The organism is Crocinitomix catalasitica ATCC 23190, assembly GCF_000621625.1.
Taxonomy (GTDB): Bacteria; Bacteroidota; Bacteroidia; order Flavobacteriales_D; family Crocinitomicaceae; genus Crocinitomix; species Crocinitomix catalasitica.
This window is the reverse complement of record NZ_KK211318.1, coordinates 57,672-115,342: the sequence shown is the minus strand read 5'-3', so window position 1 is coordinate 115,342 and position 57,671 is coordinate 57,672. Positions and strand designations below refer to the sequence as shown.

Here is a 57,671-nt window from a genome sequence, read left to right as displayed (position 1 = left end):
ATATAATAGATTCGAATGGGAAAAGTCGCTTTACGATCTGGGAAAATGGTAAAAATAAATTATCCGTTCTTTTTAAAGTACACACTTCAGATAAAAGAATAAAAATTAAGTCAAGAGTTGAGGAATTTAAAAAGGGTAGATGGAGAAAATCTAGCTTAAAAATAGATTATTATCATGATTTAATTCCCTCAGGTTTGACCCGTTGGTCCACCAACTACAAATTATTTTATTTCGATAAAGGTAGAGCAGAATCTGGTCTTAGTATTAATAGGCAATTTGAAAATGAAGTGGGAGAAATTATCGAGATTACTGGTTACGTCAAGATATATTGGTACAATATTAGAAAAGAAAACGATTTGTAACAAAATTTTTCCTTGGCGCGGCTTGACTTAAATAACTTCTTTTTTCGAAAGGAAGTCTTCAGTAATTAAAAATATTATACCGCATTCCAATTTGATAAATATGCATACTTTTACCAAAAGAAGTATTCGCTTTTTCCGTTGGATTAACAGTACTGCGGTACTCCCCGTATTGAACAGCATAATCCTGTTCGCTATAAAAAAAAGTATAGGCTAAATAAAGGCCTAAATTATTTTTAAAATCATAGGCCAATTCTCCTCCCAAAGAAAGCCCCGAAAAAGTATTTCTTGTAAATTCTGTAGAGGAATAAACGGACCTACTGCTTGATGATACAAGCACACCATCAACAGTACTACTAAAACTTGATGACGACCTCTGTTTAAATGGCATACTAGTGCCAACGGGTTGATCTAAAAAACTATATGAATAGCCTATAAATGGAATAATCTTAAAGGATTTTGGCAAATTAACTTCATATTTTAATTTTAGACCAAAATTTCTAGCCTCTACCGTATAACGGCTAACTTTGATACCGTGCACCTTAAGATGGTCGTTGCGGAGCGAATGCATACCAAAACTGATATCAATGAAAGTATTTTTAATCAGTTCTGCACTTAAACTTATTCCTGTTGGTGCATTTGAAAATAATGTTGCAGTCTCAAAACCTGTTCCTTCAATTTGAGTGACATGCGTTTTAATGGAACTAACACCTGAAAAGAAGTTTAAATAAATCTTTTTTTCTTGTGCTATACCTTGCAAAGCAGATGCTAAAAAAATTACACTTACTAAATATTTCATGATTGTTATTTTGAGGTTTGGGTTTCCATATTTCCATAATCTGCTATGGATAATAAATTAAGTGTCTGTTTATTGGGTAAAAAGCGTTTTAATCTCATTTTTATTATTCTAATTTGCTTTTGTCAGCTTTGTCAAATTGTACAATTGAATGAACTAGGTTGGGAGCATCACTTACGACAAGGTTATAATTAATTAAGTTTTCTAAAGGCGTTATCAAATTACTGTAATCATTTTCATTAAAACCAAGATATTCAAACCTTTGAAAGACATAGATATAGGAATGTTTTGTTTTTTTAATTTTTATAAAAGAAATTTGATCCTTAGTATTCTGCTTAATTGTTCTAAGCTCAAGAATCAACTCATCTTGACTTAATGAAATAACTTTAGAAATAGCTTCGGTGTCAGCCTCCATTCGATAATGGTTAACGGAACTATCTGTTAACGAAAATCTCCAGTCGATGCCGTTAATTGGATTATAGGCTACAAATTCATTGTCTAAACTATAAATTGATATCCAGTCTCTTGGAAATTGCTTTAAATCGACCGTCGTTGCATCAAATGTTTCAGAAATTTCCTTGAAGTAATATTCCACTGCTTGGTTGTCAAATTTGTTTGGTTTCCAATCAATTATTTCTTTGTAATATTTTGAGCTTTTCGTTGTGTCGATAAATAATTGGTGCCGAGAAGAGTCAACAAATTCGGGCGCATTATACTCTAATACAGTATCGATAACATTCAACTTCTCTTCTATCATCTCTGGTTCTTGTACTAATAATCCAACGTCAGCCGTCTCTTGCTTTTTATTGACTGAGCAAGAGATTAAAAACATCACCATTGTAATTTGTAAAAATATCTTCATAATGATTTACGGCTGCCGAAGATCAAATATCTATCAACTTATTTTAATTTATAAATATTCAATAAGTGGCAAGCAGCGTTCAAGTTAGGTATTCGGGTTGATGCTCAAATATAAGTTTTACTGTTGAAATTTGGTAAGTTGTTGGGCATTAATATTTAGGAATAATTTAGAATGGGCTATTATGGTTCAAGTATAACACTACGAGATAGTCGCGACAGGAATCAAGAAGTGCGGTAGCGGGTATGTGACTGGAATTTGAGGCAAAATTGTTCTTCTTTTATATCAGTTGAGCCGCCTCAATGCAACTATTCCAGAGCGGGGGATATTTTATGTTTAACGAATTAAGGCATCGGTAAAAGACATTATTGTTATAAAGTTTTATACTTTAATCACAACCGCCGCATCCACCGCAACTACTGCATCCGGTATTACATGAAGAACATCCAGCAGCATCATAATCTGATTCAAAAGAATTAATGGTACTATCAAAATCGTCAAAATAAAAGTCAAATGATTCGTTGTTATCATAAAAATCAAAGTAATACCACCAATCATTTGTGGTATCATATGATTCAGAATAATTCGATTTTTGTTCGTCCAGTAATAGTTTATCAATTTTCTTCAAAAGAGCAAAATCCAAGTTATTAAGAAGAAAAATATTCCCTCCTAAACTAAGTAAAAGTTCTAGTGCTTTTTTCTTATCGCCTTTCAATAAGTTATTTATGTTTTGATCAATAGGTTTAAGATATTTTAGAATTTCAACTTTTGTTTGATTCCCTTTTGCAGTCATAGAGATGCCTCCAAATAACTGCTGTAAAATATTAACCTTTAATAGGCCTTTTAAATTTATAGAATTTAAAACAGTACTTTTGAAAGACTTACTACTACCTGAATTTTCATAAACCACCTTTATAAGATGCTTAAATAATATTTTAATTGAAGTACTTTTTTGATATGGAGAAAGAAATACTAGTTCATGTCCTTTCGGTTTATATTTTATAAAATTCCTTCCTTTTACAACGTAATTGTATGATTTAATTACTTGAACTTTTTTTGCATACTTGTCTCTTGCTAGTACTTTTTTATTCTCCACCTTTATTTCTATAACTCTTTTCAGTAGCAAATCCATAAAAGTGAATTTCAACATGTCCTTATACCTGCAAGTTGAATCAATTAAAAGCATTGTTTCTGCAGGGCTTAATTTTGATAGTATTTCCATTAGTTAAACTTAATTTTTGGAATGATCCAATTTCTATGTCGATTCACCCTTGAAAAGTTAATTTCTGATATCCTTTTTTGAGGGGTTGGCCAAATGTCAATTGGAGGCTTCTCTTTAAATTTCTGAATGTAATATGTCAATGTTGTTGCGTATTGATCTTTAAAGAAACCTCGCTCTTCCCATCCTTTTGTTGGGCCATGATGTATTTCTGTATTTAATAACTCTTTGCAAAATTCTTTCCAGTATGATTGCGTATAAAGCAGGTGGAGATGCCAAACTTGGTCTACTTGGTCTGAAGGGGTTTGAGCACTATCAGAAATACATATAAGAAAGATAAATTTCTTATACTCAATTATAGTCCTGAGCGCATATTCCATTCTCCAGTCGTTCTCTCGACAAAGTCTATCTGTGAATGTAAAAGAAGAATCTGGATCATCAATATTGAAATTCAATATCTTATTCCATAATATTTTTTCTTCTTCATTCATTATTTTACTTTTTTAGAAATAACGCCAATAAGAAACACGTAAAAACGGTTAGGTTGGAAGGTTTATGTGTTTTATTAAGTGTTATAGAGATTTCATTCCTTTCAAAGCATAATTTGTTATTTGTTTCGATTTCAATATGAATAACAATCCAATTATAAACCTTACAAAGTCACCGATTATATTACCGATTAAATGCGAATTACTGTCTTCACTATGCCAATTGATAATCGTAATAATATCAGTAGTCGCGGTTGGGATATTGTATAATGTTCTGTCACAATAAATAATACCAATTGTAGAAATAATGATTCTCATAATTGACTTTCCTGTTAAATCAATGGTTAGATCAACTTCTGTTTTCGTAATTTTATTAGCTATCCAATCAGCTTTGAGTATTAAAACAAGTGCTAATACAAGGTTCGCAAAAGCTAGAATTGTTCCCGATATAAAAAATTTGTCGAATGCATCTGACATGCCATATGTTTTGTCCATTAATGACCATGAGGCGGTTAAATAAATTGAAAGAAAATATGCCCCGAAGAAATCGAATATTTTAACGAATAGTGTAAATCCAGCTAATCGTACGATGAGTGATGTTAGTGTTTTATTATTCATTCTCTAAACAACCGCATATCAAACATTTGAGTGATACGCCTTTTCTATAAATTCATTTTAATATTCGCTTGTAAATATTGGTTAGTCGCTAAAAGGAATTCAAGTTAGGTATTCGGGTTGATGCTCAAATATAAGTTTTACTGTTGAAATTTGGTAAGTTGTTGGGCATTAATATTTAGGAATAATTTAGAATGGGCTATTATGGTTCAAGGATAAAACTACGAGATAGTCGCGACAGGAATCAAGAAGTGCGGTAGCGGGTATGTGACTGGAATTTGAGGTGTAGCGGTAAAGGATTAAAAATCATCCCACCTTTTACTGATTATTAGTCAACATATTTTTTCATTATCAAAGCAGCACAATGACCTCCAAATCCAAAACTATTACTTAACGCATAATCCACTTTTTTTGTTGATTTTTTTCCTAACGATAGATTCCAATCTTCAGCTATATTTTCATCAATTTCACTCGTATTAATTGTTGGTGGAATTAAATCTGTCTGAACCGATAAACAAGTTGATATTGCTTCTATAGCACCTGTTCCTCCCAATAAATGACCTGTCATAGATTTGGAGGCACTAATTTGTACCTTATGGGTATTTGATTTCCACAACTTTTCGATTGCTTTAATCTCCGATAAATCACCCAAACCAGTAGATGTCGCATGTGCATTTATATAATCAATTTCATTTGGTGTAATATTGGCTTCCTCAATTCCCATTTGCATTGCTAAATATGCTCCTAGTCCTTCAGGGTGCGTACCTGTAATATGATAGGCATCTGAACTTTCACCACCGCCTACAATTTCCGCATAAATTTTTGCATCTCTTTTTAATGCTGAGTCTAAACTTTCAATAATTAATGCTCCAGCTCCTTCTCCAACAACAAAACCATCTCTATTTTTATCAAATGGTTTTGAAGCTGAACTATAATTTTCGTTATCTGTTGACATTGCTTTCATTGCATTAAATCCGCCAATAGATGATGCTGTAATAGGTGCTTCTGAACCTCCAGCAATAATTATATCTGCTTTACCTAACCTGATGTAATTAAATGATTGAATTATACTTTGCGTTGATGATGCACAAGCAGTAACAGGACAATAATTAACTCCTCTTAACCCGTGTTTAATCGAAATAAGCCCTGATAAACCATTCGAAATTATTTTAGGTATAAAAAAGGGGTTAAATCGTGGATTAAAATTACCCTCAGTATACTCAATTATTTCCTTTTCAAAAGTTTCAAACCCTCCAATACCACTTGAGAATATTACACCTATTCTATTCGGCTCTAATTTCGAAAAATCTAATCTAGCATCTTTGATTGCTTCTTCTGTTGCAATTAATCCATATTGGCTAAATCTATCCAGTTTTCGAGCCTCCTTGCGGTCAAAATAGTCTAATGGGTCATATGCTTTAATTTCACAGGCAAATTGAGTTTTGAATTTACTTGCATCAAATCGTGTTATTTTGTTTACCCCCGAAATTCCTTTCAATAAGTTATCCCAGTAGTGTGTTACATTTTTTCCAATAGGTGTAATCGCTCCTAATCCTGTTATTACTACTCTTTTCATATTTTTTTACATTTCGAGATATACCGTTCGGTATATCAAAATTTAAATTTTTTTACTCGCGTTTTAATTGAAGAATTTCTGCTTCTAGATAATCTATGTTATTTAATAAAATCTCTGGAATATTTAATGTTTTGGCCAATAGAATGCTCCCCTCAATCATCGCAATTATTCTATATGACTGTTGTGTGACATCAATCTTTTTAATTTCGTTTTTGCTGATACCTTCTGTTAATATTTCAACAATTTTTTGATGCCAATTGTGAATCGTTTTGATAACTTCTTTATTAAGTAAATCGTTTCCATCGTCAGCATCTACAGCGGTATTCAATATAGCACACCCCCCGTTTTTAAAGATCGGTTTGAACGATGTACGGTAATGATTTAAGAAAGCAATTAACTTGTCAATTGCATTATTTTCTTGTTCAATCTTGTTCAAAATTTGTTTCGTCTGAAATTTATAGTTGTATTTAAAAGCTTCTAATGCGACTTCATTTTTATCTTTAAAATTGCCATAAATACTCCCTTTTGTTAATCCAGTAGCAATGGTCAAATCTGACAAATAAGTCCCCGTATATCCCTTTTTATTGAATATGCGAGCCGTTTTTTCAATTATTAATTGTCTAGTTTTATCTGACCTTACCATTTGACAAATATACTCTACGGTATATGAACTTGCAAGTTTTAATTATTTTTTTTTGAAGATTTCTTATTCCTCTTTGAGTAACATTAAGAGGGATGTAATATAACCGTGAGATAGAATCTCACGTCAGCGGCTATGTGACTGGAATTTGAGGTGAAGCTATATTAAATTCGAAATAGCGTGAATGTATCTTTAATTTGCGAAGTAAGTTTAAGCGTATAAGTTCCTAATTTTTAATAAAAAATTATTGCACCTAGTTAATCATAATTAATTCGACTTCAATCTTCCTTCTCAAATTATTTTTTAAGTCAATTTTTATCTCTCTAAATTCAATTTGCTCTTTATTATTCTCATTAAATTCCGCAATATATTCTTCCGATTGAACAGCAAGAAATTCAGAGAAATGATTGATACCAACAGAGAATTTTAAATTCAATATAGAATCTGAGTTATCTGTCGTTTGAAAATAAGTAAATTGTTGCGGACTGCTCAATCCTTTATAATAACCGAGCGTATCGTTATTATTATTATTAAAAATATAGCAATATAATTCTTGAGGTCGCTGACGGAGAAAAAATTCATCATCCGAAAATTGAGATCTATTAAGTGTATCATGCCATAATAATGTATATTCCCCATTTTCTGATTCAGGAATGATTTCAATTTCGATTTTCATCCGGTCAATTTTTAGCGCTTCAGGTTTTTCTGAACAACTAAAAAACACCGCTAAAATCAGTATGTATATTGTTTTTATCAATGCGACTAATCTTTTTAAAAGGAAGCTATTATTGGTTCGCTTGTTTTAATTGCTTTTTCTTCCTTTTCCACTTTCTATTATCAATTGTAGTTTTCACAACTTTGGCTCGACTCTCAGACTTAAGGAATTGTTTATGCTCAACGAAACTTCTTCCACCAACTCTATATCTTGTTGGATTATCTGCAACCAGCGGTACATGTAAAATCATATTCCATTCACCTATTATTAATTTGTTTAAATTAAGCGCGGTTATCCATTGAGACGCAATAAAAGAACCGGCTGGGGCTAGTTTATACCCTTTATATGAGTTGAAAGGACAACCTCCTGCAGCATTCAAATCAAGCTCTAAATTTCCAATTGTTAAGGAGCAGTGATTATAATAAAAACAGGTATTCGTTAGGTAACCCAACGTATCCCTAGAGATATTCTTAACCTGAAAATGAAGAAAACAACTTGTATCTACCCCCCATTTATGAATGGTTATTCGCTGTTCAATCGAATCGATCTTTAGTTCAAAAATTTTATTCACGTCTATTTTAGCACTGCTGTTCTGTGCAATCACTTTATCACTGATCATCCAAATACTATATATAAATAAAAGTCGAATCATTGTCGATTAGTTATGCTGTAAATACTTGAGCTAAAATTGCTCGCTCATGCCCTTTTAATTCTAATTATATCAGCTCATTTTAATGTTAACTGGTCACTAATCAGCATTCAACTTAGGTAATTAAGGACTCTCCCAAATATAAGTTTTACAGTAGAATATTAGTAAGATGTTGGGTAAGAAAAACCTTCTTAGTTAGCGATCCTAATTGTTGTTAAAGCGCCATTTTCATTAGAAAATTCAATTCTACCGTTTAATTGATCAATTAGCCCCGTAATAATAGACAATCCAAAAGATTCACTGTCTTCAATTGACTGTAACGAAGGATCAGTAAAGCCAACACCATTATCTGAATACTTAATGATTAAGTCATCTCCTTCAGTTAGAATATCAATTTGTATTTGTTTTGATTCGATATTATCGAAAGCATGCTTCAATGAATTATTAATCAACTCTGTAATAATTAATCCCAAGGGAATTAGAAAATCAATTTTCTTCTCCAATTCAACTGCATAAATCTTGTAAGTAACATCACTAATCCCCAAAATTGAACTTACAATTTGATTGAAATACTTTTTCATTGAGATATTGTCGAATCGATCTGATTTATAAATTGCATCATAAGCAATGGCTATCGAATTGATTGAATCTTCTATTTGAGCCGTTTCAATTTTTCCTTCCTTGTCCTTCAACCGCGATAAACTTAAAAGTAATTGCAAATTATTCTTCACGCGATGGTGAACTTCTTTCAACAATATATCTCGTTCCTCTATAATGCGTTTCAATTGCAATTCAGATTCTTTTTCTTCAGAAATATCAACATGACAACCTATTGCTCTTAATGGTTCTCCATTCTCTCCCCAGGCTACAACTTTACCATTACATCTTACCCATACGGTTTCTCCATTTTTATGATGGTACCGGATCGTAATACGAAATGGTATTTTACCTTTTGAAGCGATGTGTTTCTCTAATGATTCATACATTGCTGGTAAATCCTCTTTGAACGCAATTTTTTGCCAAGCTTCAGGACTACTCTCCATTTCATCTTCAGAATATCCAAACATTTCTTTGAAACGAGGACTTAGATACTCTTCATTTGTTACCATATCCCAATCCCAAAACCCAGCCAAAGAACTCTCTAAAGCACTATCACTTAACAACCTGAGATCTTCTGATGAATTGTATCTTTTCATGGAATTAATTTACAACTGAGTTATTGATTATATATGTAGTGCGAATAAATATAATTAATTTAAATTAAGCTTCTGTTAAATTAATCTCACAATTGTATAATTATAATCATTCTAAATATTGCTTTACATAAATGAAGGGCAAATTATGCATCTTAAGTTCAGTCCTAAAATCATAATTAATTACTTTAGATACGGTTATAATTGATTGGATATGATCGCAGGATCCCAATGCACTAGCGCTGCCATTATTTTTCCGTCTTCAGAAATTCTAAACTCCTCTACTCCACTATAAGTTAGTATTTTATCATTATAGGTTGTTGATTCTGATTTCCAATAAACCTTTACTGAACCTTCTTCAAATACTTTACTTTCAATGCGCATGTTCATCTTTTTGAAGAATCGTATAATTCCTTTAAAAAAGATGGCCAATTGCTGATGACCGACATATGGTCTACTTCCCAAAGGGTCTTCGATATAACCATTCTCTGTAAAGAGTTCAATCCATTTTTCCTGATCCAACGCGCTAATTAAATCAAAATAGGTATCAATTGCTTGATTAATTACTTCCCTATTCGCCGTGTGTTTTTCATCATCTTGCGGTTCGAAGCCCTCTTTTTCCATGATCAATTTTCCCGCAATATTTCCGTATTGAAAATTGGTTTTCATCGTCAAGTCATACTTTGCTTGATCTATTTCGCTAAAAATTGGCGCGACAAATTTCCCTACAAGCGAAGCGATATCATGACCGATTGAACCAAATGATTGCGAGCCAATTATGTTCGAGGTAAGCACATAATGTTGGAAGAAAAAATTCTTTAATGCCCGTTCTAAATTTGTAAATTGATTGATAACTGAAATCAAAACAGGATGGGTGTTCGGGTTTTCTATTACCTCCACCATCGTTTTGGTTTTATTATCAAGTTGTTTTAAGAAGTTTTGAAATAGTTTGATTGAAATGCCAAACAGACTATACGCCTGTTGTGATTGCCCTCCACTTGCCCCTCTCAGTGCAACCCTTAACGGATGATAATCGGATAAGACCATATGATTTAACAGTAGAATATGATCTGCCAAATAAAGTAGGATATCATAATTGGCCTTAAAATGATGTAAAATTGCTTGACTGTTTTCTTCAATATTTCGAAAATTAACTTCAAGTGATTTCAATTCATTAATCCCTAAATAAAACCAGCATTCAGAAATTTGATGCACAATCATGAATGTTTTGTCCTCACTATTAAAATAATCAGAACGATTCAGGTTTAAAACATTCATAATATTCGGATACTCTATTCCTTCAGCGCCATCATTATTTTCAACAGGAATGATCTGCAAATTAAAATGAATTCTGATCTCATTCATTTGCGCATCGAGTCCGATATTTATCTTGTTTGAAAGTTCAAAATACAGTGCTGTAAGGCGATCGATATCACCCGCATAATTTTGCTCTAATAATTTAAAATTTTCGATATTCTCAGAAGTACTACTTTTAAATCTTTTTCCTTCGATGCTAAAATCACAAGTCTTCAATAATTTTAACTGGGTTTTGATTCCTCGCAGTATATGTTCAATTTTCCCCGCATTTATTGGTGAATGATTGAGTATATCTCCTAATAAGTTTGCTGATAATTCAATTGACACTAACCCACAAATTAATAAATCTTCTTTTTGGTTATTATCCCCTTTTAAGAAATCGTTTAATGCTTCAAATTGGATATATAAATTATAGGGTATTTTTTTCATTTTTAATTTGTCAAATGGTCTTAATATATAACGCTTTTTTTTATTCAATTTTTAAATTCTGTCACGCATAAATTAGTTCCACGAATGCGTGAACCTGCTTATAGTTTAAAGAATTCAAGTTAGATGTTTGGGTTATCTTTTTCAAATATAAGTTTTCTAATTTAATTTTTATAAATCACTGAGGATTAATGTTCAAAATTTGATTCAAATCAATAATATTGGGCTTAAGAAGAAGAGACCTATTATGATGATGGAATTTATCGTTTCCACAATTCAAATGTTTTATTATCTGCACAAGACATGGATTTAAAAACATTTTAAAGATTAAAATTTTCGTATTTAGAAACAATATCGTAAACCTTATCCCACCCTTCCGAACCTTGACAAATAGCGCATTCTTTTCCATTCCCGCTTAAAACCAACCAAACATCCGGAAGCCAAGGGCCTTGATCTGTATTGATTAATTTTATTTCATCAATTTCATTCCATTCAATTTGTTCCGTTTCTCTTTTTGGATGTGTCACTTTCACGTAAGTTTCTGTAATCTCTGTTTCATAATAGTCTTCCGGTTCTTTCTTTTTAAAAGCCTCATTAATACCATCAAATATTTTCTTCCAAAACCCCATTGGTTTATAATTTATTCTAAAACTTTACTATCCACAATACTTGTAAATTTTGACGAGTTTATTGTCTACAAAGGTCAAATATAAAGTTCCATAATTTATGCCACTTCTACACGGTCCCATTCCATAACGAATATCACATTTTGGATAATCACAATCTGTATATGGCATACCTATAAGATCCACGACATCCTCTTTTGACATGCCAATTGATAAATAATTATCAATTAAATCAACACACATATCCCATCTCAATGCAAATTCCCCATTTTTTTCAGTCCAAGATTTCCATTGTTCCGAATCAAATTTTTTATCTGTACATGCCGTAAGCAAAACGATAAATGCTGTAAGAAAAATTATCTTAAGGTGTTTTATTTTAGAATAGATCAAGATTTTTTTCATATAGGAGTCTGTCAATTTAATTAACCATTATTTGGTCCTTCGGCTTTAATTAGCGCATATATTTTCGCCAATTGATTGTCTTCAACAATTTCTTTTTCATATATAAAATTGAGTTTTTCTAGCACTCGAATTGAACCTGTATTTTCAGGCAGAACCATGGCGATCATCCTTTTTAAAACGAGCGAATCAAATCCAAGACTCACGCATGCTTTAGCAGCTTCAGTCGCAATTCCCTTGCCCCAATATTCCTTCATGAACCGATATCCTAGGTCTACCTCATCCATATCTTCTAGATATTTTAAACCTGTAAATCCAATGAATTTATTTTCACCTTTTAATTCAACCGCAAGTCGTCCAAAACCATATTTTTCGTAATCTCCGAATACATTTTCGATAATTCTTCGTTCAATTTCTTTTTCAGAAACAATCCCACCATCCCCCGTATATTTGCTCACTTCGGCATCTAAATTCATAACATAGGAAGGCGCTATATCTTCCATCTTAAATGGTCGAATTAACAGTCGTTCGGTTTCAATAAACAAATTCGAATTTGTCATTTAATGTTTTTTTATTGAGATTGAAGATTTTGGACAAGAATAAACTTAAGCATTATTTATCAAAATCTTTGGTACAATTGATTTACACCAAATTCTTTTGGTCATAGCCTTACACGTATTCAAAATATGACCAGGCTAAAACAAGAATAAAACTCAAAGATTATTCTTTCTCATTGATATCCATTATCGCCCGATACAATTTGTATTGTTTTGTGGGAAGCGCTGGATATTCTTCATATGCAGTGAACATGAACCTACCAAATTCCTTAACTAAGTCAGGGTATTTTTTGGTCATGTAATCAAACAAAATTTCTGCTTCTTTTGTCGTTGATTCTTCGCCTAATTCAACCTTTGATATATAAAGTATATTTGGCGTAATATCAGACTGAGTTTCCAAAAAATCGATATTAATTATATCGTATATCGAATCATTGACATGCCATTTCTTAATTTCAGAAATTAATTCAGTATTCTTATGTAAAGTCTGTAATTCTTCCGTTAAATCAATCATTCTACTTGTGACAGTGCCCTTTCCCAAATAGGAAAGTCTATAAGCCATGTTTAAAGCTATAAATCGGGGCAACATTGATTCGAAAGACTCCCATTTTCTGGCTATTTTTGAATAATACTCGGCATCTTTATTTTCTATTGAATTGGTATTGATTTCTATACTTACCAACTTATAAGTACCATCTTCTAAACCAAACTTCATACTGATAGTTTTAGATAAAGGATTGTTTTTGTAATCGTATAAGGATAACGATTGATTCTGTATGCCTCCTATTGTATAGAACTGCAGGTATGTTGGGTTTGTTTTATCTAATGATCCTCCTGTTGAAAACCGACCAGTTTCGGGCATCGTTGAATAAGTAACTTTCTTTGCATCAATAAAATTTAAATTATCTATAGATGTAATCATATTGGCAATTATTAACCCAACTTCACTAAAAGCAACAAAAGGAGTTGACGCTTTAAACATAGCGTGACTGGCTTCCCAAAAACCCTTAATATCATTTTCAGCAAGTTTCTTTAAATAAAACTCTGATGACACTTTTATTAACGATTGGTCCTTTTCTTCAAGTTGATCCCAATCATAAGAAGTCCCCATAATCAAATCATTATTTACTGGAGATAAACTTGACAGATCTGAAATTTCTTGGAGCTCCTCCATAATTATTTCATGCTGAATTTCATCAAATTTTTCTTTTATAAAAAGTGAATCTTTTGCTGATAAATTATCTTTATTCTTTAGTAAGCTAGTCGTATCTATAAATATGCTCAAGTTTTCATTATAAATACCTTCTTCTATCTTAGTATGGTAGAATCTAATGTCCGAAAGTTCTGTTTGTTTCTCTTCTTTTTTATATGAAAATATAATATCTCCAATGCCATTTATCTCATAAATTATCTCTACCAATAAGACATTGTTATAGACAGAAATATCATCCCTTTTTTGTTTATAAACGACTTGACCATCTATTTCTAACTTTTTAATTTCTGTCTCAAATTCCTCATACGATATATAGGCGTGATTATTCCTCATTAAATCATATAAATCCTTGTATTTTTTGTTTTCTAAATATTTAAGTGCAACTTCAGCCATCTCATTAAACACAACCAATTCAGCATTACCATCTCTCATTAACATATAACTACCTATCGTTATGGCACGCTCTTCATCACGTTGGCAGTTGAAATATAAAGTTGCCTTAGTTTTGGCAAATTCAATTATATATAAAAATACTAGATTTTCACTTTTTCTATTTTCGACAAGTGATTTATAACTGATTATCTTGCCATAATACTCTTTTATACTTTTAAAAAACAGCTTAAATTCTGCTTCAGATTCTGATTCCCGCTCACTTTCACTTAACATTAAATACGCCTCATTAAAATCTTGACTTTTTAGATTGTCAATAAATAATTCAGCAAACTTTGTAACTTCATCGATATTGTTTTTATCAGCATCTTGATTAAATGCTACAACGGGAAGAAAAAATATAAATAGTATTGCCTTTTTTAAGATGTTCATTTTATTCGTGAGGTATTTAACGTCTATGTTTAATTAGCTATTTACTTTGTTAACCGAATGTTTGGCTGAAGGTTAATGGCGAACAGTTTTGCTATAGTTTTGATTTATTATTGTTTTTGTGTACTCGTGTTGACTTTCTTTTCATTAAATAACCAACTAATTCCAATGCTAATAATGTCAACAATATTAAAGCGCCTCCTATACTTAGCCAGAATTGTGTATTTGAGTCAAAATTTTTGAAAATAGTAAGTTCACAAACCAACCATATCCCACCAACTATCCAAAATGGTTGAGTAATTTTACTTAATCGTTCATCCAATAGTCCATTTAGCCACTTTTTATATTTGTCATTATTGGGGTAATCCTTAACCAATCTTTCAAAAACTGTTTTTGAACGTTCTATTTGCTTGGTTTCCCAAAGTGAGGCACCGTAATTCCAAAGTAAACTTTCTATACTTATAATTTCACGTCCGTCTTCAGTATTGATTCTTGGATTTCTATCGAACATTTTTAATGCCTTTTCTAAAACAGTAACGGACTTGGTGTATTCTCCTCTACCCGCAAGGTTCAAACCATATTTATAAAAAAGTCGCAGTTTAAAATAGTAATGTTGAGCGTCTTTAGAAATTTCAATGCTATCAATTGCGTTTGTATTACGCTCATAAAAATTGATAAAAGCTAATGGATCATCTAAATTAAGACCATTTAGTTCTCTCTCTAGTTGCAGGATGTCCTTTGGTTCTCTTTCCATTACTTAGTTATGTCATTTTAAAGTTGCATTAATCTTGCTCCTAAAATACACAGCATCCGAATAGCAAAAGTATGATTAATATTCCTCCATATAAATTCACTTTAAAATATTTTCTAGCTGTTAAAAGTAATCTAAGTTAGGCATATGGGTTTTGTTGCTCAAATATAATAAAATTTACTCTTCCTGAACTGTTACTTCATTATTCTCCAGCATTTTGAATAGTTTAAGACACATTCTTACCCTCATCTAAATAATTGTAAGCAGTAAGCAGTAAGCATATTATAAATACTTGCTGAATTTCCTAATTCGTTAATCAATTTCTGATCGGTTTGTAATAGTCGTGCTTTTTCAAAATTAGCTACTTAGGCAATGAATCCCGGTAATTTAAATATTTTTTGAGCTTTGATTCTATTCTCCGTTTACCATTTCAATTCTTAAGTCATCATTATAAACAACACCGCTCGTTAATTTCGGAGGGCAGTACATTCCAAAATGCGCTTGTGACAATCGATTACTCATTTCCTTCACTTTTGCATGAGAAACCAATGCTCCATTTTGCCAAACTTTTGCATATCCCTCATTACTCAGATCTAAATACACTTTTAGTTCGACCCATTCTTTTTGCGGAAAAGGAATACTGGTTGTTTGAAATTCGTATACTTGACTGTTCTGCACTGGCACATTGCCTAGATGCACATAGCCATCATGAGATAAATTGACCAAAACTGTTCTTTCCCAATTGTCTGACTCGTCATCAGTGAAAGTAGCGAAGCTAAACCAATCATCTTCATCCCCTGTCATACTCTCTTGCAGATCGATATCTAACCAAACCCAGAATGTAATATAACAAGGTGAAACAAACGAACCGCCAGGTGTATTTTGAAATTGAAGCGTTGGGTATCCTCTGTGATTATTATTTTCTGTAATCGAAGGCGGGTTCGCTCCATCAATCCACGCTTTATGTGCCTTGGTTCCGCTATGAACAATTGAATCCGTTAATTCATGAAAAGTTGTTCCTTTATGACCTTGTGGTGTAATATAAAATCCTGAAAAATCTTCAACGGTTTCGAAAGAACTTTCAAATACTTGTAATTCCTTAACTACAGGTTCAGGTGCATCCTTATTACATGCATTTGACAACATTATGACCAAGAAGGTTAATACATATATATTAGACGTTTTCTTCATTTTCCCTTTTTTATTTTAATATTTGAGTGATTGAAATATGGTCGACCTTAAGTTTTTCCAAAATAAATTGGGCAAACCGTTTATTTGAACTTTTATGTTTTTCAAAATCAGTCATAAGACCAGAAACTTCGAGCCTTTCAGGCACCTTCATTAAAGCAATTCCATCCAATTCCAATCTTTCAAGCGCATCATTAACTTTCGATTGAAGTTCGAACCATTCTTATTGTCTTCTAATTCTAGTAATTATATCAATATCCTTATCCGCATGAATATCTCTCATTCTATAATCAGCTTCAGCCGGATTTTGCGGATTAACAAATTCAGTAATTTGCAAATTGAACAATGCTTGACCAAATCGTAACTCAGGATCTCGATTTAATGCTTTTTCAATTGCTGTCAATATTTCTTTATGCTCTTCAGTCATTATTATTTATTCCTAAGCGATGATTAAGCAAAACAAGCAAGTGATCACCTATTTTTCATTTTGTCTGTACCCCGTCTTATTAAGTAGATTCTTAATAAGAATCACACTAATTTAACATTTAAAGGTACGCTTTAATATTCTAATAATTTTTTTGAAACAATCTCAGCCCAATATCTCGACTGATCGTCTAGATAAAACAAAATCAGGAATTCTGCTCCTCCCTCTTGATAATGGGCTCGAATATTTGCTGCAAGCGTATCATTTTGATAGAAAACACGATCGACTTCCTCTGCGACCATATCATTAGCACTGAGTTGAAAATAGGCATAATCTCCTTGATACAATTCGTTCTTCACCATACGCACGACACCCAAATAGTTGTTTTTTGAATCCTGAATTAAAGTCGGTTCGTGAAAATCACAAAATGTCAATCCTTCATCATCGGATACACCGATCCCAAAATTACCAGTCGCAATAAATTCAATACTATCTGAATTGAATATTTGTTTTTTAGTGTTGATAGACTTTACCAATTCAAAAGCTTGATCACCTCGAACGAAACCCGATTTACCGTTATAATTAAGAGCAACCATTTTATACCCATCACAATATTCTGGAACTGTATTGTATATACTATCTGTACATCCACTTATTTCAACGAATTGATTATTTAAATGTGAGAGATCAGCAATTGTTTCAAAATATTGGTCGACCATTAAGATCTCCATCCCCATTAAAAGAACTTTGGAGTTGAACTTATCTGCTATCAGAATAGAGTCCTTAACCACTTCTATTATTTCCGTTTCAGATTCTTCAACAGGATCGAAAAAACCACATGACACGAGAATAAAAACAGGAATACAAAAAGCCAATAAACGTAAAAAAGACAACCTAAACAAAACTGAATAATTTGAAAAGTTCATCGTTATTCTTTATCGATCTAATTCCTTAAAATTCTTGAAAACAATCTTCAAATCAACCAATAAAGAATGGTTCTTTGCATAAATTAAATTGAACCTTGCAATGGCTTGCTCGTCTAGCTCTCCTGGATTCTGCACCATTAAATACGAAGGTAGAATTCCACTTTTAATTTTGGGCAACTTTAAATTAGAACTGTGGTTGATTTTAGTATAGCCTACAAAAGACAAACTGCCTTTTATTACTTGTAACATATTACTGAAGTACTGTTTTTTGTGCTTAAAAACCCAAATAACAAACGGACTAAAAACTAACCCTAAAATGGCCAAAAGCACATCAAAAAAGCGCTTGTTCCGCTGGTTAGATGGTTTATTGACATTGTTTATGTCCATGACGTATAAATCCCCTTGCGAATCGATTGAATTACTGCCAATAAGGAATGATGTTTCGGGTTGAGCAATTTTAAAATCTAATTTTTTACCTTCCAACAACATCATTTTTGAAATAATTTCTGCCGCGGAAATGTCTTTCGCACAAAATATCACCTCATCAATTTTATGGATATCAATCACCTGATCGAGTTGATTAATGGTTCCAACAAATTCGTCACTATCTTTTGTATCCGTCGCTGATAAAAAACAAACAGACTGTATTTTTGAGGTTGTATTTTGCAATAAATCACTTACCCTTTTCCCCTCTTCTATTTCTCCAATGATCACAAATTTCTTATTCTTCGTTCCTCCAATACGATAATTATTCCCCAATGTGAAATGGAAAATGATACGAGAGACAGTATAATATAACAAGACCCAAATACCACCTAGAAGAATGATTAAACGAGAGAATTGGAAAGTTTTAGGCAATAAAGCATAAATCATTAAAATAATCCCTGTTCCAATAAAGGCGCCCAATACATTTTTGATGAGCTTTATTGGTTTGTCGTAGCCGCCTGCAAAAAGTGCCGACAAAAACCATACAAGGCCATACAAAGGCAATGCATAATTCAATAAATAATCCGGCACATTTATTTCTTCTGCTTGCTCGTATTTAAATGCGATTAAAAAGAGCCCCGTAAGCACAACCACATAATCAATAAATGGTATCGTCATCTTTTTAATGAAGCGATTAATTAGCGCCACACTGGCTCTAAAATAAATGGCTACATTAATTAAAAAAGAATAGATTTTAGCGTTCTTACTTGAGAAGTGTTTTTTGGCAAAAATGATCATTGCATTATAGAATACAAATACATAATTGACACTACTTTTTTTGGTACTCTCGCCTTTATAATGAATGATTCTTGTTTTAGGATAATAATAGTTTTTATATCCACCCAACACAATTCTATAACTTAAATCGATATCCTCACCATACATAAAAAAGGCTTCGTCAAGCAGACCTACTTTATCTAGCGCCGTTTTACGCATCAGCATAAAAGCACCCGATAGAATTTCAATTTCATGAATTTCTTCTTTATCCAAATAAGATAAATGATACCGACCAAATTTCTTGGTTTTCGGAAATAATCGAGACAATCCAAATATTTTATAAAAGGCATCCTTTGGTGTTGGCAATCCTCTTTTCGATTCTGGCAGAAAATTACCTTTGCCATCAATCATTTTAACCCCCAATCCACCTGCGTCAGGATGTGCGTCCATAAATTCAACAATTTTTAAAAAGGTATCCTCTTCAACAATTGTATCTGGATTGAGCAATAAATGGTATTCTCCTTTAGCGATGCGTAAGGCTTGATTATTGGCTTTAGAAAAGCCTGCATTGTCTTTATTTTCTATTAAATGTACGGTAGGAAATTTTTCCTTTACCATATCAATAGAGCCATCAATAGAGTTATTGTCAACGACAAAAACTTCGCCATCAACATGTTTTAGTCCCTCCATTACAGAGTTCAAGCATTGCTCAAGGAAAAACTCAACATTATAATTAACTATGACAACAGATAACTTCATTCAATTATGGCAATGTATTCAATTGATTCTGGTTTACAATTGTTGTAAACAAACTAATTTCACCCTCATCTAAACGCAACCAAATTGGTCTTATTTCACCATCGTGTGCAGAAATATTAATATAGTCACCAAAAAACATTTTAGGATTCGGTGAAAAAGGCGTGTCATTAATTTTATATTCCTTAAAAGTTTGACCACCATCCTTAGACACAGTCATAAAGACATCTGTTCTAAAATCTTCAAAATTCGCGCGACTATAATAGACAAAATATAAATAACCTGTCGTTTGATCGATGGTCATCCAAGTAAAAAACTGATGTGTTGCTGTAGTATCTTGATTTACACGAATAGGTTGCGACCACGTTTCACCTTTATCTGATGATTTTTTCAGCCAAATATCAGTGTCTGTTGCGCCATTTCTTTGATCGGCCCAATTCACATAAATATCACCATGATGGTCTTTACCACTTCTATCCGCAGCAGTTATCGGCATTCCATTTGTTCTAAAAAGGCCAATAATTTCTAAATTCCATCCTTTGCTTTGATTTGCAATAAACTGTTCTTTTGCCAACCATGTTTCCCCTTCGTCTTTAGAAACATTAAACCAAATACTGTCATTCCTCGACCATGCCACATAAATCTCTCCTTCGGGTCCAACAGCTGGAACGGCACCTTCTGCAGTTTTATCATCGTCGGCACAATCACCTGGAATTGTTGAAATAATTTTAGGAATAGACCAAGTTTTACCTTCATCAGTGGTTTTAGAAAAAACGATATTACTTTCATCTTTAGGATCTTCTGAATTATAAGCATCAAAAGCCGTCCATGTCATATAAACATTATTATTTTTTGGATTCACTGCTGCCCATTCCTTATCGTGAAATTTTCCATCTACTAAAGTGTGACTGACACGAGTGAATCTTCCTTTTACAGATCGACCTGTTTGACAAACAATACCACCAACCAACGCTTTACCATCTATATTTGATAAGTGCATATAATATGGTCGACCTTGATTGTCAATAACGACACAAGGATCACCATTCACACCGAATTTTGACTTTAAAGATTTAGATTTCCATGTATATCCACCGTCTTTAGAAAAGTAATAATCATTGAATACTGTTCCTGCAATTATCTCATCTGTATTATTAGGATTGATGCAAATAGAAGGTTCAACTTGTGAAAATTTATAAGTCGCCTTTTTTGGTATTGGAATCTTGACATTATTAAATTGAGCGCATACCCAAGGGGAAAATAAACCAATAAAAACAATTAAAAAAAATTTCATCATAATATTAAAATGGATAACCTATACCAATAGCAATACGAGGTCTATGAGGTCGAACATACTTATCATTCCCACCTTTGTTACCGGGCTCAAAATAAGTTTTATATTCCGTTTTATCAGTTAAGAACCATCTTTCACCTGCAGGCAAATAAGGATTGTGCAGAGGGAAAGAGAAATCCGCTCTCACAATTAAGAAATCAAAATCTGCTCTGATACCTAAACCTGTTCCTATCGCTATTTCTCTATAAAATCTATCCCATCTAAAATAACTAGGATTGGTAGTTGCTTCTCCCTCTCTTGCTAAGTTCCAAATATTACCAGCATCAACAAATAAAGCACCTTCGAATAAGGAAGTCAATTTAAATCGCCATTCTAAATTTGCTTCAAGTCTTAAATCTCCAATTTGTGTATCTGTTAGGTTAGAATCTGCATAAACCTTAGTCGATCCTGGCGCCATAGTTCTTGCCTCAAAAGCACGAATATCATTCGACCCTCCACCAAAAAAGCTTTGCTCATAAGGTGCTGAAGGTGAATTGCCATATGCAACAATAACCCCGCCCATTCCTCGCATTACAACTCTGTGTTTTTTATTGATATATTGACTGGTTACCAATTGAATGTCGGTCTTCACAAACTGTGTATAAGGCACCCCAAATAATTCACGTAAATTGGTTTCTGGATTTAAATTCGTTTTTGCAACCCCTGTATAATATAGAATATTACCCGATTCCTTTAATGAAATATTAAGATCATATATGTCATTCCTATTCCGCTTATTTTTCTTCAAACGTTTATCAGAGTTTAAATTATTATAGTGGAAATCAACGCCCATCATTGTTGTAAAGTGATCCGTATATGAGTTGGTTAGGAATGGATCATTTATCTCAATCAACTTGTCTGTAAAGAGTTGTTCTTTGTCCAATTTTACGAAGTTAATATTCACCAATGTTAATTTCCATTCGTTGGTTTTACCTTCCTTGAAGTCCCAACTATAGGCGAACTCAGTCAAACTTCGTTTAAATTCCGTTCTTTTTTGATAGTTCACTCTCAAATCAAAAACAGTTTCAGGGTACAAACGTTTCGATAATTTCCTTTCAATACTTTTTGGCATTGGCACCAATTTAGGAAAGCTTAAAGAAATTGACGGTCCCCATTCAAACGTATTCAAACCTTTTATAATATTGGTCGAATTGTCTTCATTATCACCTACAATTAATTGATTGGATTCTAAACCTCCAGTAAATCCAATTTTCAGTCTTTGTGCACCACCAAATAGATTCTTATTGGTATAACTGACCAATCCTGAAATACCTAAATTACCATTTGTTGTTGTAGCACGAGGTTCGAATAAATACTGTTGTTTTTCAGCAGGATATAAATCGTACCGCACCACAACATACCGATCAAGCGGTGCCTCTGGATCAACCGTAATAGTAGGTGAAATGGTTGTAAAAACTCCTAAATTTGACAATGCACCATACGTCCGTTCAACATAATACTCTTTATAAAATTTAATTGTATCTGCATGCTCACGATTGATCTCTAAGAAATTTTGTTTGTCTAAAAGACTCGGATTTATAAAAGGTTCTTCATTAAAAATAAATGTTCCTTTTGCATAAAGTTTCAAAGTGTCTAATAACGTGTATTTACCATCCGTAATGGTATCCAACCCAAGTTCGTCACACCTTCTTTTAAACTTTTCATAATCTTTAAACGATGACGGCCCTGGATTGTGTAAGAAAAAAGTCACGTCCTTATTTTTATACGCCAGATGACTGAATTCTATTTCTCCACCTTCCGGGTTATTTGGATCTTGGATTAATTTAGGTTTGATGAATAAAGTAACATCCGCCAAACGAGGTCCAACTGTTGTATCAACAACAAAACTTACATAGTTTTTATTAAACCCGAAATAAGCACCTTCATCTCTACAGTACTGGCTGTATTGACTTCGCATATTATCCAGTGTTTCTTCATCTAATAAATCACCGGCTTGAATTGAGTTTCCACCTTCTTTCAAGTATTTATTGAACTGTTTTATGAAATCTTTGTTTTCTACTAAGGTATCGAATTCAAAACTGTTTACACGATAGGGTTTTCTCGGGTTTACATAATAAACAAGTTCTGCCTTCTGTTTTTTATCATTGTAAAAAACAGTATCAGTTGAACTGGCATAATAGAATCCTTTTTTCTTCAGATAAATTTTAAGCTGTGCATTTGTTTTGGCAATTTTTGACGTGTCTAAAAATACAGGTGGCTCGCCCATATTCTCACGTACCCAGTCTCTCCAACCTTTTTTAACCGTTTTCTCAGGAATTACTTTATGTCTATACTCTTCTTTATTTTTGGCCTCTGCTTTCTCAATTCGTTTTTTATTAATGCGATACTCTCTAATTCTCCGTTTTTTATTCTTTTTACGGTACTTTTCAATTTTCTTATTGACTTGCTCCTTATGCTTAGTTGTATCAATTCTATTATAGAAAAATAATTTGACCTTTAAATTTGGCTTTGGTCGAATTAAATCGAGCATTTCAGATTTGCTTACCAAATCATGATCTTTAGAAATTTCTTTAGGATCTACAGAAGTATCAACGAATTTAATATCATTGCCTTTCAATAAATATTTTCCATCAGGAACATATTTTGCTTGATTACAGCCGACGAACAGCAGTAAAATTGCGGAAACTAATGTATATTTGAAACTTTTGACCATAAAATTCAATCGGATACAAAAATAATGGAATAAGAGGATGCCAATATCAAAAAATGAAATAAAATTAGTTAAATCTCTTCAATTAAAAAAGTACCGCGAAAGCCTTGGTTTATTTGTGGTTGAAGGAATTAAATTGACTGAAGAATTATTTGGTCAATCGAAATATACAATCGACCGTATTTTTTGCACGAATGATTACGCTGCAGATTTACCAGAAAATGTTCCTTTTGAAAGGATTAACGAAAAGGATTTAGAAAGAATTTCAGGACTTAAACAACCGAATAAAATTCTTGCCGTTGTGCAGAGTCAGCCGCAAAATGATGCGATTGATTTTGAAGATACGATTCTAATTTTAGACGATATAAAAGATCCAGGGAATTTGGGAACCATCCTTCGAACGGCAGATTGGTTTGGCATTAAACAAATTGTTGCCTCAAGTAATTCTGTTGATTTGTATAACCCAAAAGTCATTCAAAGTTCAATGGGAGCCATTTATCGCATTAATTTCAGTCGAATGGAATTAGCTGATGTACTAAATGATTTAAGTCAACATGAATTCGAAATATTAGGAGCAGAATTAAATGGAACGAACCTTTACGAGAAAAAATTCGAGACGAAAACGGCTTTAGTAATGGGAAGTGAATCTCACGGTATTTCTGACGAATTAAAATCAAGATTAACAGCATCAATTACGATACCTAAATTTGGAGAAACAGAATCGTTAAATGTGGCAATGGCAACGGGAATTATTTTGTCGCAAATGCGTGGAAAGTAAATTAGGAATTATCAAAAAATCTTTGATCTTTCTATCTTCTTAATCCAAGACAGCTAACAATTCACTCAACTCATCAACCTTTGTAAAATCACCACCTTTTGTATAAGACAATGATAAATTATTCATGAGTCTTTTTAAGATATCTGTATTTGAGCAAGGCTCAAAATAGTTATTCCGCAATGGTAAATTCAAACTACGTAAATAATTTTCTATTTCGTTTTGATTAAAGATTCTACCCTTACTAAATGGATTGATATAGAAAAGCACATTGCGCTCATCCGTATCTAAACCTAACATTTTCAAGGTTTGATATTCGTCCATGAATCCTAACACAAAATTATGCGGCAAATTAATTCCATAGATTGGAATTTCAAGTTTCTGCGCGATAATTGAATAAAGAATAGACAAACTCAATTGATTGCCTTTTTTAGACTCGAGTAAAGTATTCAAAAAAGAATTCTGTGGTGAATTAATATTGCTATCAGTTGATTGAAAGCCACAAAGATCGAATAAGACATGATTAAAAATCTTAACAATTTCAAAAGCAGTATGTTCGTCACTCAATTCAAGCCAAACTTTTTGTTTAATCTTATCTAATTCTTGTTCGATAAATAAATCATCGACCTCAGGGAATTGGAATTTACTTATGATCAATGACCCTCTCAATAAATCTCTATTGGTTGAGTCTTTCCATTTTAGTAATTCATTCTTTAACTCGTTGACTTGAATTTGTCGAATAATATGCTGTACACGTTCTTGAAAATGATGTTCTGTCTCAACAGAAGTCCAACTCATTTCCAGTGAAGGAATGATGTGCGAGCCCATTTCTACAAGTTCAGATCTTACCTGCTTATAAATATGTTTATCCGGATCTTCAACGAGCCGAATCAGCGCATTAATTTTTATATGGTCAAGTTTTACATTGTTCTTCACTCCGACAAAGGTAGGTCAGAACTCCTCCGTTAATGAACTGGATGACAAAATGTTTTTAACCCTACAATGTTAATCGGTCTAATATTTGATTGATGAGACCATCCATTTTCTCGTGATAATTAGGTAAGAAAGTTTTGGTATTTCTATTCGCAACAACTAAGCAAATAGTGAGTGCATGATGACCTAAAGCGGCCGCCATAAAATACAAACCAGAAGTCTCCATCTCGAGATTCGTGAGTTGTAATCCTTGCCAATTTAAGGTCTGAAATTCGTATTGCTGATTCGGGTAACGCAATGGCAATCTTAATGCCCTACCTTGCGGACCGTAAAACCCATTTGCTGTTAACGTTATCCCTCCCACTCCAAAATCTTTAAATTGCTTATTCAGTTGTTTAGAAGCCGATTTTACGTAGGGTTGATTCAACCGTTTATCCCATTTTGCCGCCGCAATAAAAGCCGTTTTTAAGTGGCCTTCATCTTCACTAAAATCATGCTCATAAAAATGAGCCAAGCCATCCAAACCAATTGCATATTCCGAACGAATAATATCACCGGGTTCAACCGAATTTATTAAAGCCCCACATGTGCCAATTCGAACGATGTTTAAAACGCGTTTATCTGCTCTAATTTCTCTCGATTTAAGATCGATATTCGCAATTGCATCCAATTCTGTAAGAACTATATCTATATTATCGGTTCCAATTCCTGTAGAGATAACAGTTAATTCTTTGCCTTTATATTCTCCAGTCATCGTTACAAATTCCCTGTTCTCTGTTTTAAACCGAACCGAAGAGAATTTGGCTGCAATTAGCTCAACACGCCCAGGATCACCAACGAGGATAATATTATCGGCGATATCTTCATCCAATAAATCCAGATGATAAATACGTCCTTTATCATTCAATGTTAATTCAGATGCTTGTAGTTGCGCCATTTTTTAAACGAATTATATGCGTACAATATTTACTTTAGGTGCTGTCGCCGTTGACATCAACGCCATTATATCGGCAATAAAAGCATCGTTTTGCAAATGATAAGGGATGAAATTATCAAAACGTTCTTGGAAACTTCCTCCAGGAAAAAACTTAGCTTGTAATGATTCTATTCTCTTTCTTTCCTTATCTAACTTTCCTTTTTCAGACTTAATAAAACTGGCTTGAATTTTATCAATTGTTTTTTCAAACTTGGCAAACTCAGCTTCAACCATGGCATTTAAGCCTTTATTAATCACATTTGATTTCTCAACCAATTTTTCTTTGACAGCCTTCAACACTTGCCTTTCATCATCTAATTGAATTTCATCTGCGTTATTCGCCAATGCCAATTCCTTTAATATCATTTCTAAATTCTCTTTCAAGTCAAAAATAGACATATTAATCGCTGCCAATTGCTCCTCTTCGCTCTCTCTTACCAATAAAAAAGAATCTCTCACTCTTAATAATGGGTACGGAATATTTAATGCTTCAAAGACACCTTTTAATTGTAACCAATAAGCAATCTCTCCGCCACCACCTACATAAACCAAGTTTGGTAAAATACATTCTTGATAAACAGGTCTCAATAAAGCATTTGGTGAAAATTGCGCTGGGTTATCATCTATCGCATTCAATACCTCCTCCTTGGTCCAAGCTTTTTCATTAATCAAAAAACCATCATCCGTCTTAGCTATTCTTTGGCGGTAATGATGCTCATCGATATAAAAAAGATTACATTCTCTTAAATAGACTTGTTGGTGATAACCTAATTCTTCGAGTGCAGCATTCGTCTTATCAACCGTGCTAAACACCAATTCCTCTTCTACTTCTTTTTTTGCTATCGGTGCAAATGCCTTCTTTAATTCTTGGTCATTCCCATCTAAAATAACAATACCATATTCACCGAATAATTGATTCACCAATTCTCTTGTCGCCTCAGCTAAATTCGAAGTCGTTTTATAAGCATTTGTCAATTTTATCAAAACCTCTTTTAAACTTTCATCTTGATATTTGTCTTCAACAGTTGCCAAAAACTCATTCATTGAATCCAATTCAATTGCTCCAACTATTTTCCCCTTAGAAACTTCATTCTCCCATTCAATTTTTTTACCAAAAAGGTGTAAATGATTGATTTCTTCAAAATCATGATCCTCTGTTGCCATCCAAAAAACTGGAACAAAATTCATTTCAGGTTGATCAATCGCTTTTTGATTGGCAATCTTAATCACCTGCGCAATTTTATAAATAGTATAAAGTGGTCCCGTTAATAGGTTTAGTTGATGACCAGTTGTAATCGTATATGTATTATTTTGAAGAATAGCATCGATATGTTTTTGACTTGCGACAGTTAATTCAACCGCACTATTCTGTTTTATCAATTGTTGATTAAGTAAGACTCTTTGATCAACCGAAAAAGGTTTCTGTTTTATTTGCTCAGAGATTGCTGCAGCGCTATAGAAATCATTAATAAATTGCTTTATTGGTTCTTTTTCTTGAATTAAATCGCGTACCAATTGCGACGAAAACTTTAATTCTTCAAACGAATATTCTTTTGTAATCATGGTACAAAAGTAAAAATTAAATAGGGCAATTTTATTGATTTACATAAAAGAATTAAGCTTTGATATTGGATTCCTCAAGCTGGTTATCTTTTGATAACATCATAATAATTAACATAAAAATAACGGATACCAAGCCTAAAGTAATGTAAACAAAACTACCAGCGGAAGCATAAAAAACCAATAGCACCCATATGGAGTTACATATTAAATAGATGCGCGCTCCCGACTTATTCCCCTTTACCAATTCAGAAAGACCATAAATACAAAGAATAGAGATCATTACCATTACGATACTAATACCAGCCATCACGTAAATCAATCCTTCAAATACGCCGTCCATTTGCACAACCTCTTCAACTTTACCAGCATTTATAATACACCCTAAAAAAAGCAATAAAAACATTAATGCCCAAAATCCGTTTGCCAAATACGAAAGCAAAGCAACAACTTTTAAACTACTATTCTTTTTCTTTGGTATTAGCGGTTCATCCAATTCCATACAATTATTTTAAACCTAAAGATCATACAAATTAATTAAACGGCAATAGATCCAATAGAAATTTGGCATGCCTAATCCAATTCTGTTTCGTAATTTTGCACTTTAATTTGCATAATAAAATTTATTAAAATGAAAGCAACAATAACAACGAATAAAGGCACAATGATTGCCGAATTATACGAAAAAGAAACGCCAATCACGGTTCAAAACTTTGCTAAACTAGCAAATGATGGATTTTACAATGGTTTATCATGGCATAGAGTTATTCCTGATTTCGTGATTCAAGGTGGATGTCCTGACGGAACAGGTGCAGGCGGACCAGGTCACACAATTGATTGCGAAGTAAATGCTGAGAAACAACACCACGAAAGAGGTGTTTTATCAATGGCGCATGCTGGTAGAAATACTGGTGGATCTCAGTTTTTTGTTTGTCATTCACGTAATAACACATCTCATTTAGATGGTAACCATACTTGTTTTGGAAAAGTTATTGATGGTGTTGATGTTGTTGACAAAATAGTTGAAGGCGACAAAATCGAATCAATTACGATTGAAGCTTAATAGAAAAAAAAGCAATAAAAAAAGCCATCGGTCAAATGACTGATGGCTTTTTTATTTACTGAGTAATATTCTTTGCAACAGTGGGACATTTATCCGTTATTGCTGCTATCCAACCTTCGTCTGCAGTTACCTCCGCATCGTAAGACTCTTTTAAAGCCAAATCACACTCGGCCCAATTAATATCAAAATCATCATATTCATCATTCTCCATACAATCACACATATCTTGTGCTGCTTTGCCCTGATCGGCTGTATAAGAAGAACAAGAGGTAAACATTGCGCCTAAAGCGAATACTAAAACATATTTTTTCATCAAATAAAATTTAAATCGGTTGAATTACTTGAAAAAGATATCTTCAATTAAATCTTTCCCCGCCATTTGATTAAATTTATCAATAATATTTGACTTCGAGTGCATCAATTCGTCTCTAATCACGGAAGAGTTCAATTCAAGGATAAGCACACGGTTCTTAATAAAGAGATTTAAGGTTCTTTTCCCTACAGCCTCCCCCATCAATTCAGTCCACTGTGAAAGTGCCTTCGTTTCAATCATCTTATCTTCCATTCCCATTGATTTAAAGAAGCCATCTAAGACATCTTTTAATGGTTTGCCATCTTCATTCTTACGCATTTTCTACTTTCCCTTCTTTTACATGAAAGATATTTACCTCTAAGTCAATACCCTCAAAAACTTTATCAATTCTGTCGACATCAGTATCAGATATAAACACTTGCCCAAAACGATGTTCCGCTACCAATTCCATCAATCGTTTTACACGACCGATATCTAATTTATCAAAAATATCATCGAGCAATAACATTGGTTTAGTATCCAATAATTCACTCACCATTTCGAATTGCGCCAATTTAAGACCAATTAAAAACGACTTCTGTTGTCCTTGACTTCCAAACTTTTTTATAGGTTGATTGTGGATTAAAAACTCCAAATCATCTTTATGAATACCAAAATTCGTATATCCTAAAATACTATCCTTTCTACTCGTTGCTTTTAAACCAGCTTCATAATCTTGCTCATTCAACTGCGACTTATAAGCGATATTAATCACTTCCTTGTCCGCTGCTATGAAATTGAAAAACTTCTGAAATAATGGAATAAAACCCACCAAAAAATCTTGTCTTTTCTTATAGACTATTTTACCTAATTCTGCCAACTGCAAATCCCAAACCTCAATACTCTCTTGCTCAAAAATCCGCATTTCTTGAAACTGCTTTAAAAGCGCATTCCTTTGTTGCAAAACTTTATTATATCGCATTAAAGTTTCTAGGTATACACGATCAACTTGCGCAATGATACTGTCAATAAACTTCCTTCGAGTCTCACTACCTTCAATAATTAAATTCGTATCATAAGGTGAAATCACAACCGATGGAAAAGATCCGATATGGTCAGAAATTTTATCATATTCCTTTTTATTGCGTTTAACTTTTTTCTTTTGGCCTTCTTGAACCGAACAAGAAATATTAATCTTCTTGTCCAATTTAACAAATGTACCATTCAGAATAAAGAATTTCTCATTCAACCGGATTGATTGTTTGTCAATAGGATTCAAAAAAGAACGACAAAATGATAGATAATAAATAGCATCTAATAAATTAGTTTTGCCAGCACCATTGTCACCAACAAATACGTTAATATCTGACGAAAAAGCCAAATTGCCTTCCGTATAATTTTTAAAATTGATTAAATTGAGTGATTCGAGGTGCATGATATTTATAGTCTAGCCCAAAGATATAAATTACTCAAGGAATGCTCTACTTATTTCCATTTTTACTTAACTTTGATTAATGCATCAGTCTTTAAATTTACCGCCAGCCCAGTTGAAGATAAAAGACAATCAAATCTGGGATATTCTGCGTAGTAAATATTATAAGTTAACTCCGGAAGAATGGGTACGTCAAAATTTCATCCATTATTTAATTGATCATTTAGGTTATCCGAAAGGCAGGATGGTTTCTGAATATCAAGTGATTTATAACAATATGAAAAAGCGCTGTGATATTGCTATTTTTGACGATCAACGTGAAGCAAAGGTTATAGTTGAATGTAAGGCACCTAAAATTAAAATAACAGAAGATACTTTTTATCAAATTGCTAAATATGCGCATACCTTAAATGCGTCATATCTTATTTTGACCAATGGATTAGAACACTATTGCGCCTATATCGACCCCGAGAATTCTTCAATAAATTACCTGGCTGAAATTCCAGTCTTCACCAACCTTTAAAAACTTATTGGCTGATTTTATATTTGCCAGTTCCTACATTCTTCAAGAACTCAGCCCAAGAAGCAGGGTTCAATAGATTGTTTTGAGGCATTTGTCCTCGTGTATACAAAGCCTGACTCATCTGAGCACGATATGCACTGTAAGAAGATCCTCCATCGGCACTAACCAATGCGCCAACGAAAGCCATCTCTTGCGGAGACAATCTTTGTTGTGCTCTTGTCAAGTCGTCATCAGGAATATCTAAACTTAAAAAATAATCTGCAAATTCTTCCCGTGAAGGCCAAGGATAAATATCTACAGGATCGATGGTAATTGTATCGTGTGCCATAACTTGCACTAGTGTAAATGAACGAATACTCATGGTATCAGAAATAACATAACGTTTCGTTTTATACCCTAATGAACTGAACTCGACCGTGTCTCCAGGATGCACAACTAAGGCATAATAACCATAAAAATCAGCTAGTGTTCCTCTATTAGTAGATAAATCTTTCACTTTCGCATAAGGAATTCGTTCTAAACTGTCATTTATTACGATACCAGTAAGCTGTACATATTGCATCGTATCAATCTTAGCAACCAATCCGAAATCTTTCAATTTAGATTGGCTAAAAGCCAATGAACTAGCCAACATTAACAAGAGAATTAAAAAGTTTTTCATGCGAAAGTTTGTGTACAAATATCCTGATTATTCGACTGCAATCAAAACTATTTAACAATTTTTAAATTGTTTAGCCAAATAAATTGGAGATAGAAAAATCCTTTTTGTTAACTTTGCGGGAATTTATAAACGAAATAAATTCATTCTTATGCCAATAGCAGATATAAAAAACGTACAAGAGGGGTTAACATATGACGACGTTTTACTAGTACCTAGGTACTCTGACGTATTGCCAAAAGATGTTAAGTTAAGAACTAAATTAACAAGGAACATATATTTAAACACGCCGATCGTTTCTGCAGCTATGGATACAGTGACAGAATCATCATTAGCAATTGCGATTGCTCAACAAGGCGGAATTGGCGTAATTCACAAAAATATGTCTATCGCTCAACAAGCGTTAGAAGTTAGAAAAGTGAAGCGTTCAGAAAGCGGTATGATTATCGACCCAATTACATTAGTTGAAAGTGCAACTGTTGCAGATGCCTTAAAATTAATGGAAGAGAATAAAATTGGCGGCATTCCAATTGTCGACGAAAACCAATTTTTAAAAGGAATAGTTACCAATAGAGACTTGCGTTTTGAAAAAGAATTATCAAAACCGATTGTTTCTATAATGACTTCAGAAAACATTGTTACAGCATCTAAAGGAACAGATTTAGTTGATGCTGAACGCACGTTACAGCAACATAAAATTGAAAAATTGCCTGTTGTTGACGATAATAATAAACTGATCGGATTGATTACATTCCGTGATATTATAAAAGTAAAAGAACATCCAAATTCATGTAAAGACGAATTCGGCAGATTGCGTGTTGCAGCAGCAGTAGGTGTAACGAATGATACCTTAACGAGAGTTGAAGCATTGGTAAAAGCTGGTGTTGATGCTATTGTTATTGACACAGCACACGGTCACACTTTAACTTTTGCTGACACATTAAGAGAGGTTAAGAAAGCCTTTCCTAAATTAGATGTAATTGCAGGAAATATTGCAACAGCTGAAGCAGCTAAATTTTTAGTAGAAGCTGGTGCGGATGCTGTAAAAGTAGGAATTGGCCCAGGTTCAATTTGTACAACAAGAATTATTGCAGGAATTGGCGTTCCTCAATTAACAGCTGTTAATGAAGTGGCTATGGCATTAGAAGGAACAGGTGTTCCTATTATTGCGGATGGAGGAATTAGATATACAGGAGATTTTGTAAAAGCAATTGCTGCAGGAGCAGATTCAATTATGGTTGGATCGATGTTTGCAGGTGTAAAAGAATCACCAGGAGAAACGATTATTTATCAGGGAAGAAAATTTAAAGCTTACCGTGGAATGGGTTCTGTTGAAGCAATGCAACAAGGATCAAAAGATCGTTATTTCCAAGGTGCTGAAGACGATGCTAAAAAATTGGTTCCGGAAGGTATTTCCGGTCGTGTACCTTATAAAGGCAATTTAGATGAAGTAATGCATCAAATCATTGGTGGATTGAGAGCTGGAATGGGATATTGTGGTGCTAAAGATATAGAACAATTAAAAGGTGCTCCTTTTATTAGAATATCAAGTGCCGGTGTAAATGAAAGTCACCCGCACGATGTTTCAATTACAAGAGAAGCTCCAAATTACAGTAAAAAATAATTGAAATTTAATATGAAAAAGATACACTTACTACTTGTCGCTTTTACGCTTACACTAAGCTCTTACGCTCAGAAAAACGATCCTGTTATTCTGACGATAGACAATGAGACAATTCATGCTTCAGAATTTGAATACATTTATTCTAAAAATAATCCGAATCCTTCCTACAAAAAAGACTCTTTAGATGACTACATGAAGTTGTTTGTTAACTACAAACTAAAAGTTCATGCAGCTAAAGAATTAGGTTATGATACTATTCCAAGATTACAAAAAGAATTATTGCAATACAGAAAGCCACTTGCTTTACCTTATATGATTGATAAGGAAAATAATGAAGCTTTAATTAAAGAGGCTTATTCACGTATTGAAAATGAAGTTAGAGCAAGTCATATCTTAGTAAGTCTTTCACCAAGTGCACTGCCAGCTGATACTGTAAAAGCTTACAGAAGAGCGATGGATTTAAGAAAACAAATCTTAGATGGCAAGGACTTTGTTGCCGTTGCACAAGGTAAAAATGGATCAGATGATCCTTCTGTTAAAACAAATGGTGGAGATTTAGGTTATTTTTCTGCTTTACAAATGATTTACCCTTTTGAAAACGCAGCATTTAATTTATCAATTGGTGATATTTCAATGCCAGTTCGCACGCAATATGGTTACCACGTTATACAATGTACTGATAAGCGTAAATCTCCAGGAATGATTTCAACTTCTCATATCCTATTAATGGCAAACGAAGGTAGAACACCAGAACAAAATGAAGCGGCTGAGAAAAAGATCAACGAAATTTACGACCTTTTAGTCGCTGGAGAAAAGTTTGAAGACTTGGCTAGAAAATATTCAGAAGATCAATCTTCAAAAGTTAAAGGAGGAGCTTTACCATCATTCGGGGCCGGGACTAAACAACGAATGGTTCCTAATTTTGAAGAGGCGGCGTATGCACTTAAAAAAGACAAAGATTTTTCAAAACCTTTCAAAACTAATTACGGATACCATATTGTTCGAAGAAACGAATTGGTTCCAATTCCAAGTTACGAGAGAATGTACAATGATTTAAGATTACGTGTTGAACGTGATGTCAGATCAGAGTCTACACACGATGCTTTCGCTGAAGGATTAAAGAAAGAGTATAATTACTACGACAATGCGTCTAAATTATTATCTATCATTTACGAACAGTTACCTGATGAAGTTTTTGAAGGTAAATGGAAAGGCTTGAATAGCGATGCACACAATGAAGAAATACTTTTCGAATTTGCGGATCAAACATTTACAATCAAACAATTTGCTGATTACTTTGTGAATAATCAACAAAGAACAAGTGTTAGAAGCAAAAAAGATTTAGTGTTAGAGGTATTTAAGAAATATGTTTACTTAATGGTTCTCCAATATGAAGATTCGCAATTAGAAAAGAAATATCCTGCTTTTAAATCAATTATGCAAGAGTACAGTGATGGGATATTGATTTTTGAAATTATGCAAGACCAAGTTTGGAAAAAAGCTTCTCAAGATACCGTTGGAATTAAAGCATATTATGAAGCGAATAAAAACAATTTCACTTATCCTTTAAGATACAATGGAGCACTTTATTCGTGCAATGATTTAGCTGCAGCAAAGGCAGTATATAAATTAGCGAAGAAAAACAAATTGAATCCCGAAGAAATTAAGGAGCAAATGAATAAGGAATCTGAATTAACAGTAAATGTGGCAACACAAACTTTTAATGCAGAAACAACGCCAGCGTTTAAGGTCAATAATGAGATAAAGGAATTTAAAAAAGGTGCGAATAAACCTTATTTAAACAACGGCATCTATTACGTTTTTAATGTTGGAGAAAAATTAGAGCCTAGACTGAGAGAATTTAGCGAAGCGAAAGGTATCGTTACGGCGGCTTATCAGAATAAGTTAGAAGAGGATTGGTTAAAAGAATTGAATAGCAAGTATAAAGTAGTTATCAATGAAGATACTCTTTACAATCTTGGGAAAAACTAAACATAATAATTGTTAAATAGAAGCCAACTTTTTACCACAAGTGAAAAGTTGGCTTTTTTTATAATTACTTTTGAATTTGATAAACAGCCTTTTTTCGCAAGTATAGATGGATTTTTACGCTAAAAACAGAACAAATAACATTCGACTTAAGTGTTTTTTTACGGGGCTATTTTGTCTGCTATTGATCGCTTGTAAAAGTGAAGAGAAGAAAGGGAAAGTAGTTGCGAAAGTCGGCGAGTATAAATTATACCTTGGAGAATTGGAACAGTTGGTTGATGAATCAAACACTGTATATCAAGAAATGGACAGTACTGCCCAATATGATGCTGTAAAAGAAAACTGGATAAAGAAAATGATTCTTGTTGAAAAGGCAAATCAATCTAAATCCCTTAATTTAAATTTTATTGAACGACGTGCTGAAGACTTTAAACATGAATTGATGGTACATCAATTTATGGAAGAAGAAGTATTGAAAAGATTAGACACGACAATCAGTCCAAAGGAACTCGAAAAATATTATACGGATCATAAGGAAGAGTTTCAATTGAATGATTATTTAGTAAAAGTACTTTATTTAAAAATCCCTTTGGATGCGCCTGATATTGAATCAATCGGTCAATCTTACAAGCTTTATAAAGAATCAGATTTAGCAAATATTGAAGCTTATGCGCAGATGTACGCTTCAAATTTTTATTATGATTTAAATAGCTGGATCTATTTTGATGATCTATTAAAAGAGATACCTTTGCAGGATATTAGAAAAGACAAGTTTATACTTAAACGATCAAAAATTCGTTTTGAAGAAAATGGATTCAATTATTTTTTGAATATCGTTGACTATAAACTAAAAAATACAATCTCGCCTTTAAGTTTTGAAAAAAACAATATTAAACAACGGATTATAAATACACGAACGAAACAGTTACGTGAAGAAATAAAAAATGAGCTTATTAAAAACGCATATGAACAAAGTTTGGTCAAAGAATATTAAAACAGTTTTATTGTTTATAGGGATAATGTTGGTTGTACCTGCAATATCTTTTGCGCAAGAAAAAACAATAATTGATAAGGTTGTTGCACAAATTGGTGACGAGGTTATCTTACTATCAGATATACAACAGCAACAATTACAATTGATACAAAACGGACAAGAAGAGAGCCCTAAATCAAAATGTAAGATTCTTGAAGATTTGATGTTCGAAAAATTACTTATTAATCAAGCGAAGATTGACAGTATTGAGGTATCTAATGATATGGTTAATGCTGAAATGGAACAAAGAATAAGATATATTGCTGATCAAATTGGTAGTATTGAAGCTTTAGAGGAGTTTTATGGAAAATCTGTTGCAAAGATTAAAGCTGAGTTTTTTGAGTTGATTAAAAAGCGAATAATGGCTGAGCAAATGAAAGATCAAATTACGAGCTTAGTTACCATTACACCAAAGGAAGTTGAGAAATTCTATAAAGATTTGCCAACAGATAGTATACCCTACATTAACTCAAAAGTAAGTATTGCACAAATAGTTATTTATCCTGATGTCACAGAAAAAGATCAGGAAATAGCAAGAAAAAAATTAGACCAAATTCGTACCGATATAATTGAGGGTAAAATGTTATTCGGAACTGCGGCTTTCGAATCAGAAGATCCAGGAAGTAGATTAAACGGCGGTGGTTTAGGTTGGCAAACAAGAGGAACAATGGTTCCCGAATTTGAGGCGGTAATTTATAAATTAGAAAAGGGTGAAATTTCAGAGGTTTTTGAAACACCTTATGGTTACCATATTATTAAGTTAATTGAGCGTAAAGGTGATAATTACGATTCGAAGCACATTCTAATTATGCCAAAGCCGTCTGACGAAGAGTTTGAGAAAGCAGCATTGAAGATTGACAGTTTATACAGTGAAATAAAAAAAGGAACTATTACTTTTGAAACAGCTGCAAGTAGATTTAGTGATGATAAAAACTCTAAAATGAACCAAGGAAAAGTGGTCAATCCTTATTCTGGTGATTATTTATGGGATGTGCAAAATATCAATGAGATTGATCCACAGATGTCGCGTATTGTAGAAGTAATTGACGTTGGTGATTATTCGTCTCCATCAACTTATTACAATCAAGCTGAAAATCAACAAGGGTTTAGAATGGTGAAATTATTGAACAGAACTGAACCACATATTGCCAATTTAAAAACAGATAGACAGTTAATTGAAATGGCTGCTAAGAATCAAAAAGACCAAAAAGTCATAGACAAATGGGTTTCTGATAAAATTGGTGGATCATTCGTTCGTATTGACGACGAATACTCAGGAAAATGTAATTTTAAACACGCTTGGCTTAAGTCTGATCTTTAGTCAGCTTTTACAAACCTTGTTGTGCTCCCCTCTTCTGTTCGAATAAAGTAAATTCCATTGTTGAGTGCATCAATGTCAATTTCTAATTTACCATTGATAAAATTGCTTGAAGTGGCTGAAGTTACTTCTTGCCCAATGCTATTGAAAATAACAACATTTGAATTAAACTTATCTTTTTTAGATTGAACAGTTAACTTATTTAATGCTGGATTAGGAAAAATAATTATATCTGAATCATCCCCATTAAAGTTGACCGAAATAGGATCCAACACTTCATTTTTTCCATCAAAATCAGTTTGACTTAAACGGTAATAATTCAAACCATAACTTGGATAATTATCAATAATGCTATATTGATTCTCACGACTCGAAGTACCCGCTCCATCTACAATTACTAGATCCTTCCATGACTGGCCATCTAATGATTTTTCTATCTTAAAATAATCGTTATTCAATTCTGATTTAGTTTTCCAATTTAGCTCTATAACATCATTAACAACATCTCCTTTAAACGACAACAATTCAATTGGTAACGGAGAAAAAGTGACGTTGCCAATAATCATATTATCAATACTCGTTTTATTGGCTCCACTCGCATCCATGCTAAGCCCAATTGTTATATCTCCTGCAGCATTCCAATACAAAGGTCTAGCATCTGGTCCATCATTACTCCAAACCTCAACGCCGTCGACTAAAAGAGCACCATACCCCGAATCAGGTAAATAGTAAAACCTGTAGTTTCTAAATACATCATCATTAGGAATACTGTAAGCACTTCCAGATGTAACGGTCACATAACTAGCGCCACCATCACTAACACGATAAGAAACAGAAAAACTAGAGCCTGCAGTAATTATTAAACTACTTCCTCTATTAAAAAAATTAGCCACAGATTCATCTCGTTGGTAATCAATTGAAAAATCTATTCCATCAACATCAAAAAGTGGGGAGCCAGCAATTTTTAATTCAATATCCTGTTTTGGCAGCCCTGAATTTAATCCATTTGTTCCACCTTCACCATGACTATCAGAGAAGGCACTACTACTTACATCATAAGCATCTGGACCAATCAAAGCATCAGTTACAGGATCAGAATCCCAATCAAACTGGCTAATTACTTGACTATTTAAAACCAAATATTGCAGTAGAAAAGTTAGGGTTAAAATAATTTTTATCAAATGAGCCATTGTATCAAATTGGTTGTTTTTTTTATCTACGTGATTTCTCACCTAAAAGTTTAGAAAATGTTAAATTATGTAAGAAATCAAAGAAAGCAGCACTCTGTAAAATCCTATATGTTAAAAGAGTTCCATAAAATTATCTATGCTGGATTCAACGATTTAGATACTTGTTGTTTTCTAAAAAATTTATCAATGATTAAAACCATCATAAATATAATTCCAGAGACTGAAACCATTGCTCCTGTGATATTTACATTGAGCCAAATAGCTAATGCATAACCAATCACCACTGCTGCAATTCCAAATATTGCCGCCAAGAACATCATGCGATTCAATTTTTTAGAAATTAATTGTGCTGTTGCAGCTGGAATTATAAGGAATCCAACGACCAATACAGCACCAACCACCTCGAAAGAAACAACTGTCGTTAAAGAAACTAATGTCATTAATACATAATGCCAACGCGTTGTATTGATTCCCAATCCTCTTGCATAATCCTCATTAAAAGCCAAGAGTTTAAATCCTTTAAAGCCTAATACTAATGTCAAACCAATACAGAAGAAAGCGAATAATTCAGTATAGAAAGCCATAGGACCTATATAGAGGTTTCCGTCAATGATGATTTTATCCAAATTTATCAATCCTATCTCACCGTACAATACACAGTCCATATCAATATCTACATTGCCTTTTAGCCAGGTGGATATTAAAATCATTCCAACAGCAAATAATAACGTATAAGTGATTCCAATTGATGCATCTCCTTGAATTTTGGCTTTTTTTGTTAAAAAATCAATCATTAAGGATGCTACAACACCCGTAAGCGTAGCACCTATCAATAATAGCAAAGAAGTTTTGTCACCACTGAAATAATACGCAACAACAATTCCAGGCAGCACTGCATGAGATATCGCATCACCAACAAGTGCCATTTTTCTCAGCAATAAAAAACAACCCAATAAAGCCGCATTAATTGCAACTAGACTAGCTGTTAATAATATCCAAATGTCATTCATCATTAATAATCGTCTTTTGGTATCCCTAATATTCCTAGTTCCTTTTCTAATTCTTTTTCAATCTCAGGAGACAGGACATGTTCTATCGCCTCTGCACCTGCATGTACATGATTCTCATCCATCGATGTTCGTCTTAATAAATAATGTTCCCACAATCTATGTAAACGCACTATTCTTTTGCTTTCTACAATACCTTCAGCAGACAAATAGAATTTTGTGCCATCTGCCACTAAAAGTCCCTTTTGTTTCAATTTCACCAATCCTTTATTCAATTCACGTGTCGAAAACAAACGCACTGATAATAGATCCGCCGCAGCAAATGGCTCAGCAATATCTTTTTGTTTTTTTTCATGCCATTGGAAGATGGACTTCAAAATATTTTCTGTAAAGATTTTTCTCTTGTTCTTATTCGCCAAAAGTATCCGATATAAAATACCTTTTTTAGTTGAAAAAACGAAAGATATGATGGTAATAAGAGACAAGATCAATACAACCCATGGACCGGTTGGCACACCCGCATTTGCGTAAGAAACATAAGCACCCAACACGCCTGAGAAAACTGAGAAAACAACAGCAATCAAGAGCATCACCCTTAAATTATTCGACCAGAACCGAGCTGCGGCGGCAGGCGTAATAATCAAAGCAGACATTAAAACTACACCTAATGCTTGAATACCTGCAGCAATGGCTAAAACAGTTAAAGAAGTCAAAACAAATTCAATCGTTTTCACAGGTAATCCCGCGGATGCAGCAAAATCGTAATTAAATGAAATCGATAAAAAAGCACGGTAAAAGAAATATGTAGCCACCAGAATCACCAATAGAATAATTCCAAAAATATATACCTCATCCTTATTAATCGCGGCTGCTTGACCGAATAAAAAATTATTTAAACCACCTTCATTCGCATAATCTCCATTTTGAATGACGGACATTAATACAATACCAAAGGCGAATAAAGTTGACAATACAATTCCAATAGCGGCATCCTGTTTAATCTTGGTTTGATTCACAATATAGTCGACCAAGAAAGTCGCCAGCCATCCTGTTAAAAAGGCTCCTCCTAATAAGTAAATGATATTCTTGTCGCCCGCTAAAATAAACCCCAGACAAACACCTGGCAATAATGCATGCGCTATGGCATCACCTATTAAAGCACGTTTTCGGAGGAATGCGAAAGTTCCAATTACAGCAGATGAAGTATTGATACAGATCATGCCCAATACCACGTAAATTACGTTAGGATCTTTAAATGTTATGAAGTCGATTAAAGTCTGCATCTGTTCGAATTAAAAGTCCATATCTTTTTCACGAATAGGGAATTCATTTTCTTTAATAAGACTTGCGACCTTCGCCAATAAGGTTAATTGCCCGCCATAAGCATTGGTCAAGTTTTCTTTCGTCAAGACCTCTTGTGGTGTTCCTTTGGCAATTAATCGGGTATTTAAAAGTACCAAATAATCAAAATAATCCGAAACTGTTTGTAAATCGTGATGAATGATCAATACCGTTTTGCCATCATTTTTCATTTCTTGTAAGAGCGAAAGAATAGAACTCTCAGTTGCAGCATCTACTCCAACGAAAGGTTCGTCCATCAAATACAATTCCGCACGTTGGGCTAAAGCTCTGGCTATAAAAACACGCTGTTGCTGTCCTCCAGAAAGTTGAGCTATTTGCCGGTTTTTGAATTCAGTTAAACCTACTTTTTCAATACTTTGATTGACAATGTCGATATCCGTTTTATTCGTTCGACGGAACAAATTGTGTTTTCGATATCTTCCCATCATAACAATGTCATAGACACTTGCCGGGAAATCCCAATCAACACTTTCACGTTGTGGAACATATGCAACACGCTCACGAATCTTATCTAAATCTTGATTGAATATTTTCACAAATCCACTCGAAGGTTCAAGCAAGCCCATTATTGTTTTTAAAAGTGTTGTTTTACCCGAACCATTTGGTCCGATCACCCCTATTATTTGACCAACAGGCAATTCAAAATCGACATCCCACAATACCGGTGCACCACCATAAGTAGTTGTTAAATTATGTACTTCTATCGAACAATTTTCCATCCTTACTTTAATCCGTTTACAATAATTTCAACATTCTCTTTGAACATCCCTATGTATGTTCCTCCTTTTGTATCAGGTTCACCAAGGGCATCAGAAAATAAAGGACCATCTATTTTAAGTAGATATTTTTTTTGTTCGGCACCATCCAAAATTGATTGAGCTGTTTTACTAGATGTCGAGGTTTCAATAAAAATCGACTTAATGCCTTTTGTAATCACAAAATCAACCATATCCGCAATATCCCTTAATCCAACTTCCGAAAGGGTTGATATTCCTTGAATTCCCTTCACCTCTACTCCATACCTTCTTCCAAAATATGAAAAGGCATCGTGCGAGGTAATTAAAATTCGATGCGCTTCATGTAATTTACCTAGTTCTTCTTTCGCCCAAGAATCCATCATTAAAACTTCCTTTTTATAGGCATTGAAATTTGCATCATAAGTCGATTTATTTGCTGTATCAACAGCTGCTATTCCGTTTTTCACATGTTCTAATCCATTAATCCAAATGGTTGGGTCGAACCAAATATGCGGATCGAATGAATCCTCAAAATCGGCTGACTTTATTAAATCTCCCTTATCAATTCCGTCAGCAACATTTAGCACGAGTTTTTCTTGTCCATACTTTCTTAGCATTTCAGACATTTTACCTTCAAGGTGCAATCCATTCGCTATGATAATATCTGCATTTTCTAATAGATCAACATCTCCCGGTGTTGGTTTATATAAATGAGGATCCGTTCCTGGTCCCATCATCGAAGTGATTTCAACATTGTCACCTAGAATTTGGTAGAGTCCGTCTTTAATAATGCCCGTTGTCACAACAATATTTAGCGGCCCTGTTTGTGTCGATTCTTCAATTCGACATGCATTAAGTCCCCCAATAATCAATATAAAGATGAATATATTCTTCATTTTTTTATGTTTTAGAAATAAATTTTACGCCAATATTTTCAATCACTTTCTTTGACAGATTCAGTTCATTGCCATTTTCTAGTGCAATACGCATCGACTTGTCAAATTCGTACTTTTCTATAATTCGTATACAGATGCCTAATACCAAATTATTCTTTTCTAAATAAGTCAATAGAGAGGCGGAGTCCTCATTCACGCTAACGATTTCAACTAAAGAATTGACAACTGTTTCTGACAATTTTATTTTTGCTTTTCGATAAGTAATTTTACCATCCTTATCTGGAATAGGATCACCGTGTGGATCGAATTTTGGATAATCTAAAAAGTGATCCAACGAATCGATTAATTTGGTTGAGTCTATATGTTCGAGTTGTTCTGCAATATCATGCACCTCTTCCCATCCAAAATTTAACTTCATCACCAAAAAAGTTTCCCAAAGTCTGTGTTTTCTTATAATTTGAACGGCGATACCTTCCCCCTTATCAGTCAAGTTACAACCTTTATACTTCACATACGAGACCAATTCTTTCTCCGCCAATTTTTGTAGCATATCCGTAATTGACGAAGCTTTGGAATTCAACCGAGCGGCTAAATTATTGGTTGAAACACGGAATGCGTCAACACCTGACAAATGAAAAATTTCTTTTAAATAATTCTCCTCACTATGCGTAAGTTGGTACTCCATAATATTGTCAAATAAAAATCCTTTAATAAATAAGTAGGCCTTCAATTCGTTTTTGGAATTCGGAAGATCCTTAATTTATTTTACCAAAGATAGTAACATATTTTTAGACAAGACTAAAAATTAATCGAGATAATTATAATCACATTTAAAATTTGAGTTGTATCTTTGCCAAAAAAAGTAAAAAAAAGATTTAGAAATGGCAACAAACAGAACATTTACAATGATTAAGCCTGAGGCAGTAGCTAAAGGATATACTGGAAAGATAATTGATATGATTATCGGTGCTGGTTACCAAATTAAGGCGATGAAATTAAAATCATTGTCAAAAACTGAAGCTGGAGAATTCTATGCAGTACATGCTGAGCGTCCTTTTTACGGAGAATTAGTTGACTATATGTCAGGAGGACCAATAGTTGCAATGATTTTAGAAAAAGACAATGCAGTTGAAGATTTCAGAACATTAATCGGTGCTACTGATCCTGCTGAAGCAGCAGAAGGAACGATTAGAAAAGCTTATGCTACTTCTAAAGGTGAAAATGCAGTACATGGTTCAGATTCTGACGAAAATGCTGCAATTGAAAGTGCATTCCACTTTTCAGCTGAAGAGATTGTTGGATAATTATCTAATCAACGATAAATAAAATTAAAAGTCATCTCATTGAGGTGACTTTTTTTTGGCTATTGGTCAACAAGTATCACCCAAATACTTTCACAAGCCTCCAAAGACAATACTTTAATGTCTTCTCCATTAAAACATAGGCTAAAACTATAATCGAAAGGTTCAATTCCTGTCAATTCGAACGACTTACCCAACTTTATTTCATGTTGCGCCATCAATAGATCAAAAGCCTTATTTTGTTTTAAAAAGCCATTAATAATTCCCTTCTCTCCCACTTTCAACGTTGATAGTTTAACCTCAACTTCTGGTGGAAGAACGCCATCCTTATCAGGGATAGGAGATCCATGAGGGTCGTATTTTGGAGTCTTTAAAATTTCATCCATTCGATCAAAAAACTTGGGAGAATGAATATGCTCAAGTTGTTCAGCAATATCGTGAACCTCATCTTTATTAAAGCCCATATTTTGAACGAGAAACATTTCTGCTAAGCGATGCTTGCGCACAATCAAGGACGCCGTTTTATTGCCTTTTAATGTTAGCGTTAATGGTTTGTATTTTTCATATTTCACCCAGCCAATCTCCTGCATTTTCTTTACCATATTGTTCGCTGTAGGTTTACTAACCTCCATCTTTTTAGCGAGCGCTGTGATTGTAACATCTTTTTGAAACTGGCTAATCGAGCGCATTGCCTTTAAGTAGTTTTCTTTTGTTTCCGTTGCCATTGGGTGATTTTCTATAACAAAGATAAATAAAAATGTGTTTTTTTATTTGTTAGACAAATCTAACTAATTATATTTGCCTTAATGATTCATTTTTTAGATAAGACTAAATAAATATTTATGAGATCGATATTTTTACTATTTATAATTCAATTTTCCATTACAACTTACTGCCAAAATGCTCAGATAACAGGAATAGTATCTTCTGACGGAGAAGCGATTCCTTTTGCAAAAGTAAATCTACTTCATACAAAAGGTGGCGTTATATCAGATATGAACGGCGCATTTACCTTAACCAATTTATCACCACAAGCTTATATTTTAATCGTTACTGCGATTGGTTTTAATATACACAATGACACGATAGTATTAGCGAAAGGTCAAAACATGACTTTGGACATCAACCTCATCAAAAGCGACAAAAACTTGAACGAAGTTGTTATATCTGGAACGATGAAACCAATGTCTAAGTTAGATAGTCCAGTACCAGTAGAGGTTTACACCACCGAATTTTTCAAATCGAATCCTAGTCCTTCAGTTTATGAAGCGCTGTCCAATGTTAATGGGGTAAGACCGCAAGTCAATTGTTCAGTCTGTAATACTGGTGACATTCATATTAATGGTTTAGAAGGTCCATATACAATGATATTGATTGATGGGATGCCAATTGTCAGTGGACTGTCTACAGTATATGGACTCAGTGGTATTCCCCAGTCATTAATTGAAAGAGTTGAAATTGTAAAAGGTCCTGCTTCTACACTTTATGGTTCTGAAGCTGTTGGAGGGTTGGTAAATATTATCACAAAGGCTCCAACCAATGCACCTTTATTCTCAGCAGATGCATTTGCAACCAGTTGGGGTGAAATAAATGCAGATCTCGCCGGTAAAATAAAAATCGGTAAAAAACTGCAAGCTTTAATTGGTGTAAATTATTTCAACTTCAACCAGTTAACAGACAATAACAACGATAATTTCACAGACTTAACACAACAAAATAGAATTTCAATCTTCAATAAATGGAATTTAGAACGTAAGGACGATAAGCTATTTACCATTGCCGGTCGTTATGTTTATGAAGACCGTTGGGGAGGCGAACTTGATTGGACGCCTGCCAATAGAGGTGGTGATAAAATTTATGGTGAAAGTATCTATACCAATAGATGGGAAGTGTTCGGAACTTATCAATTACCGATAAAAGAAGCCGTTTTCTTTAACTTTAGCATGAACCAACACAAACAGAATTCTGTTTATGGTGACACTTGGTATATTGCAGACCAACGCATTGCTTTTGGGCAGTTTAATTGGAATAAAAAAATTGGTCGAAGACAAGAGCTATTATCGGGTGTTGCCCTTCGATATACCTATTATGATGACAATACACCAGCGACAAGTGATTATACGTTGACGAAAAATCAACCTTCAAACACCATTCTACCTGGCATATTTGTTCAAGATGAAATCAGTTTAAATACGCAAAATAAAATATTATTAGGTATGCGTTACGACTACAATTCATTACACGGCAATATCTATACCCCAAGAATTAATTATAAATGGAATTCTAGAAATAAGAAAAGTATCATTCGCATAAGTGGAGGAAGTGGTTATCGTGTAGCGAATGTTTTCACAGAAGACCATGCCGCTTTAACCGGCGCTAGAGAAATTGTTTTCCTTTCAGATTTAAACCCAGAAACGTCATGGAATGGGAATTTAAATATGATTCAAAAAGTATTTACTAAAAACGGCTTATTGATGACCTTCGACTTCACAGCTTTTTACACCTATTTTGACAATAAAATATTTGCTGACTATGACACCAATCCAAATCAGATTATTTATGATAACCTTGATGGTCATGCGATCTCGAATGGCATATCTTTAAATATTGACATCTCTTATAAAAACCTTACCGCTTTATTGGGTGGAACAGCAATGGAAGTTTATAGCGTAAACAACAGTGTCAAAGAAAGACAAGAGCTTACCGAACAATTCACAGGTACTTGGACCATTGGTTATAAATTCCCAAAAGCTGGTTTAAAAGTTGACTATACGGGCAACCTTTATGGCCCAATGGATTTACCGACTTTAGGTTCAGATGATCCGAGACCGTCAACATCACCTTGGTGGAGTATCCAAAATATTCAAGTGACCAAAACTTTTAAAAAATATAAAGGACTTGAAATCTATGCAGGTGTAAAAAACTTATTGAATTGGACCCCTTGGAAAAACATGAATACAGAAATGATTGCGAGAGCCCATGATCCATTTGATAAAAATGTAAGTTTTGCCGACAATGGTGATGTCATTCCAACGGCCAACAATCCATACGGTTTGACATTTGATCCCGCTTATGTTTATGCTCCTAATCAAGGAATAAGAGCTTTTCTTGGCCTCCGTTTTTATTTAAAATAAAGCCCAATTCCTTATGATCAAAAAAATTAAATCGATTGTAGTATTTGTATTCCTCTTTAGTTCTTTGCCTTTACAATCCTTCAGTCAAAATAACGAACTTAAGACTTATACTTTTGAAAAGGCAGATAGTTTAAATACGATTACCCCAAAAAGTATGGTCATTTTCTTTCATACAGACTGGTGTAAATACTGTGCACAAATGCTATCAGTTACTTTAAAAGACAAAGAAGTAATTAAGCATTTAAATGAGGACTTTTATTTCATCTCATTCGATGCAGAAAGTAAAGAAGAGGTTCTTTTTGCAGGTGAAAAGTTCAATTTTAAACCTTCGGGGAACAATACAGGTGTGCATGAAATAGCAAAACAATTGGCAACAATTGATGGGAATTTAGCTTATCCAACATTAAGTATTTTAAATGAGAAATACGAAATAATATTTCAGAGAGCAACTGTTTTAAGTATCGAAGAATTAATTTTAGTTTTAGAAAAAATCTAGACGGTTGCTCCTTAAATGAGGGTTCAAATATGAATTCAATTGTCATAAAAGTCGATTCTTTTGAATCGGCTTTTATCGTTTAATACTGACATCTTAGTAAACTCGTGAATAAAGAAGATTAATCAAGTTTATTCAATTGTCTTGCTCGTTTCATCGAGTAAAATGAAAAACGGTAACCAATTTTAACTCCTCCCCAGAAATATAAATTCTTTGAAAAACCTGTCAATACATCGGTACTCTTTAATGCGTGTGAATAAGCAGGCCCAAAATCAATTTCAAAGTTGATTTGATTCTTTCCGAAGACTGAAATACCAATAGGCAAATTATGCATTAAAAATAGCGGATCATTCGCTGTTAAAAAAGCGGTAGATCTCCAACCAATATTCCAGCATGCTTTATGTCTATCAATTCCAAAAGGATAAACTTTAAAATTAGCTCCAGTTGCTGGGTAACCTACGCTAATTCCCATGCGAAGTTTCTCACGTAAAAAATGATCGAAAGCCAATCCTGCGAAACCTGTCCCTCCTCCAAGCTCAATAGACAATGCACTTTTAAAGACTCCTGAAAATTCCATTCGAGCAATATCGTCTTCGTCTAAATCAACAATTTGCGCATTAATAAACTGACTACTTAAGAAAATAAAAATTAAAATATACTTCACTATAAATTGTTTGATTCACAAAAAATTTCTGTACTCCATGCTTCTGGTTTAGCAACGAACCATGCCTTAACTTTAGGCCAAACTTGTCCAAAAAGCTCTGTATGTCTATAATTATTAAGACTTTTCTCATTGTCCCAAATACTATAAGTAAAATAAACCCCATTTTCAGAAATATCACGCAATAATTTAACGCCATTGCAACCTGGCTGTCCACCAACTGCGTCCTTAATTTCATCAAAATAATCTTCAAATTCTTTGCAATATTCTGCACCGAATGTCATTTTAACAATTCGCTGTATACTCATAATAACAATGCTTTTATTAATTATTAAATAATGATTCGATATTATCTTTTGATCCTTTAGGATGAAACTCCATTCTAACAATATCATTTACATTCAACCCTAATAAGGGACCTGCTCCACCTCCATTTCCACTCACACCTTTATTTATCGCAATTTCTAAAAAGCCATTTTCATTGAATAGCGCTAATTTCTCAGCGGTAGGCACATCGTGATAATTGGTTGAAATGGTTTCGATAAAATACCTAGCGTTCTTAAAATAAATTGTGAATGGATTCCCTTTACCCACCTCGTTAAACAATTTCTCCGTAATATTCGTAATCACGTTCCCGTATTTGTCAATATGAATCACCGCACCTTTAATCAGATCAACAGTAAGAATAGGTTGTGTTGTAAATACTTTCTTCAAATCGGTCGTAACCTCACCTATTTCGTTTAAGTCAACACCTTCTGCAATTTTCTGAATTGTAGGTAAATAAATATATTTTGTAGGATGTCTCAAGGCTAACTTCGCACTAAAGTCATCAATTCTAATTAGCATTTCAGCATCTTGATAATCATTTATTAAAGAGAAAACACCATTATCACAACCAACAATGTATTGTCCTCTTAATTTCATTACAAGTGGATAAAGATTTAAAGAAGGATTTCCAATATTAATTTTAGGTAAAGCATCTACACCTAAGAAGTGGATGGTACCTTTTGGAAAATCGTCAAAAACATTATTCAGAAAGAATGCCGTTTGTGCAATATTAAAAGCCTGAACGTCATGCGATATATCAACAACTTGGACATTATTCAAACTGCCATATAGCTGCCCTTTTAGCGCGGCCACATAATGGTCAGATAATCCGAGGTCCGTAGTTAATGTTATTATTTGCATGCCATTCCTTGATACAAAATACAATACTTTTATTTAAATTGCATTTACTAGTAAAGAGAAAATTCTAATTTTGTTCAAAATTAAGTTTAATTTTTACTAAACTAAAATTAAACGACTATAATTAACTAAAATTTTGCAAGAAAAAATCATTGAAATTACTGGTATTTCACCAATGGACTTATTTGGTGTGAATGACCAGAAATTAAAATTAATTGGGAATTATTTTCCCAAATTAAAATTAATAGCTAGAGGTAATATTATTAAAGTTATTGGAGATCCCGCTTTGATTGAGGAATTTGAAAAGAAGCTTTCGTTATTAACCGCATATATAGGAGAGTTTAATAGCTTAACTGAAAACAATATTGAGACTTTAATGCTAAAGGAAACAGAATCAATTCCTTTTAAAGATTTTGGTGATACAATTGTACATGGTGTTCGAGGTAATTTAATTAAAGCTCGAACAGCAAATCAGCGTAAACTTGTTAAGGCGAGTGTAGAGAATGATATGGTTTTTGCTATCGGTCCAGCTGGAACAGGTAAAACATATACAGCAGTTGCTTTAGCAGTAAGAGCCTTAAAAAATAAAGAGGTGCGTCGGATTGTACTGACAAGACCGGCAGTTGAAGCAGGTGAAAACTTAGGTTTTTTACCTGGCGATTTAAAGGAAAAATTAGATCCCTATTTACAACCACTATACGATGGTTTACGCGATATGATTCCAACTGAAAAACTTTTAGAATACGTTGAGAACGGTGTGATAGAGATCGCTCCATTGGCATTTATGCGTGGACGAACTTTAGATAATGCCTTTGTAATTTTAGATGAGGCTCAAAACACAACCGTAAATCAAATGAAAATGTTTTTAACCAGAATGGGAAGACATGCCAAATTTGTAATTACTGGAGATCACACGCAAATTGACTTACCTAAAAACCAAAAATCAGGATTAACATACGCTGTTGATCGCTTAGAATCGGTTGAAGGAATTGACATCGTTAAACTGACAACCAGCGATGTAATTAGACATCACTTAGTTAAAAAAATAATAGACGCTTTTCAAGAAGATTAAAAATTAATTATGAACGCAATTAAAGATTCACATTTCGAATTCCCAGGTCAAACGGCCGTTTACAACGGAAAAGTTAGAGATGTACATACAATAAATAACGATTTTATCGTAATCGTTGCTTCGGATAGAATTTCAGCTTTTGACTATATTCTTCCAAAAGCAATTCCTTATAAAGGACAAGTTTTAAATCAATTAGCTGCTAAATTCTTAAAAGCAACAGAAGACATTGTGCAAAACTGGTTATTAGATACACCTGACCCGAGTGTTGCTGTTGGTCATAAATGCGAACCATTTAAAGTAGAAATGGTTATTCGAGGGTATATGGCTGGTCATGCGGCTAGAGAATATAAAGCAGGTAAAAGAGTTTTATGTGGTGTTGCATTGCCTGAAGGCATGCATGAAAACGATAAGTTTGCGCAACCTATCATCACGCCAGCTACCAAAGCTGAAGAAGGTCACGATGAAGACATTTCTCGTGAAGAGATTATTCGCCAAGGAATAGTTTCTGAAGCGGATTATATCCAATTAGAGAAATTCACTTATGCCCTATTCCAACGTGGAACGGAAATAGCTGCCAAACAAGGTTTAATTCTTGTTGATACTAAATACGAGTTTGGTAAAAAAGACGGTCAAATCTATTTGATTGATGAAATTCATACGCCAGATTCTTCTCGCTATTTTTATGCAGAAGGATATGAAGAAAGACAAGCTAAAGGAGAAAAACAAAAACAATTGTCTAAAGAATTTGTTAGAGAATGGTTAATTGAAAACAATTTTCAAGGTCTTGATGGACAAACTATTCCAGAAATGCCTGAAGCTTTTGTAAATACTGTTAGTGAACGTTATATTGAATTATACGAAAAAATCACTGGTGAAAAGTTTGTTAAAGCAGATGTGAGTAACATTGAAGAAAGAATCAATAAGAACGTTCTCGATTTTATCAATTCGGTAAAATAATTTGGGTAATAAAAGGTAGATCCAACTACGCGTAAAGCTTCGTTGGACAACGTGTTAGACCGATACGCTTCAAGCCACTGTAGTTTTATGCGTCATACCTTCGGCAAGCCTATGGTACCCGAATAGTGATGGTGTTTGATGCAAGATTAGATATTAGGAATGTTATGCTAAATGAGACCCTCATACCTATCCCGTAAACTTAAACTATAAAAAAAACAGCAATTGGAATTCCAATTGCTGTTTTTTAAGAAGATTACTTTTCCAGTATTCTGGGTAATTTTATAGTTTGCTGATTTTTCTAGTAATAGTTCCTCTTTCTGAAGCAACTTGCACCAAATAAGAACCAGAAGGAAAATCAGATAAATCAATTTCTGTTACATTCTTTTGATTCAATACCGGAGAACCAAGGATATTATAAACGATAACATCAATTGGTAATTCACTCACTAAATGTAATTGACCATGCGTTGGATTCGGATAGATAGATAAATTAAATCGTTCTTCTCCATCTCCAATACTCGCTTCATCAACAACTCCCTCTTCTACTACAATTGTCATTGTAGCATAACCACAATAAAGATCAGTTACAGTAACAGTATAAGTCCCCACTGACAAATCGACTAAATCTTCTTCACTCGACTCAAAACCATCTGGTCCAACCCAGTTGAATTGATAAGGTGCTATTCCACCGCTTATATTTAGTTCTATTGAACCATCATCCATTCCAGGCGTCGTATTCACAACAGCAATATCTACGTCGTCTGCAAATGCAAACCCCGTTGACAATGCAAATCCCAAAACCAAAAGTTGAATTTTTTTCATAATTGTCTATTATTAATTCAATATTTTTTTACTTAATTGTTTTATATTTTCATTCATTGTTAGTGCAGAATTCAGCTGCTCTAAAAAATAAATTTCTCCAGTATCTCTGTTATCAATTATTAAGCCAATATTAAGACTAACATTTGTAACTTGATCTACTTCTTTTATTAACAAATCATCAATTTTAAAAAGCTGACCATCAATCAACAACAAATATAATGTATTCTTTGATTCAAAAATCCAAAATGGTCCAGAAATTTTCAACGAAATATCCATACCCGTATTCCAATTGACACCATCGTAATTCCAAATAGATATTTTGTCATTATTCGAAATTGCCATCCAATATTTATCATCAAAAATAACCCCATCAAAATAAAAATGATTCAAATATTTTGATTGTTCTGCAATTGCTAAATAAGGTTGATTGTATGTTAACATCTCTTGATCAATACTCTGATCAATGATATCCAAAACTGTCGTTTCACTCCATGGCTTTAACGAATCTAATGCTATTTTTTTGATCGATTCTGCTCGGTCATTTAATGGATGATTAATAAAGTTAATTGCATACATCGTGTCATTAACCAAGTCCCATGAGAAAGGGTTTGTTTGCACCTCTATACTTCGTCCTGCGGGTAAAGCCCGTTTCTCTGCTCGACTTAAAGAATCATTTAGACCACCAAAAAATAAGGTCCCCATTTGGTGTTCATTATCTATCGAAACATAAGCATACTTATTATTCTCTACAATGATTTTCCGCTCAACAGTTTGTCCAGAGACATTCATTGAAAGTACGACAGATAGTATTAATAAAATTGATTTAAACATATATTAATAAGTCGTAATATTTTCTCTTAACTCTGTTATTTCCATATCATTTGTAAACCTCGCATGTGTCACACCACCTGAAGTATATCTATAACCCCAGCCGCTAAATCCTTCAAAAGGAATATCCTCAAGACTATCAAAAGTAACACCATAACAAGCATCATAATAAACACCATCAATTTTAGAAATTTGGTGGTTATTAAAGTACGAACTTGGGTTCGGCGAACATTGGCCTGGCAATCCTGCTTCATCTGATACATCTTCTGTTATGAAACTATAATCTGTATAAGGCGGTGGTATTAATGTTGTATACGTGTTTTCATAAGGGAAGTCAGCACAACCTGTTCCTGTTGGCGCTCCGAAACTCCAGTTTTTTACTAAAAATCTATTTACCGAATTACCACAGACATAACTAGTACGCGGTGTTATATAAACATAATTATTCGAACGTTCTATACCTTGAATTTTGATACAGGCTAAAAACAATTGTGCGAAAGTATAACACTGTGCATTCTTATACTTTAATAGCGCAGCTAAATTTGTATTATAGGTTCCTTTTGGTTTATAATAATGTAAACTATCGCTATTGTGGTTTAAAACTATTTGATCTGTAAATTCCGACCAAATACCAGCTATAACATCAGTTTCAGACGAATTCATATCCGCATTTCTACAACTAATATCATAAACAGAATGGTACCAATCAAATAAACCAGTTCTTGCCATTGGCGCATTTTTAGTCACATACAAAGTATTGCGAGAAGTATCTACAGTTCTCCAAGTTTCACCTGAATCAAAAGAAACATCCCAACCAATATTAAAAGTATCAAAATAACGAACAACAGCTGATTCGAAAACTGTATTCGCTTCGTGTGATGGATAGTTAAATGTATAGGCTCCAGGTTCAACATTTGTAACAGGCACAACTACAGGTTCAAAAGTCATACCTTCTGGACAAATACCTCGCACTAAAATAGAATCTGGCGCTTGGTCACAAAACATATTAAAACTTGCTGCCGTTACAGGCGCACTGCCACTAACATATGCTACAGGAAGTTGATTTTCTTCACCGGCTAACCATTCTATTCCTGTATAGCTGCCGGTACCATTGTCTTTTTTGATTGTCAATAATTCACCGCCATAATCCACCGAAAGCAATTCAAATTCAGGATAAACAAAATTCTGTCCAAACAAACCTCCTGACAAGAAGATCGAGAAAATAAAAAGCAGTGAAAATGATTTCATATGTTAATTAATTAGTGTGACTATATCTTAATATACGTATTAAATGACAAATAGCTGCTTTTATCTACTACCGAATAACTAAATTAGTCAGTATTATATCATGGAATCAACATTAAAGGAAATACGAAAGTGTCAAATTTGCAGCGATAAACTACCGCATCCACCGCGCCCAGTTCTTTCGATATCAAGCCACTCTATAATAATCATCATAGGTCAAGCGCCTGGCGCAGTTGTGCACCGAACAGGTAAACCTTGGGATGATAAAAGTGGTGAGCGATTGCGCAAATGGTTAAATGTTGACAATGACTCATTCTATAACACATCAAACTTCGGCATTCTACCAATGGGGTTTTGTTATCCTGGCAAAGGAAAAAGTGGAGACTTGCCCCCCAGAAAAGAATGTACTTCCGCTTGGCATGAGCTTATTATTTCACAATTAAACAATACAGCCTTAGTTCTACTAATTGGCAGTTATGCCCAAGATTATTACTTAAAACATCTCCCGAAACAAAATTTGACCTCGCGTGTTAAGGCGTATAAAAACTATTTGCCAGATTATTTTGTTCTCCCTCACCCGTCGCCTAGGAATGGTATTTGGTTGAAGAAAAATGACTGGTTCGAAAAAGAAGTTATTCCAGAATTGCAATTTTTAGTCAAAAATACACTGACTTAATACTTCAATAATGAGAAAACTCCATGATATAGAAATTCTTAAATGATTACAGTAGCCTTATCTGAATTCAGATTCTTTGAAACGAATTCGACTTAAAAACCATGTTTTGTCTATAAAAATTGAATTCAATTAGCCAGTCCAAAATTGATTAATACGAATTAAATAAGAAGTTTTAAAACCATAATTTCAGAATTGCACATGTAATAATTACCTTTGCGTGATTAGCAATAAAAAGCAGCATGAAAATATCTTATAATTGGCTTAAAAATTACATTAAAACTGACCTTTCAGCGGAAGCTGCATCGACAATTCTAACCGATACAGGTTTGGAGGTAGAAGGTTTAGAAAAAGTTGAATCTGTAAAAGGAGGTTTACGAGGTGTAGTTATAGGTAAAGTCTTGACGAAAGAAAAACATCCTGACGCTGATAAACTAAGTGTAACAACTGTTGATTTAGGATTAGATGAACCCGTTCAAATTGTTTGTGGCGCTCCTAATGTTGAAGCCGGACAAACCGTTGTTGTTGCTACCGTTGGTTCAGTTATCTATCCAGATCCGAACGAACCTTTGAAAATTAAGAAGTCAAAAATAAGAGGCATTGAATCTTTCGGAATGATTTGCGCAACAGACGAATTAGGTCTAGGCGGATCACACGATGGAATTCTTGTCATTAAAGAAGATATAAAAACTGGTACCCCTGCTCAAAAATATTTCGACCTAGAGGATGATTATTTAATTGAAATCGGCTTAACACCGAATCGTGCAGATGCAATGGGACATATAGGTGTTGCAAGAGATTTAAAAGCTTATTTAAACTTTCACGAATCTGCTAACCTAGAATTAAAATGGCCGGTTGCTGCCATTCCAGCCGCTGAAGCAAGTAAAGTTGATATTAACATTCAATATAAAGCAGGTGCTCCAAGATACGCTGGCGCAACAATAGAAAACATTACAGTTAAACCTTCTCCGGATTGGTTGCAAACTAGACTGCGTTCGATTGGGATGAAACCGATTAATAATATTGTGGATATAACAAATTTCGTAATGCACGAAACAGGTAATCCTTTGCATGCATTTGATTTGAATATTGTTGGTAACGAAATCAACGTTCGTTTGGCAAAAAAAGATGAAAAAATCACCACTTTAGATGATGTTGACCGTACTTTAACGGAAGATGACCTTGTCATTGCGAATAAAGATAATGCCATGTGTATTGCAGGTGTTTTTGGCGGAGCTGATTCTGGGGTAACGAATGATACTAAAAGCATATTCTTGGAAGCTGCTTATTTTAATCCTGTTACAATAAGACAAGCAGCAAAAAGACAAGGCTTAAATACAGATTCTTCTTTTAGATTTGAAAGAGGTGTTAACCCCGAAACGATAATTTACGCTAGAGATAGAGCGATTTCTTTAATTCTAGAACTTGCAGGTGGCGATTTAACGGGCGTTGAAGATGAATACTCTGAAAAAATTGAAAACTTTAAAGTTGATTTTAATTTTGATAGATGTCGTCAATTGTGTGGTGTTAACATAACAAATGAAGAGATCATTACTATTCTTAACAATCTTGATATCAATATTATCACCCAAGATAATAATGATGCACAATTGGAAGTTCCTAATTATAGAGTGGACGTATTGAGAGAAGCTGATGTAATTGAAGAAGTATTGAGAATTTATGGTTTTAATAAGGTTCCACTGCCTGAAAAACTGAATTCAACTATCAGCCTACAAAAAGGTCCAGATAAAGAGAAAGCTTACAATAACGTAGCAGACTATTTGGTAAGCAATGGTTATAGTGAAATTATGAATAACTCTTTAGTTAATGCTGAAATATTGACTAAAATTAAATCAGAAGTTTTCCAATCGCAAAATGATGTACAAATATTAAACCCTTTGAGTAACGAACTGGATGTGATGCGTCAATCTATACTTTTTGGAGGATTGAAGAGTATTGCTTTTAATCAAAATAGACAGCGTCCAGATGTGAAACTTTTCGAATTCGGAAAGGTTTACAGTAAGCGAGGTGAAAAATATATTGAAGAGCAAAAATTAGGCATTTGGTTAACAGGTAAACAATTATCTGAGAACTGGAATACAACAGGAAATAAAACAGACTTTTATCAATTAAAACAAGTCGTTGAAAACATATTGAATAAGTTAGGCATTTTAAAAGGAGAGCGAGTGACTGAATTAAAAAGTGACCTACTTG

58 protein-coding genes (2 of these 58 cut by a window edge) are annotated in these 57,671 nt (G+C 33.6%); 15 read left to right on the top strand and 43 right to left on the bottom strand.

The annotated features are described in order from the left end of the window. On the top strand, nt 1-362 hold the 3' portion of the coding sequence (locus tag T367_RS0118985) for a hypothetical protein (RefSeq protein ID WP_027421247.1). 136 nt of this gene lie to the left of the window's left edge; only the last 362 of its 498 coding nucleotides appear in the window; its start codon lies off the left edge, out of view; it ends in the stop codon at nt 360-362. 58 nt (nt 363-420) lie between these two features. Here T367_RS0118985 and T367_RS0118980 read toward each other — a convergent pair whose 3' ends face one another. The 22 genes from T367_RS0118980 to tamL all read right to left on the bottom strand — a co-directional run bounded on the left by T367_RS0118980 (nt 421) and on the right by tamL (nt 23,721). Continuing rightward, nucleotides 421-1,158, bottom strand: a complete 738-nt coding sequence (locus tag T367_RS0118980; protein ID WP_027421246.1) for a hypothetical protein — start codon at nt 1,156-1,158, stop codon at nt 421-423. A gap of 103 nt (nt 1,159-1,261) precedes the next feature. Beyond that, nucleotides 1,262-2,017 carry a hypothetical protein gene (locus T367_RS0118975; RefSeq protein ID WP_027421245.1) on the bottom strand — a complete coding sequence of 252 codons (756 nt, stop codon included), beginning with the start codon at nt 2,015-2,017 and terminating at the stop codon, nt 1,262-1,264. A gap of 385 nt (nt 2,018-2,402) precedes the next feature. Then, a complete protein-coding gene (locus T367_RS0118970; protein ID WP_027421244.1) occupies nt 2,403-3,236 on the bottom strand; it encodes a hypothetical protein in 834 nt (277 codons plus the stop codon). After that, nucleotides 3,236-3,724, bottom strand: a complete 489-nt coding sequence (locus T367_RS0118965; RefSeq protein ID WP_027421243.1) for a glycine-rich domain-containing protein — start codon at nt 3,722-3,724, stop codon at nt 3,236-3,238. Before T367_RS0118965 ends, T367_RS0118970 begins: the two co-directional genes overlap by 1 nt. Nucleotides 3,725-3,805: 81 nt before the next feature. Continuing rightward, nucleotides 3,806-4,339 carry a hypothetical protein gene (locus T367_RS0118960; RefSeq protein ID WP_027421242.1) on the bottom strand — a complete coding sequence of 178 codons (534 nt, stop codon included), beginning with the start codon at nt 4,337-4,339 and terminating at the stop codon, nt 3,806-3,808. A gap of 325 nt (nt 4,340-4,664) precedes the next feature. Continuing rightward, nucleotides 4,665-5,912, bottom strand: a complete 1,248-nt coding sequence (gene fabF, locus T367_RS0118955) for a beta-ketoacyl-ACP synthase II (protein WP_027421241.1) — start codon at nt 5,910-5,912, stop codon at nt 4,665-4,667. Nucleotides 5,913-5,964: 52 nt separating this feature from the next. Beyond that, nucleotides 5,965-6,555 (bottom strand): TetR/AcrR family transcriptional regulator, encoded by a 591-nt coding sequence (locus tag T367_RS0118950; protein WP_035846203.1) that lies wholly within the window; start codon nt 6,553-6,555, stop codon nt 5,965-5,967. Between the two features lie 250 nt (nt 6,556-6,805). Beyond that, nucleotides 6,806-7,228 (bottom strand): hypothetical protein, encoded by a 423-nt coding sequence (locus T367_RS0118945; RefSeq protein WP_157454316.1) that lies wholly within the window; start codon nt 7,226-7,228, stop codon nt 6,806-6,808. 109 nt (nt 7,229-7,337) lie between these two features. Continuing rightward, nucleotides 7,338-7,919, bottom strand: a complete 582-nt coding sequence (locus T367_RS0118940; RefSeq protein WP_027421238.1) for a hypothetical protein — start codon at nt 7,917-7,919, stop codon at nt 7,338-7,340. A gap of 188 nt (nt 7,920-8,107) precedes the next feature. Next, nucleotides 8,108-9,112: a sensor histidine kinase gene (locus tag T367_RS0118935; protein WP_027421237.1), complete on the bottom strand. Its 1,005-nt coding sequence runs from the start codon at nt 9,110-9,112 to the stop codon at nt 8,108-8,110. Nucleotides 9,113-9,307: 195 nt separating this feature from the next. Further along, the gene (locus T367_RS0118930) at nt 9,308-10,855 is read right to left on the bottom strand and encodes a nuclear transport factor 2 family protein (RefSeq protein WP_027421236.1); all 1,548 of its coding nucleotides are present in this window, start codon (nt 10,853-10,855) and stop codon (nt 9,308-9,310) included. A gap of 317 nt (nt 10,856-11,172) precedes the next feature. After that, entirely contained in the window at nt 11,173-11,481 is a 309-nt protein-coding gene (locus tag T367_RS0118925) for a hypothetical protein (protein ID WP_027421235.1), read from the bottom strand. Nucleotides 11,482-11,508: 27 nt separating this feature from the next. Next, entirely contained in the window at nt 11,509-11,880 is a 372-nt protein-coding gene (locus T367_RS0118920; RefSeq protein ID WP_027421234.1) for a hypothetical protein, read from the bottom strand. Nucleotides 11,881-11,900: 20 nt separating this feature from the next. Beyond that, nucleotides 11,901-12,437 carry a GNAT family N-acetyltransferase gene (locus tag T367_RS0118915; RefSeq protein WP_027421233.1) on the bottom strand — a complete coding sequence of 179 codons (537 nt, stop codon included), beginning with the start codon at nt 12,435-12,437 and terminating at the stop codon, nt 11,901-11,903. A gap of 160 nt (nt 12,438-12,597) precedes the next feature. Next, a complete protein-coding gene (locus T367_RS0118910; RefSeq protein WP_027421232.1) occupies nt 12,598-14,469 on the bottom strand; it encodes a hypothetical protein in 1,872 nt (623 codons plus the stop codon). A gap of 91 nt (nt 14,470-14,560) precedes the next feature. Continuing rightward, entirely contained in the window at nt 14,561-15,220 is a 660-nt protein-coding gene (locus T367_RS0118905) for a tetratricopeptide repeat protein (RefSeq protein WP_027421231.1), read from the bottom strand. 408 nt (nt 15,221-15,628) lie between these two features. After that, nucleotides 15,629-16,408, bottom strand: a complete 780-nt coding sequence (locus T367_RS23175; protein ID WP_157454315.1) for a heparin lyase I family protein — start codon at nt 16,406-16,408, stop codon at nt 15,629-15,631. A 220-nt stretch (nt 16,409-16,628) separates the two neighbouring features. After that, a complete protein-coding gene (locus T367_RS0118890; RefSeq protein ID WP_027421230.1) occupies nt 16,629-16,832 on the bottom strand; it encodes a hypothetical protein in 204 nt (67 codons plus the stop codon). Nucleotides 16,833-16,963: 131 nt separating this feature from the next. Continuing rightward, nucleotides 16,964-17,755 (bottom strand): hypothetical protein, encoded by a 792-nt coding sequence (locus T367_RS0118885; protein ID WP_027421229.1) that lies wholly within the window; start codon nt 17,753-17,755, stop codon nt 16,964-16,966. 9 nt (nt 17,756-17,764) lie between these two features. Continuing rightward, nucleotides 17,765-19,717: a glycosyltransferase gene (locus T367_RS25100; protein WP_027421228.1), complete on the bottom strand. Its 1,953-nt coding sequence runs from the start codon at nt 19,715-19,717 to the stop codon at nt 17,765-17,767. Nucleotides 19,718-19,721: 4 nt separating this feature from the next. Next, nucleotides 19,722-21,011 (bottom strand): sialidase family protein, encoded by a 1,290-nt coding sequence (locus T367_RS0118875; RefSeq protein ID WP_027421227.1) that lies wholly within the window; start codon nt 21,009-21,011, stop codon nt 19,722-19,724. 4 nt (nt 21,012-21,015) lie between these two features. After that, nucleotides 21,016-23,721 carry a translocation and assembly module lipoprotein TamL gene (gene tamL, locus T367_RS0118870; RefSeq protein WP_027421226.1) on the bottom strand — a complete coding sequence of 902 codons (2,706 nt, stop codon included), beginning with the start codon at nt 23,719-23,721 and terminating at the stop codon, nt 21,016-21,018. A 37-nt stretch (nt 23,722-23,758) separates the two neighbouring features. Here tamL and T367_RS0118865 point away from each other — a divergent pair, with 37 nt between their 5' ends. Next, a complete protein-coding gene (locus T367_RS0118865; RefSeq protein WP_027421225.1) occupies nt 23,759-24,496 on the top strand; it encodes a TrmH family RNA methyltransferase in 738 nt (245 codons plus the stop codon). Between the two features lie 39 nt (nt 24,497-24,535). Here T367_RS0118865 and T367_RS0118860 read toward each other — a convergent pair whose 3' ends face one another. The 4 genes from T367_RS0118860 to T367_RS0118845 all read right to left on the bottom strand — a co-directional run bounded on the left by T367_RS0118860 (nt 24,536) and on the right by T367_RS0118845 (nt 28,464). After that, the gene (locus tag T367_RS0118860; RefSeq protein ID WP_027421224.1) at nt 24,536-25,429 is read right to left on the bottom strand and encodes a transglutaminase-like domain-containing protein; all 894 of its coding nucleotides are present in this window, start codon (nt 25,427-25,429) and stop codon (nt 24,536-24,538) included. Between the two features lie 61 nt (nt 25,430-25,490). Next, nucleotides 25,491-26,363: a nucleoside phosphorylase gene (locus T367_RS0118855; RefSeq protein ID WP_027421223.1), complete on the bottom strand. Its 873-nt coding sequence runs from the start codon at nt 26,361-26,363 to the stop codon at nt 25,491-25,493. 12 nt (nt 26,364-26,375) lie between these two features. Then, the gene (gene bshC, locus T367_RS23170) at nt 26,376-27,965 is read right to left on the bottom strand and encodes a bacillithiol biosynthesis cysteine-adding enzyme BshC (protein ID WP_051568672.1); all 1,590 of its coding nucleotides are present in this window, start codon (nt 27,963-27,965) and stop codon (nt 26,376-26,378) included. Nucleotides 27,966-28,017: 52 nt separating this feature from the next. Beyond that, nucleotides 28,018-28,464, bottom strand: coding sequence for a hypothetical protein (locus T367_RS0118845; RefSeq protein WP_027421222.1), 447 nt, complete (start codon nt 28,462-28,464; stop codon nt 28,018-28,020). Between the two features lie 129 nt (nt 28,465-28,593). Between T367_RS0118845 and T367_RS0118840 the strand changes: the two genes are divergently transcribed. Continuing rightward, nucleotides 28,594-29,025 carry a peptidylprolyl isomerase gene (locus T367_RS0118840; RefSeq protein ID WP_027421221.1) on the top strand — a complete coding sequence of 144 codons (432 nt, stop codon included), beginning with the start codon at nt 28,594-28,596 and terminating at the stop codon, nt 29,023-29,025. Between the two features lie 55 nt (nt 29,026-29,080). Here the strand turns inward: T367_RS0118840 and T367_RS0118835 are convergent, their stop codons facing one another. Genes T367_RS0118835 through recF form a run of 3 tightly spaced genes read right to left on the bottom strand, consistent with a single transcriptional unit; the run spans nt 29,081 to nt 30,752 of the window. Continuing rightward, on the bottom strand, nt 29,081-29,338 hold the full coding sequence (locus tag T367_RS0118835; RefSeq protein ID WP_027421220.1) for a hypothetical protein: 258 nt from the start codon (nt 29,336-29,338) through the stop codon (nt 29,081-29,083). Nucleotides 29,339-29,362: 24 nt separating this feature from the next. Further along, on the bottom strand, nt 29,363-29,656 hold the full coding sequence (locus tag T367_RS0118830; protein ID WP_027421219.1) for a DUF721 domain-containing protein: 294 nt from the start codon (nt 29,654-29,656) through the stop codon (nt 29,363-29,365). After that, complete coding sequence (gene recF, locus T367_RS0118825) at nt 29,649-30,752, bottom strand: DNA replication/repair protein RecF (RefSeq protein WP_027421218.1); 1,104 nt, start codon at nt 30,750-30,752, stop codon at nt 29,649-29,651. Before recF ends, T367_RS0118830 begins: the two co-directional genes overlap by 8 nt. A 79-nt stretch (nt 30,753-30,831) precedes the next feature. Between recF and T367_RS0118820 the strand changes: the two genes are divergently transcribed. Beyond that, nucleotides 30,832-31,272 carry a type I restriction enzyme HsdR N-terminal domain-containing protein gene (locus tag T367_RS0118820; protein WP_027421217.1) on the top strand — a complete coding sequence of 147 codons (441 nt, stop codon included), beginning with the start codon at nt 30,832-30,834 and terminating at the stop codon, nt 31,270-31,272. Between the two features lie 4 nt (nt 31,273-31,276). Here T367_RS0118820 and T367_RS0118815 read toward each other — a convergent pair whose 3' ends face one another. Beyond that, complete coding sequence (locus T367_RS0118815) at nt 31,277-31,933, bottom strand: peptidase associated/transthyretin-like domain-containing protein (RefSeq protein WP_027421216.1); 657 nt, start codon at nt 31,931-31,933, stop codon at nt 31,277-31,279. Nucleotides 31,934-32,081: 148 nt separating this feature from the next. Here T367_RS0118815 and guaB point away from each other — a divergent pair, with 148 nt between their 5' ends. The 4 genes from guaB (at nt 32,082) to T367_RS0118795 (ending at nt 37,897) form a co-directional block, all read left to right on the top strand. Continuing rightward, a complete protein-coding gene (gene guaB / locus T367_RS0118810; protein WP_027421215.1) occupies nt 32,082-33,554 on the top strand; it encodes an IMP dehydrogenase in 1,473 nt (490 codons plus the stop codon). Nucleotides 33,555-33,566: 12 nt separating this feature from the next. Further along, complete coding sequence (locus tag T367_RS0118805) at nt 33,567-35,546, top strand: peptidylprolyl isomerase (protein WP_027421214.1); 1,980 nt, start codon at nt 33,567-33,569, stop codon at nt 35,544-35,546. Between the two features lie 181 nt (nt 35,547-35,727). Then, nucleotides 35,728-36,537: a hypothetical protein gene (locus tag T367_RS0118800; protein ID WP_027421213.1), complete on the top strand. Its 810-nt coding sequence runs from the start codon at nt 35,728-35,730 to the stop codon at nt 36,535-36,537. Beyond that, nucleotides 36,488-37,897, top strand: a complete 1,410-nt coding sequence (locus T367_RS0118795) for a peptidylprolyl isomerase (RefSeq protein WP_027421212.1) — start codon at nt 36,488-36,490, stop codon at nt 37,895-37,897. Before T367_RS0118800 ends, T367_RS0118795 begins: the two co-directional genes overlap by 50 nt. Here the strand turns inward: T367_RS0118795 and T367_RS0118790 are convergent. From T367_RS0118790 to T367_RS0118765, 6 genes are all read right to left on the bottom strand, one after another. Continuing rightward, the gene (locus tag T367_RS0118790; protein WP_157454314.1) at nt 37,894-39,126 is read right to left on the bottom strand and encodes a T9SS type A sorting domain-containing protein; all 1,233 of its coding nucleotides are present in this window, start codon (nt 39,124-39,126) and stop codon (nt 37,894-37,896) included. The two genes, T367_RS0118795 and T367_RS0118790, sit on opposite strands and share 4 nt — an antisense overlap. Nucleotides 39,127-39,218: 92 nt before the next feature. Continuing rightward, nucleotides 39,219-40,097 carry a metal ABC transporter permease gene (locus T367_RS23165; RefSeq protein WP_245593078.1) on the bottom strand — a complete coding sequence of 293 codons (879 nt, stop codon included), beginning with the start codon at nt 40,095-40,097 and terminating at the stop codon, nt 39,219-39,221. Beyond that, nucleotides 40,097-41,374, bottom strand: coding sequence for a metal ABC transporter permease (locus T367_RS23160; protein WP_035846025.1), 1,278 nt, complete (start codon nt 41,372-41,374; stop codon nt 40,097-40,099). The genes T367_RS23165 and T367_RS23160 overlap by 1 nt, the downstream gene beginning before the upstream one ends. Before the next feature lie 9 nt (nt 41,375-41,383). Beyond that, nucleotides 41,384-42,172 (bottom strand): metal ABC transporter ATP-binding protein, encoded by a 789-nt coding sequence (locus T367_RS0118775; RefSeq protein ID WP_035846019.1) that lies wholly within the window; start codon nt 42,170-42,172, stop codon nt 41,384-41,386. Between the two features lie 2 nt (nt 42,173-42,174). Continuing rightward, nucleotides 42,175-43,086: a metal ABC transporter solute-binding protein, Zn/Mn family gene (locus T367_RS0118770; RefSeq protein ID WP_027421209.1), complete on the bottom strand. Its 912-nt coding sequence runs from the start codon at nt 43,084-43,086 to the stop codon at nt 42,175-42,177. A gap of 4 nt (nt 43,087-43,090) precedes the next feature. Beyond that, complete coding sequence (locus T367_RS0118765; RefSeq protein WP_027421208.1) at nt 43,091-43,771, bottom strand: metal-dependent transcriptional regulator; 681 nt, start codon at nt 43,769-43,771, stop codon at nt 43,091-43,093. Between the two features lie 196 nt (nt 43,772-43,967). Between T367_RS0118765 and T367_RS0118760 the strand changes: the two genes are divergently transcribed. Beyond that, nucleotides 43,968-44,390 carry a nucleoside-diphosphate kinase gene (locus T367_RS0118760; protein WP_027421207.1) on the top strand — a complete coding sequence of 141 codons (423 nt, stop codon included), beginning with the start codon at nt 43,968-43,970 and terminating at the stop codon, nt 44,388-44,390. Nucleotides 44,391-44,449: 59 nt separating this feature from the next. On the opposite strand, the gene T367_RS0118755 is transcribed toward T367_RS0118760, so the two are convergent. Further along, nucleotides 44,450-45,112 carry a metal-dependent transcriptional regulator gene (locus tag T367_RS0118755; protein ID WP_027421206.1) on the bottom strand — a complete coding sequence of 221 codons (663 nt, stop codon included), beginning with the start codon at nt 45,110-45,112 and terminating at the stop codon, nt 44,450-44,452. Nucleotides 45,113-45,229: 117 nt separating this feature from the next. On the opposite strand from T367_RS0118755, the gene T367_RS0118750 reads away from it, so the two are divergent. Both T367_RS0118750 and T367_RS0118745 read left to right on the top strand, forming a co-directional pair. Beyond that, on the top strand, nt 45,230-47,521 hold the full coding sequence (locus tag T367_RS0118750) for a TonB-dependent receptor (RefSeq protein WP_027421205.1): 2,292 nt from the start codon (nt 45,230-45,232) through the stop codon (nt 47,519-47,521). Between the two features lie 13 nt (nt 47,522-47,534). After that, nucleotides 47,535-48,017, top strand: coding sequence for a thioredoxin family protein (locus T367_RS0118745; RefSeq protein WP_035845990.1), 483 nt, complete (start codon nt 47,535-47,537; stop codon nt 48,015-48,017). 118 nt (nt 48,018-48,135) lie between these two features. Here the strand turns inward: T367_RS0118745 and T367_RS0118740 are convergent, their stop codons facing one another. The 3 genes from T367_RS0118740 to T367_RS23155 are packed head-to-tail and all read right to left on the bottom strand — an operon-like array spanning nt 48,136 to nt 49,863. After that, nucleotides 48,136-48,678, bottom strand: coding sequence for a hypothetical protein (locus T367_RS0118740; RefSeq protein WP_027421203.1), 543 nt, complete (start codon nt 48,676-48,678; stop codon nt 48,136-48,138). Then, complete coding sequence (locus tag T367_RS0118735) at nt 48,678-48,983, bottom strand: putative quinol monooxygenase (protein WP_035845983.1); 306 nt, start codon at nt 48,981-48,983, stop codon at nt 48,678-48,680. Before T367_RS0118735 ends, T367_RS0118740 begins: the two co-directional genes overlap by 1 nt. Nucleotides 48,984-48,999: 16 nt before the next feature. After that, nucleotides 49,000-49,863 carry an SAM hydrolase/SAM-dependent halogenase family protein gene (locus T367_RS23155; protein WP_051568670.1) on the bottom strand — a complete coding sequence of 288 codons (864 nt, stop codon included), beginning with the start codon at nt 49,861-49,863 and terminating at the stop codon, nt 49,000-49,002. Nucleotides 49,864-49,996: 133 nt separating this feature from the next. Here T367_RS23155 and T367_RS0118725 point away from each other — a divergent pair, with 133 nt between their 5' ends. After that, nucleotides 49,997-50,932 carry a PhoH family protein gene (locus tag T367_RS0118725; protein WP_027421201.1) on the top strand — a complete coding sequence of 312 codons (936 nt, stop codon included), beginning with the start codon at nt 49,997-49,999 and terminating at the stop codon, nt 50,930-50,932. 9 nt (nt 50,933-50,941) lie between these two features. After that, on the top strand, nt 50,942-51,889 hold the full coding sequence (locus T367_RS0118720) for a phosphoribosylaminoimidazolesuccinocarboxamide synthase (RefSeq protein WP_027421200.1): 948 nt from the start codon (nt 50,942-50,944) through the stop codon (nt 51,887-51,889). A 279-nt stretch (nt 51,890-52,168) separates the two neighbouring features. On the opposite strand, the gene T367_RS0118715 is transcribed toward T367_RS0118720, so the two are convergent. Genes T367_RS0118715 through T367_RS0118705 form a run of 3 tightly spaced genes read right to left on the bottom strand, consistent with a single transcriptional unit; the run spans nt 52,169 to nt 54,787 of the window. Further along, nucleotides 52,169-52,711, bottom strand: coding sequence for a T9SS type A sorting domain-containing protein (locus T367_RS0118715; protein ID WP_027421199.1), 543 nt, complete (start codon nt 52,709-52,711; stop codon nt 52,169-52,171). Between the two features lie 12 nt (nt 52,712-52,723). Continuing rightward, nucleotides 52,724-53,542: a hypothetical protein gene (locus T367_RS0118710; protein ID WP_157454313.1), complete on the bottom strand. Its 819-nt coding sequence runs from the start codon at nt 53,540-53,542 to the stop codon at nt 52,724-52,726. Between the two features lie 3 nt (nt 53,543-53,545). After that, nucleotides 53,546-54,787 (bottom strand): hypothetical protein, encoded by a 1,242-nt coding sequence (locus T367_RS0118705; RefSeq protein WP_157454312.1) that lies wholly within the window; start codon nt 54,785-54,787, stop codon nt 53,546-53,548. Nucleotides 54,788-54,887: 100 nt separating this feature from the next. Here T367_RS0118705 and T367_RS0118700 point away from each other — a divergent pair, with 100 nt between their 5' ends. Together T367_RS0118700 and pheT are read left to right on the top strand one after the other, a co-directional pair. After that, nucleotides 54,888-55,460 (top strand): uracil-DNA glycosylase family protein, encoded by a 573-nt coding sequence (locus tag T367_RS0118700; RefSeq protein WP_027421196.1) that lies wholly within the window; start codon nt 54,888-54,890, stop codon nt 55,458-55,460. Between the two features lie 239 nt (nt 55,461-55,699). Then, a protein-coding gene (gene pheT, locus T367_RS0118695; protein WP_027421195.1) for a phenylalanine--tRNA ligase subunit beta crosses the window boundary here: on the top strand, nt 55,700-57,671 show its 5' portion. The gene runs 455 nt beyond the window's last position; only the first 1,972 of its 2,427 coding nucleotides appear in the window; the start codon lies at nt 55,700-55,702; the stop codon falls past the right edge of the window.

Excerpts from the sequence above, each read along its gene's own strand:
- T367_RS25100 (WP_027421228.1), bottom strand. The coding sequence starts at position 19,717 with ATGAAGTTATCTGTTGTCATAGTTAATTATAATGTTGAGTTTTTCCTT.
- T367_RS0118915 (WP_027421233.1), bottom strand. The coding sequence starts at position 12,437 with ATGACAAATTCGAATTTGTTTATTGAAACCGAACGACTGTTAATTCGA.
- T367_RS0118855 (WP_027421223.1), bottom strand. The coding sequence starts at position 26,363 with ATGGCGCAACTACAAGCATCTGAATTAACATTGAATGATAAAGGACGT.
- T367_RS23175 (WP_157454315.1), bottom strand. The coding sequence starts at position 16,408 with ATGAAGAAAACGTCTAATATATATGTATTAACCTTCTTGGTCATAATG.
- T367_RS0118950 (WP_035846203.1), bottom strand. The coding sequence starts at position 6,555 with ATGGTAAGGTCAGATAAAACTAGACAATTAATAATTGAAAAAACGGCT.
- T367_RS0118835 (WP_027421220.1), bottom strand. The coding sequence starts at position 29,338 with ATGAAAAAATATGTTTTAGTATTCGCTTTAGGCGCAATGTTTACCTCT.
- T367_RS0118965 (WP_027421243.1), bottom strand. The coding sequence starts at position 3,724 with ATGAATGAAGAAGAAAAAATATTATGGAATAAGATATTGAATTTCAAT.
- T367_RS0118765 (WP_027421208.1), bottom strand. The coding sequence starts at position 43,771 with ATGGAGTACCAACTTACGCATAGTGAGGAGAATTATTTAAAAGAAATT.
- T367_RS0118755 (WP_027421206.1), bottom strand. The coding sequence starts at position 45,112 with ATGGCAACGGAAACAAAAGAAAACTACTTAAAGGCAATGCGCTCGATT.
- T367_RS0118910 (WP_027421232.1), bottom strand. The coding sequence starts at position 14,469 with ATGAACATCTTAAAAAAGGCAATACTATTTATATTTTTTCTTCCCGTT.
- T367_RS0118795 (WP_027421212.1), top strand. The coding sequence starts at position 36,488 with ATGAGCTTATTAAAAACGCATATGAACAAAGTTTGGTCAAAGAATATT.
- T367_RS0118750 (WP_027421205.1), top strand. The coding sequence starts at position 45,230 with ATGAGATCGATATTTTTACTATTTATAATTCAATTTTCCATTACAACT.
- recF (WP_027421218.1), bottom strand. The coding sequence starts at position 30,752 with ATGCACCTCGAATCACTCAATTTAATCAATTTTAAAAATTATACGGAA.
- tamL (WP_027421226.1), bottom strand. The coding sequence starts at position 23,721 with ATGGTCAAAAGTTTCAAATATACATTAGTTTCCGCAATTTTACTGCTG.
- T367_RS0118945 (WP_157454316.1), bottom strand. The coding sequence starts at position 7,228 with ATGAAAATCGAAATTGAAATCATTCCTGAATCAGAAAATGGGGAATAT.
- T367_RS0118830 (WP_027421219.1), bottom strand. The coding sequence starts at position 29,656 with ATGCGTAAGAATGAAGATGGCAAACCATTAAAAGATGTCTTAGATGGC.
- T367_RS0118820 (WP_027421217.1), top strand. The coding sequence starts at position 30,832 with ATGCATCAGTCTTTAAATTTACCGCCAGCCCAGTTGAAGATAAAAGAC.
- T367_RS0118760 (WP_027421207.1), top strand. The coding sequence starts at position 43,968 with ATGGCAACAAACAGAACATTTACAATGATTAAGCCTGAGGCAGTAGCT.
- T367_RS0118890 (WP_027421230.1), bottom strand. The coding sequence starts at position 16,832 with ATGACTGAAGAGCATAAAGAAATATTGACAGCAATTGAAAAAGCATTA.
- T367_RS0118840 (WP_027421221.1), top strand. The coding sequence starts at position 28,594 with ATGAAAGCAACAATAACAACGAATAAAGGCACAATGATTGCCGAATTA.
- T367_RS0118705 (WP_157454312.1), bottom strand. The coding sequence starts at position 54,787 with ATGAAATCATTTTCACTGCTTTTTATTTTCTCGATCTTCTTGTCAGGA.
- T367_RS0118980 (WP_027421246.1), bottom strand. The coding sequence starts at position 1,158 with ATGAAATATTTAGTAAGTGTAATTTTTTTAGCATCTGCTTTGCAAGGT.
- T367_RS0118925 (WP_027421235.1), bottom strand. The coding sequence starts at position 11,481 with ATGGGGTTTTGGAAGAAAATATTTGATGGTATTAATGAGGCTTTTAAA.
- T367_RS0118720 (WP_027421200.1), top strand. The coding sequence starts at position 50,942 with ATGAACGCAATTAAAGATTCACATTTCGAATTCCCAGGTCAAACGGCC.
- T367_RS0118960 (WP_027421242.1), bottom strand. The coding sequence starts at position 4,339 with ATGAATAATAAAACACTAACATCACTCATCGTACGATTAGCTGGATTT.
- T367_RS0118770 (WP_027421209.1), bottom strand. The coding sequence starts at position 43,086 with ATGAAGAATATATTCATCTTTATATTGATTATTGGGGGACTTAATGCA.
- T367_RS0118805 (WP_027421214.1), top strand. The coding sequence starts at position 33,567 with ATGAAAAAGATACACTTACTACTTGTCGCTTTTACGCTTACACTAAGC.
- T367_RS0118885 (WP_027421229.1), bottom strand. The coding sequence starts at position 17,755 with ATGAACTTTTCAAATTATTCAGTTTTGTTTAGGTTGTCTTTTTTACGT.
- T367_RS0118775 (WP_035846019.1), bottom strand. The coding sequence starts at position 42,172 with ATGGAAAATTGTTCGATAGAAGTACATAATTTAACAACTACTTATGGT.
- T367_RS0118735 (WP_035845983.1), bottom strand. The coding sequence starts at position 48,983 with ATGAGTATACAGCGAATTGTTAAAATGACATTCGGTGCAGAATATTGC.
- guaB (WP_027421215.1), top strand. The coding sequence starts at position 32,082 with ATGCCAATAGCAGATATAAAAAACGTACAAGAGGGGTTAACATATGAC.
- T367_RS0118975 (WP_027421245.1), bottom strand. The coding sequence starts at position 2,017 with ATGAAGATATTTTTACAAATTACAATGGTGATGTTTTTAATCTCTTGC.
- T367_RS0118710 (WP_157454313.1), bottom strand. The coding sequence starts at position 53,542 with ATGTTTAAATCAATTTTATTAATACTATCTGTCGTACTTTCAATGAAT.
- T367_RS0118700 (WP_027421196.1), top strand. The coding sequence starts at position 54,888 with ATGGAATCAACATTAAAGGAAATACGAAAGTGTCAAATTTGCAGCGAT.
- T367_RS0118745 (WP_035845990.1), top strand. The coding sequence starts at position 47,535 with ATGATCAAAAAAATTAAATCGATTGTAGTATTTGTATTCCTCTTTAGT.
- T367_RS0118970 (WP_027421244.1), bottom strand. The coding sequence starts at position 3,236 with ATGGAAATACTATCAAAATTAAGCCCTGCAGAAACAATGCTTTTAATT.
- T367_RS0118920 (WP_027421234.1), bottom strand. The coding sequence starts at position 11,880 with ATGAAAAAAATCTTGATCTATTCTAAAATAAAACACCTTAAGATAATT.
- T367_RS23160 (WP_035846025.1), bottom strand. The coding sequence starts at position 41,374 with ATGCAGACTTTAATCGACTTCATAACATTTAAAGATCCTAACGTAATT.
- T367_RS23165 (WP_245593078.1), bottom strand. The coding sequence starts at position 40,097 with ATGATGAATGACATTTGGATATTATTAACAGCTAGTCTAGTTGCAATT.
- T367_RS0118845 (WP_027421222.1), bottom strand. The coding sequence starts at position 28,464 with ATGGAATTGGATGAACCGCTAATACCAAAGAAAAAGAATAGTAGTTTA.
- T367_RS23155 (WP_051568670.1), bottom strand. The coding sequence starts at position 49,863 with ATGCAAATAATAACATTAACTACGGACCTCGGATTATCTGACCATTAT.
- T367_RS0118875 (WP_027421227.1), bottom strand. The coding sequence starts at position 21,011 with ATGATGAAATTTTTTTTAATTGTTTTTATTGGTTTATTTTCCCCTTGG.
- T367_RS0118865 (WP_027421225.1), top strand. The coding sequence starts at position 23,759 with ATGCCAATATCAAAAAATGAAATAAAATTAGTTAAATCTCTTCAATTA.
- T367_RS0118715 (WP_027421199.1), bottom strand. The coding sequence starts at position 52,711 with ATGAAAAAAATTCAACTTTTGGTTTTGGGATTTGCATTGTCAACGGGG.
- T367_RS0118940 (WP_027421238.1), bottom strand. The coding sequence starts at position 7,919 with ATGATTCGACTTTTATTTATATATAGTATTTGGATGATCAGTGATAAA.
- T367_RS0118930 (WP_027421236.1), bottom strand. The coding sequence starts at position 10,855 with ATGAAAAAAATACCCTATAATTTATATATCCAATTTGAAGCATTAAAC.
- bshC (WP_051568672.1), bottom strand. The coding sequence starts at position 27,965 with ATGATTACAAAAGAATATTCGTTTGAAGAATTAAAGTTTTCGTCGCAA.
- T367_RS0118905 (WP_027421231.1), bottom strand. The coding sequence starts at position 15,220 with ATGGAAAGAGAACCAAAGGACATCCTGCAACTAGAGAGAGAACTAAAT.
- fabF (WP_027421241.1), bottom strand. The coding sequence starts at position 5,912 with ATGAAAAGAGTAGTAATAACAGGATTAGGAGCGATTACACCTATTGGA.
- T367_RS0118815 (WP_027421216.1), bottom strand. The coding sequence starts at position 31,933 with ATGAAAAACTTTTTAATTCTCTTGTTAATGTTGGCTAGTTCATTGGCT.
- T367_RS0118935 (WP_027421237.1), bottom strand. The coding sequence starts at position 9,112 with ATGAAAAGATACAATTCATCAGAAGATCTCAGGTTGTTAAGTGATAGT.